The organism is Lacinutrix gracilariae (assembly GCF_042684485.1).
GTDB lineage: Bacteria > Bacteroidota > Bacteroidia > Flavobacteriales > Flavobacteriaceae > Oceanihabitans > Oceanihabitans gracilariae.
The window spans coordinates 115,343-173,013 of record NZ_JBHULM010000007.1 but is presented as its reverse complement, the minus strand read 5'-3'; the positions used below and the strand labels follow the sequence as shown (position 1 = coordinate 173,013).

The 57,671-nt window shown below is 30.3% G+C and carries 47 protein-coding genes (2 of these 47 running past the window's edge); 23 read left to right on the top strand and 24 right to left on the bottom strand.

The window, feature by feature from the left end; translation table 11 throughout:
- The 4 genes from ACFSSB_RS03675 to aroC all read right to left on the bottom strand — a co-directional run.
- Positions 1-982: the 5' portion of a sulfurtransferase gene (locus ACFSSB_RS03675; RefSeq protein ID WP_379901082.1), read on the bottom strand. The gene continues 185 nt to the left of window position 1, outside the view; the window shows 982 of its 1,167 coding nt (coding positions 1-982); it begins with the start codon at positions 980-982; its stop codon lies off the left edge, out of view.
- A 63-nt stretch (positions 983-1,045) separates the two neighbouring features.
- Positions 1,046-2,083 carry a glutathione synthase gene (gshB, locus tag ACFSSB_RS03670; RefSeq protein WP_379901080.1) on the bottom strand — a complete coding sequence of 346 codons (1,038 nt, stop codon included), beginning with the start codon at positions 2,081-2,083 and terminating at the stop codon, positions 1,046-1,048.
- Between the two features lie 148 nt (positions 2,084-2,231).
- Positions 2,232-3,557 (bottom strand): dicarboxylate/amino acid:cation symporter, encoded by a 1,326-nt coding sequence (locus ACFSSB_RS03665; RefSeq protein ID WP_379901078.1) that lies wholly within the window; start codon positions 3,555-3,557, stop codon positions 2,232-2,234.
- 159 nt (positions 3,558-3,716) lie between these two features.
- Complete coding sequence (aroC, locus tag ACFSSB_RS03660) at positions 3,717-4,778, bottom strand: chorismate synthase (protein WP_379901076.1); 1,062 nt, start codon at positions 4,776-4,778, stop codon at positions 3,717-3,719.
- Positions 4,779-4,973: 195 nt separating this feature from the next.
- Here aroC and ACFSSB_RS03655 point away from each other — a divergent pair, with 195 nt between their 5' ends.
- Positions 4,974-5,822 carry a UDP-2,3-diacylglucosamine diphosphatase gene (locus ACFSSB_RS03655; RefSeq protein WP_379901074.1) on the top strand — a complete coding sequence of 283 codons (849 nt, stop codon included), beginning with the start codon at positions 4,974-4,976 and terminating at the stop codon, positions 5,820-5,822.
- On the opposite strand, the gene ACFSSB_RS03650 is transcribed toward ACFSSB_RS03655, so the two are convergent.
- Positions 5,814-8,729 carry an FAD-binding and (Fe-S)-binding domain-containing protein gene (locus tag ACFSSB_RS03650; RefSeq protein WP_379901071.1) on the bottom strand — a complete coding sequence of 972 codons (2,916 nt, stop codon included), beginning with the start codon at positions 8,727-8,729 and terminating at the stop codon, positions 5,814-5,816. The genes ACFSSB_RS03655 and ACFSSB_RS03650 overlap by 9 nt on opposite strands.
- Before the next feature lie 110 nt (positions 8,730-8,839).
- Between ACFSSB_RS03650 and ACFSSB_RS03645 the strand changes: the two genes are divergently transcribed.
- The gene (locus tag ACFSSB_RS03645; RefSeq protein WP_379901069.1) at positions 8,840-9,331 is read left to right on the top strand and encodes a hypothetical protein; all 492 of its coding nucleotides are present in this window, start codon (positions 8,840-8,842) and stop codon (positions 9,329-9,331) included.
- A gap of 153 nt (positions 9,332-9,484) precedes the next feature.
- On the opposite strand, the gene bshA is transcribed toward ACFSSB_RS03645, so the two are convergent.
- The 13 genes from bshA to ACFSSB_RS03580 all read right to left on the bottom strand — a co-directional run bounded on the left by bshA (position 9,485) and on the right by ACFSSB_RS03580 (position 23,788).
- Positions 9,485-10,624 carry an N-acetyl-alpha-D-glucosaminyl L-malate synthase BshA gene (gene bshA / locus ACFSSB_RS03640; protein ID WP_379901067.1) on the bottom strand — a complete coding sequence of 380 codons (1,140 nt, stop codon included), beginning with the start codon at positions 10,622-10,624 and terminating at the stop codon, positions 9,485-9,487.
- 61 nt (positions 10,625-10,685) lie between these two features.
- A complete protein-coding gene (locus tag ACFSSB_RS03635) occupies positions 10,686-13,643 on the bottom strand; it encodes a glycoside hydrolase family 3 N-terminal domain-containing protein (protein WP_379901065.1) in 2,958 nt (985 codons plus the stop codon).
- A gap of 250 nt (positions 13,644-13,893) precedes the next feature.
- A complete protein-coding gene (locus ACFSSB_RS03630) occupies positions 13,894-15,270 on the bottom strand; it encodes a DUF3570 domain-containing protein (RefSeq protein ID WP_379901063.1) in 1,377 nt (458 codons plus the stop codon).
- An 81-nt stretch (positions 15,271-15,351) separates the two neighbouring features.
- A complete protein-coding gene (locus ACFSSB_RS03625) occupies positions 15,352-15,564 on the bottom strand; it encodes a DUF4266 domain-containing protein (protein ID WP_379901061.1) in 213 nt (70 codons plus the stop codon).
- On the bottom strand, positions 15,557-16,546 hold the full coding sequence (locus tag ACFSSB_RS03620; RefSeq protein WP_379901059.1) for an FAD:protein FMN transferase: 990 nt from the start codon (positions 16,544-16,546) through the stop codon (positions 15,557-15,559). The genes ACFSSB_RS03625 and ACFSSB_RS03620 overlap by 8 nt, the downstream gene beginning before the upstream one ends.
- Positions 16,543-16,974 (bottom strand): thioredoxin family protein, encoded by a 432-nt coding sequence (locus ACFSSB_RS03615; protein ID WP_379901057.1) that lies wholly within the window; start codon positions 16,972-16,974, stop codon positions 16,543-16,545. The genes ACFSSB_RS03620 and ACFSSB_RS03615 overlap by 4 nt, the downstream gene beginning before the upstream one ends.
- A 78-nt stretch (positions 16,975-17,052) precedes the next feature.
- Positions 17,053-18,276 (bottom strand): phosphoserine phosphatase SerB, encoded by a 1,224-nt coding sequence (serB, locus tag ACFSSB_RS03610; protein ID WP_379901055.1) that lies wholly within the window; start codon positions 18,274-18,276, stop codon positions 17,053-17,055.
- 22 nt (positions 18,277-18,298) lie between these two features.
- Entirely contained in the window at positions 18,299-18,784 is a 486-nt protein-coding gene (locus ACFSSB_RS03605) for an ABC transporter ATPase (RefSeq protein WP_379901053.1), read from the bottom strand.
- Entirely contained in the window at positions 18,784-19,404 is a 621-nt protein-coding gene (locus ACFSSB_RS03600; protein WP_379901051.1) for a hypothetical protein, read from the bottom strand. Before ACFSSB_RS03600 ends, ACFSSB_RS03605 begins: the two co-directional genes overlap by 1 nt.
- A gap of 18 nt (positions 19,405-19,422) precedes the next feature.
- Positions 19,423-20,214, bottom strand: coding sequence for a (Fe-S)-binding protein (locus ACFSSB_RS03595; protein ID WP_379901049.1), 792 nt, complete (start codon positions 20,212-20,214; stop codon positions 19,423-19,425).
- Between the two features lie 125 nt (positions 20,215-20,339).
- Entirely contained in the window at positions 20,340-21,653 is a 1,314-nt protein-coding gene (locus ACFSSB_RS03590; RefSeq protein WP_379901047.1) for a 4Fe-4S dicluster domain-containing protein, read from the bottom strand.
- 16 nt (positions 21,654-21,669) lie between these two features.
- Positions 21,670-22,539 carry an MlaD family protein gene (locus tag ACFSSB_RS03585; RefSeq protein WP_379901045.1) on the bottom strand — a complete coding sequence of 290 codons (870 nt, stop codon included), beginning with the start codon at positions 22,537-22,539 and terminating at the stop codon, positions 21,670-21,672.
- A gap of 133 nt (positions 22,540-22,672) precedes the next feature.
- Positions 22,673-23,788 carry an N-acetylmuramoyl-L-alanine amidase family protein gene (locus ACFSSB_RS03580; RefSeq protein WP_379901043.1) on the bottom strand — a complete coding sequence of 372 codons (1,116 nt, stop codon included), beginning with the start codon at positions 23,786-23,788 and terminating at the stop codon, positions 22,673-22,675.
- A 173-nt stretch (positions 23,789-23,961) separates the two neighbouring features.
- On the opposite strand from ACFSSB_RS03580, the gene ACFSSB_RS03575 reads away from it, so the two are divergent.
- From ACFSSB_RS03575 to ACFSSB_RS03525, 11 genes are all read left to right on the top strand, one after another.
- Positions 23,962-26,652, top strand: coding sequence for a putative LPS assembly protein LptD (locus ACFSSB_RS03575; RefSeq protein ID WP_379901041.1), 2,691 nt, complete (start codon positions 23,962-23,964; stop codon positions 26,650-26,652).
- 603 nt (positions 26,653-27,255) lie between these two features.
- Positions 27,256-27,993 carry a hypothetical protein gene (locus ACFSSB_RS03570; RefSeq protein ID WP_379901039.1) on the top strand — a complete coding sequence of 246 codons (738 nt, stop codon included), beginning with the start codon at positions 27,256-27,258 and terminating at the stop codon, positions 27,991-27,993.
- A 242-nt stretch (positions 27,994-28,235) separates the two neighbouring features.
- Positions 28,236-29,255 carry a LamG-like jellyroll fold domain-containing protein gene (locus tag ACFSSB_RS03565; RefSeq protein WP_379901037.1) on the top strand — a complete coding sequence of 340 codons (1,020 nt, stop codon included), beginning with the start codon at positions 28,236-28,238 and terminating at the stop codon, positions 29,253-29,255.
- 157 nt (positions 29,256-29,412) lie between these two features.
- The gene (locus ACFSSB_RS03560) at positions 29,413-30,096 is read left to right on the top strand and encodes a hypothetical protein (protein ID WP_379901035.1); all 684 of its coding nucleotides are present in this window, start codon (positions 29,413-29,415) and stop codon (positions 30,094-30,096) included.
- A gap of 147 nt (positions 30,097-30,243) precedes the next feature.
- Positions 30,244-31,008, top strand: coding sequence for a DUF4145 domain-containing protein (locus tag ACFSSB_RS03555; protein ID WP_379901033.1), 765 nt, complete (start codon positions 30,244-30,246; stop codon positions 31,006-31,008).
- A gap of 162 nt (positions 31,009-31,170) precedes the next feature.
- A complete protein-coding gene (locus ACFSSB_RS03550; RefSeq protein ID WP_379901031.1) occupies positions 31,171-31,383 on the top strand; it encodes a hypothetical protein in 213 nt (70 codons plus the stop codon).
- Positions 31,384-31,550: 167 nt separating this feature from the next.
- Positions 31,551-32,183 carry a hypothetical protein gene (locus tag ACFSSB_RS03545; RefSeq protein ID WP_379901029.1) on the top strand — a complete coding sequence of 211 codons (633 nt, stop codon included), beginning with the start codon at positions 31,551-31,553 and terminating at the stop codon, positions 32,181-32,183.
- A 506-nt stretch (positions 32,184-32,689) separates the two neighbouring features.
- Positions 32,690-36,019 (top strand): hypothetical protein, encoded by a 3,330-nt coding sequence (locus tag ACFSSB_RS03540; protein WP_379901027.1) that lies wholly within the window; start codon positions 32,690-32,692, stop codon positions 36,017-36,019.
- Positions 36,020-36,211: 192 nt separating this feature from the next.
- On the top strand, positions 36,212-36,802 hold the full coding sequence (locus ACFSSB_RS03535) for a porin family protein (protein ID WP_379901025.1): 591 nt from the start codon (positions 36,212-36,214) through the stop codon (positions 36,800-36,802).
- 152 nt (positions 36,803-36,954) lie between these two features.
- The gene (locus ACFSSB_RS03530) at positions 36,955-37,179 is read left to right on the top strand and encodes a hypothetical protein (RefSeq protein WP_379901023.1); all 225 of its coding nucleotides are present in this window, start codon (positions 36,955-36,957) and stop codon (positions 37,177-37,179) included.
- Between the two features lie 116 nt (positions 37,180-37,295).
- Positions 37,296-38,969, top strand: a complete 1,674-nt coding sequence (locus tag ACFSSB_RS03525) for a MutS-related protein (RefSeq protein ID WP_379901021.1) — start codon at positions 37,296-37,298, stop codon at positions 38,967-38,969.
- 120 nt (positions 38,970-39,089) lie between these two features.
- Here the strand turns inward: ACFSSB_RS03525 and ACFSSB_RS03520 are convergent, their stop codons facing one another.
- Positions 39,090-40,304, bottom strand: a complete 1,215-nt coding sequence (locus ACFSSB_RS03520; protein ID WP_379901019.1) for a sensor histidine kinase — start codon at positions 40,302-40,304, stop codon at positions 39,090-39,092.
- 507 nt (positions 40,305-40,811) lie between these two features.
- Here ACFSSB_RS03520 and ACFSSB_RS03515 point away from each other — a divergent pair.
- From ACFSSB_RS03515 to ACFSSB_RS03470, 10 genes are all read left to right on the top strand, one after another.
- Positions 40,812-41,843: a hypothetical protein gene (locus ACFSSB_RS03515; RefSeq protein ID WP_379901017.1), complete on the top strand. Its 1,032-nt coding sequence runs from the start codon at positions 40,812-40,814 to the stop codon at positions 41,841-41,843.
- A gap of 76 nt (positions 41,844-41,919) precedes the next feature.
- Positions 41,920-43,128 (top strand): CDC27 family protein, encoded by a 1,209-nt coding sequence (locus ACFSSB_RS03510; RefSeq protein ID WP_379901015.1) that lies wholly within the window; start codon positions 41,920-41,922, stop codon positions 43,126-43,128.
- A 553-nt stretch (positions 43,129-43,681) separates the two neighbouring features.
- Positions 43,682-44,350 (top strand): gamma-glutamylcyclotransferase family protein, encoded by a 669-nt coding sequence (locus ACFSSB_RS03505; RefSeq protein ID WP_379901013.1) that lies wholly within the window; start codon positions 43,682-43,684, stop codon positions 44,348-44,350.
- Positions 44,351-44,650: 300 nt separating this feature from the next.
- Positions 44,651-45,454, top strand: coding sequence for a hypothetical protein (locus ACFSSB_RS03500; protein ID WP_379901011.1), 804 nt, complete (start codon positions 44,651-44,653; stop codon positions 45,452-45,454).
- A 156-nt stretch (positions 45,455-45,610) separates the two neighbouring features.
- Complete coding sequence (locus ACFSSB_RS03495; RefSeq protein ID WP_379901009.1) at positions 45,611-46,216, top strand: hypothetical protein; 606 nt, start codon at positions 45,611-45,613, stop codon at positions 46,214-46,216.
- A gap of 214 nt (positions 46,217-46,430) precedes the next feature.
- Positions 46,431-47,765 (top strand): S41 family peptidase, encoded by a 1,335-nt coding sequence (locus ACFSSB_RS03490; RefSeq protein WP_379901007.1) that lies wholly within the window; start codon positions 46,431-46,433, stop codon positions 47,763-47,765.
- 246 nt (positions 47,766-48,011) lie between these two features.
- Positions 48,012-48,473 (top strand): type II secretion system protein GspG, encoded by a 462-nt coding sequence (locus ACFSSB_RS03485; protein WP_379901005.1) that lies wholly within the window; start codon positions 48,012-48,014, stop codon positions 48,471-48,473.
- 392 nt (positions 48,474-48,865) lie between these two features.
- Positions 48,866-49,546 (top strand): hypothetical protein, encoded by a 681-nt coding sequence (locus ACFSSB_RS03480; protein WP_379901003.1) that lies wholly within the window; start codon positions 48,866-48,868, stop codon positions 49,544-49,546.
- A gap of 161 nt (positions 49,547-49,707) precedes the next feature.
- Entirely contained in the window at positions 49,708-50,370 is a 663-nt protein-coding gene (locus ACFSSB_RS03475) for a hypothetical protein (protein ID WP_379901001.1), read from the top strand.
- Between the two features lie 509 nt (positions 50,371-50,879).
- Positions 50,880-51,512 carry a hypothetical protein gene (locus ACFSSB_RS03470; protein WP_379900999.1) on the top strand — a complete coding sequence of 211 codons (633 nt, stop codon included), beginning with the start codon at positions 50,880-50,882 and terminating at the stop codon, positions 51,510-51,512.
- Between the two features lie 222 nt (positions 51,513-51,734).
- On the opposite strand, the gene ACFSSB_RS03465 is transcribed toward ACFSSB_RS03470, so the two are convergent.
- From ACFSSB_RS03465 to ACFSSB_RS03445, 5 genes are all read right to left on the bottom strand, one after another.
- The gene (locus ACFSSB_RS03465; RefSeq protein ID WP_303426409.1) at positions 51,735-52,376 is read right to left on the bottom strand and encodes a DUF6266 family protein; all 642 of its coding nucleotides are present in this window, start codon (positions 52,374-52,376) and stop codon (positions 51,735-51,737) included.
- Positions 52,377-52,513: 137 nt separating this feature from the next.
- Complete coding sequence (locus ACFSSB_RS03460; protein ID WP_379900997.1) at positions 52,514-52,954, bottom strand: DUF6943 family protein; 441 nt, start codon at positions 52,952-52,954, stop codon at positions 52,514-52,516.
- A gap of 1,028 nt (positions 52,955-53,982) precedes the next feature.
- The gene (locus ACFSSB_RS03455) at positions 53,983-54,186 is read right to left on the bottom strand and encodes a hypothetical protein (RefSeq protein ID WP_379900995.1); all 204 of its coding nucleotides are present in this window, start codon (positions 54,184-54,186) and stop codon (positions 53,983-53,985) included.
- Complete coding sequence (locus tag ACFSSB_RS03450; protein WP_379900993.1) at positions 54,183-55,058, bottom strand: SDH family Clp fold serine proteinase; 876 nt, start codon at positions 55,056-55,058, stop codon at positions 54,183-54,185. Before ACFSSB_RS03450 ends, ACFSSB_RS03455 begins: the two co-directional genes overlap by 4 nt.
- Before the next feature lie 48 nt (positions 55,059-55,106).
- Positions 55,107-57,671, bottom strand: partial view of a DEAD/DEAH box helicase family protein gene (locus tag ACFSSB_RS03445; RefSeq protein WP_379900991.1) — the 3' portion only. The gene runs 264 nt beyond the window's last position; only the last 2,565 of its 2,829 coding nucleotides appear in the window; its start codon lies off the right edge, out of view; the stop codon is at positions 55,107-55,109.

Here is a 57,671-nt window from a genome sequence, read left to right as displayed (position 1 = left end):
CAAACTCGTCATGAATTTTTTGAAACGTTTGCATGTTTACTTTTTCAATGATTAGGTTTCGCTCTTTATTACCTTCTTCAAAGTTTGAATTTGCAGCGTATAATAAGGTGTAAGCAACGAGTTCGTTTTTTGTCCAATGCATGTTTGTAGTATTTGTAATTAAACTTCCGTATTCTGTCCATGAGCCATCATAAACACGAAGGTTTGTATAACCAAGTTCTGTTGCTGCTAGTGCTAATACACAGGCTGTAATACCTGATCCACAACTAAAAACAAGATTTTCTTGCTGCTTGGTTACTTGGTTAAAAATGGTTTGTATTTCTTCTTTTGGTAGTAATTGTTTGTTTTTTAAAAGGTCTTCAAATGGCAGGTTTTTAGAATTCGGTATGTTTCCGCTTCGTAATCCTTCTCTAGGCTCTGCTACTAATCCGTTAAAACGTTGTGCAGACCTAGCATCTAATATGGTGTAATTGCTATCTTCTTGAATTTTTAATATATCCTTAAAAAACACCATATAATTTTCTTGTTGCTTTGCTTGAAAATTACCAACTGTTGTTTTGGGTGCTTGTTTGTTTACTATAGGGAAATTTTTTCTTTTCCATTCTGGAAAACCTCCATTTAAAACCGCTACATTATCATGACCAAAGGCTTTAAACAACCACCAAGCTCTTGCGCTAGAATAAATGCCTTTTTCATCATACAAAACAATGGCTGCATCCTTATTTATGCCTAACTCTTGTGCGGAATTGGTGAAAGTTTCTTCGGAAGGAAATGCACTAGGAAAAGCATCATCTACATTACTAAACTTCTTTTTTATATCAAAAAATAAGGTGTTTGGTATTTGAAACCCTTCGGAAGAAGCATCTTTATCCACAACCACTTTAGGTATGGTAGCATTTAAAATTACAAGATTAGAAGCATGTATATTGTCATGCAACCAATCTACAGAAACTATAGAACGATCTAGTTGTATATTAGACATATTTGTTTTTATTACTGAAAATGGTTTACTGTATACTGCTCAATGCATCCTGAACACTGAACCCTAAGCCTCTTCTACGGTTTTACGCAAACGCGAACGTCTATCAAAAGCCTGTAATTTATCTAATACCTTGCTTTCTAAAAAGTCAATAACACGTTCTTCTACTTTAATTTTGCTTTTGTATACTTTATTAATATAAGTAATTCCGCCTGGCGACATGACATTTACTTCTACTAATTTTCCACCAATAACATCAATACCTACAAAATAGAGTCCGTCTTTTACTAGTTTAGGTCCTATTTGTTTGCACAATGCTTTTTCAGCTTTAGTAAGTGTGTGCTTAGCAATGGTTCCTCCTGCAGATACATTAGAACGATGATCTTCATTACCAGGAATACGTTTCATGGCACCAACAGGCTCTCCATTCAATAATAATATACGTACATCACCTTGATCTGCACCTTCAATATAATCTTGAAGTATAACGTAGTTAGAGCTTCCGTCAGAGCTATTTATATAAAAATCTAACAGCGAATTGATATTGTTCATTGCCGATTTTTCAATAAGAATAACACCAGAACCACCAAAGCCATTTAGTGGTTTTATAATCATTTTATCTGCCTTAGATTCTTTAATCTGTTTTACTAAGTAGTTTTTGTTTTTAGATACATGTGTATTAGGTATAATATTACTGTGTGCATCACCAAAAGCTGCTGTGTATAATTTATTATTTGCTTCACGCATACCTTCAATAGAGTTTATAATAAACACATCGTCTTTTACAGAATCTAAAAAGTTAAGCATGATAGGATCTAAAGGAGGGTTTGCTCTAAAAAATATAGCATCAAAACCAGCAAGCGGAAGCATTTCTTCTCTTAATACTGCTTTATTATAAAAGGCTTTTAAAGAGTTAGGCACTTTTTCCATTCTACCTATTACATTACAAAAAGCACTGGTAACACTATCTCTAATGGTAAGGTTAGCAGGTGTACACATGGCAACACCATGACCTCTTTTTGCACATTCTTTAATTAAGGATAAACTGGTATCATTTTCTGCATCAATCTCCTCCCAAGGATACATTATAAAGCAAACATTCATACGTTTTCAATTTAGGTTGGTTTAGATAAATTTAGAAATAATTTTTACGCCAAACAAACCTAAAAAGTAATTAGGTATAATAATTATAGATACTTCAACAAAGGCAGTATAAAAAACTAAAATCTTTAAAATAAAAAGGGAAATGTATTTACTTTACTTCTTCGTAATTGTCGTCCCAATTTTTAACTTTTGGTTCTCCAAGTTTACCTACAGATTTAGCTACAATCATAGAAACAGCAGCATCTCCTGTTACGTTTATTACTGTTCTACACATATCTAAAGGTCTGTCTACAGCAAAGATAAGCGCTAAACCAATAGCTAATTTATCTGCTGGAAAGCCTATAGATTCTAAAACAATTACCAACATTACCATTCCTGCTCCAGGAACTGCAGCACTACCAATAGATGCTAATAATGCCGTAAGTACAATAGTTAATTGGTCGGCAAAACTTAAATCAAAAGCTAAAGCTTGTGCTATAAAAACAGCTGCTACAGCTTGGTATAAACTAGTACCATCCATATTTATGGTAGCACCTACAGGTAACACAAAACTAGACACCTCTTTATCTACACCAATATGCTCTTCTACACGCTCCATAGTTACAGGTAAAGTTGCTGCACTACTACTTGTAGAAAATGCCAATAATTGCGCTGGACTTATTTCTTTTAAAAACCATAACGGATTTTTCTTGGCTACTGTAGCTACTAACACACAGTAAAAAACAACCAATAATGCTAATCCAAGTACCACTACTCCTGCATATTTTACTAATGCTAATAACAAGTCCGGATCATCTGAAGAAACAACCACATTTGCTAATAGTGCAAAAACAGCTATAGGCGCTGTTAACATGATTAAATCTACCATTTTAAGAACAATATCATTTAAGGAATCGAAGAAGTTTTTCATTGGTTCTGCTCGCTTTTCACCAATAAGCAACATGGATAATCCTAAAAAGATAGAAAAGAAAATTACTTGCAACATAAGCTTGTTATTGCTCATTGCAGAAAATGCATTTTCTGGAACCATATCTTCTAAAAACTGTAATGGACCACTATCTTTTTGTCTTGAAGCTTCTGCTATCTTTGCTTGTACACTACTATTGTTAGAGTATGTTTCTGTAAGTTTATTAATGGTTTCTTCAGAAATTCCGTCACCAGGAGCAATAATATTTACCAATAACAAACCAATGGTAATAGCTATAACAGTAGTTAAAATATAGGTTAGTATCGTACGAATACCAATATTTTTAAATTTTGAAATGTCTTTTAAATCAGATATACCTTTAATAAGCGAAGCTAGAATTAACGGAACTGCAATAAGTTTAAGAAGCTTTACAAATATGGTTCCTAGTGGTTTTATCCAGTCTGTTATAAAATCTTTTCCCCAAGATATTTGTAACATTAAAAAACCAAATACTAAACCAAGTAGCATTCCTATTAATATTTTCCAGTGTAGTTCTAATTTCTTCATATACTTTTCCAGTGAAGGCAGTAACCTGTTATATTAAACTTATTTTTTCCATTTTTATAAACCTAGCAATACTACATAGGTTTAATGCATTTGTTTTCTATGTACTTTATTACACCCAAAAGCACTTTTTATATGCCAAGGCTTGTGTTTCATAGCAATTTAAGAATGCATTTTATTTAACAAATAATAATCTGTTAAAACCATAGCAGCCATTGCTTCTACTATTGGTATAGCACGAGGAACCACACAAGGATCATGTCTTCCTTTTCCTTGCATTTCTACAACTTCTCCTTCGCTATTGATTGTTTCTTGCTTTTGCATAATGGTAGCAACAGGTTTAAAAGCAACACGAAAATAAATATCCATTCCGTTACTTATTCCTCCTTGAATACCACCAGAAAGGTTTGTTTTTGTGCTTCCGTCTGCATTAAACAAATCGTTATGCTCACTACCTTTCATTTTTGCACCACAAAAACCGCTTCCGTATTCAAAACCTTTAACTGCGTTTATAGAAAGCATGGCTTTACCAAGTTCTGCATGTAGTCTATCAAAAACAGGTTCTCCTAAACCAACAGGAACATTTTGCAACACGCAAGTTACTGTACCACCAATAGTATCACCTTGTTTTCTAATTTCTTTAATTCTAGCAATCATTTGTTCTGCTATTTTTTCATCAGGACAACGTACTATATTGGTTTCGGTTTTAGAAAAATCTAAATCTTGGTATGGTTTATCAATAAATATTTCACCTACCGAAGAGGTAAATGCATTTATTTTTACATCTTTTAGTACTTGTTTAGCTATTGCTCCTGCAACTACTCTACATGCTGTTTCACGCGCAGAACTACGTCCTCCTCCTCTATAATCACGAACACCATACTTTTTGTCATAAGTATAATCGGCATGACTAGGACGATATACGTCTTTGATATGCGAATAATCTTTAGATTTCTGATTGGCGTTTTTAATGGTAAATCCTATAGAGGTTCCTGTGGTTACTCCTTCAAAAATACCTGAAAGAAACTCTACTGTATCTGGTTCTTTACGCTGTGTAACAATTTCAGATTGTCCTGGTTTTCTTCGGTTTAACTCGTTTTGAATAGCATCAAAATCTAATGCGATTCCTGAAGGGCAACCATCAATAATTCCACCAATTGCTATTCCGTGAGATTCACCAAAAGTGGTGACTTTAAATATATTTCCTATAGAATTTCCAGCCATTACAATGTATATAATAAATATTTGTTGCTAATGTAAATCTATTATTACAGAAATGAAAATGCATTCATAGTTAATACATAATATCACATAACATAAACTTTACAATAAGCTATTAATTAAATAATTAGCAGGTAATATTTAAATAACATATAACATGGTAATTTGTACTATTAATAAAACTAAAACAGTGTTGTTTTGAAAATAAAACGAAAAATTGAAATTGCTGTAATATCTGATGTGCATTTAGGTACTTTTGGTTGTCATGCCAAGCAATTACTAACCTACCTAAACAGTATAGAGCCTAAAAAATTAATTTTAAATGGTGACATTATTGATATTTGGCAGTTTAGCAAACGTTATTTTCCTTCATCACATTTAAAAATAATTAAGAAAATTATTACCATGGCTTCTAATGGTACCGAAGTAATTTATATTACTGGTAACCACGATGAAATGTTACGAAAGTTTAGCAACTCGCATATTGGTAAAATATCTATTGTAGATAAATATGTAACCGAATTAGATGGCAAAAAAGCATGGTTTTTTCATGGTGATGTTTTTGACGTATCTATTCAAAATGCAAAATGGCTAGCAAAACTTGGTGGTTATGGTTATGATTTACTTATTGTTATCAACAGGTTTATTAATTGGTGCTTAGTTAATTTAGGAAAAGAACGTTATTCGCTTTCTAAAAAAATAAAAAACAGTGTAAAAGGTGCAGTTAAGTACGTCAATGATTTTGAAGAAGTAGCAACCGATTTAGCTATAGAAAATGGCTATGACTATGTTATTTGCGGACATATTCACCAACCAAAAATGATTATTAAAGCGAATAAAAACGGTAAAACTACCTACTTAAATTCTGGCGATTGGGTAGAAAATTTTACAGCTCTTGAATACCAATTTAAACGTTGGAAAATATACAACTACAACAAAGACAAACTATCTCCTTTTTTTGCCGATGAAGACATTAAAGAAATGGAAATAAAGGACTTAATTGCGGCAATAACTATTGTGGATCAAAATACAAAAAAATCAAAGTAACGCATTTCTTAATATTGACACAGGATGCATTGCTTCACGCTGTGTACCATCTTTAATTTGATGTCTACAACTAGTACCATTTGCAGCTATAATAGTTTCTTTACTCGCTTTTCTTACTGCTGGAAATAAGGTTTGTTCTCCAATTTGCATACTAACCTCATAGTGTTCTTTTTCATAACCAAAACTTCCTGCCATACCACAACAACCACTAGGTATAATAGTTACTTTGTAGTTTTCTGGCAGATTTAAAATAGTAAAACTAGACAACTGGTTGTCTTGTGCTTTTTGATGGCAATGTCCATGAAACTTAATGGTTTTTGCTTCTTTAGTAAACTGCGAAGCGCTTATATTACCTAAGGCTATTTCTTGTTGAAGAAAAGCTTCTATTAAAAAAGTGTTTTTAGCAATCTTATCTGCAGAAACGGTATCCTCAACAAGTTTTATATATTCATCTTTAAAGGTTAAAATTGCCGAAGGCTCAATACCAATTAAAGGTGTGTTTTCTGTAATTAAATCTTTAAAAATTTCCACGTTTTTAGTGGCTACCTTTTGGGCTTGTTTTAATAAACCTTTAGATAAAAATGTACGTCCAGATTCTTCATGATTTATAAGTAAAACCTTATAATTAAGTTGCTGTAAAAGGTAAATAGCATCTATACCTATTGGCGTGTCTAAAAAGTTTGTAAACTCATCATTAAATAAATAAACCGTTTTAACATATTTTTTATTAACCTCCTTATTTTGAAGTTTTTGAAATGATTTACTTAAACTTTTACTTGAAATTAAAGGCAGGTTTCTTTTTTCTGCAATTCCGAAAGATTTTTTTAATAAAGAAGCTGTAATTCCGTTAGAAAACATAAAATTAGTAAGCTTCGGAAAAACACTTCCCAATTGATTTAATTGATTGTTATAAGCAAACAATTTGGTACGTAATGAAACCCCATTTTCTTTTTGATATTGATATAAAAATTCCGCTTTTAAACTAGCAACATCTACACTACTTGGACACTCGCTAGAACAAGCTTTGCAACTTAAACACAAATCAAAAACCTGTTTTAATTCTTGATGGTCAAATTTATTAGCTTTATCAGAATTGGTTAAAAATTCACGCAAGGCATTTGCTCTTGCTCGAGTGGTATCTTTTTCATTTCTGGTAGCACGATAACTAGGACACATGGTACCACCAAATTCTGGAAGTTTTCTACAATCACCAGAACCATTACACTTTTCTGCAGCACGAAGAATACCTTGTGATTGTGAAAAATCTAATAAGGTTTCAATTTCTGGCTCTACACGATCTGCTTGGTAACGTAAATTTTCGTCCATGGCATACGCATCTACAATCTTACCAGGATTAAAAATGTTATCTGCATCAAAAGTAGCTTTTATTCGTTTTACAATTTCATAATTAGCAGCACCAATCATTAACGGAATAAATTCTGCACGAACAATACCATCACCATGTTCGCCACTCATAGAACCATTGTATTGTTTTACTAACTTAGCCACATCTGTTGTTATTTTTCTAAATAAAACAACGTCTTCCTTTTTCTTTAGGTTTAAAATAGGTCTTAAATGTAGTTCTCCTGCTCCTGCATGCGCATAATACACTGCATTTTGATTATAACTTTTCATTAAAGCAGAAAAAGCTTCAATATAATTAGCTAAATCTGGTAATGCTACTGCTGTATCTTCAATACATGCAACGGTTTTTTTATCACCAATCATATTACCCAACAAACCTAATCCTGCTTTTCGTAATTCTACCGCTTTATTAATTGCACTACCTATTAACAATGGGTTAGCATAGCTTAAACCTTGTTTGGTTATAGATTTTACAAGTGCTTCTGCTTGGTTTTTAGCATCTTCAACACTGTTTCCGCGAACTTCACACATTAAAATAGCTTCTGGATCGCCTTGAATAAACTGTCTGTTTTCCTGCTGTGTTTTATTGTGTTTGGTTAAATCTAAAATGGTTTTATCCATCATTTCACAAGTATGCAAATTATGTTGCATCACGTTTTCTACACTTTTTAAGCAATCTGCAATACTGTTAAAGTGTGCAGCAACCATAATACTTTCTGTTGGCGGAAGCGTATCTAGTTTTAAAGTGATTTGTGTGGTAAATGCAAGTGTACCTTCACTACCAGAAAGTAATTTACACATATTAAAATTAGCGTCTGAATCTGAAAAAACATTTGTTTTTATCAATTCGTCTACAGCATAACCTGTGTTTCTTCTGTGTATTTCTGGATTTGGAAATTCTTTTTTAATTTGATCTTGCACAGTTTCCGAAGCCAATTCAGAATAAATGCTTTTATAGATTTTTCCTTCTAAAGTATCTAGCTTTGTTTTGTCTTTAAATGCTTCTGAAGATAATTCCGTAAAGACAACATCACTACCATCACTTAAAATAGTATGCATTTCTATAACCTTATCACGTGTAACACCATATTGAATAGATGTGGTTCCTGACGAGTTGTTTCCAACCATCCCTCCTATCATACATCGATTAGAAGTAGAAGTGTTTGGACCAAAAAACAAACCATACGGTTTTAAATAACTATTTAGCGCATCACGTACAACTCCTGGTTGCACAGTAACGGTTTTTTCTTGTTCGTTAATACTTATAATAGAAGTAAAATGCCTAGAAACATCAACCACAATACCTTCACCTACACATTGTCCTGCTAAGGATGTTCCTGCAGTTCTAGGTATTAAGGATGTGTTGTTCTTTTTTGCAAAAGAAATAAGTAATTTAATGTCCTCTTCGTTTTTAGGAAAAGCGACTGCTAAAGGTAATTTTCTGTAAACCGAAGCATCTGTTGCGTATATAGAACGCATTAAATCATCATGATATAAATCACCAAGTAACTGACTTTGAAGTGATTTTAAAGCATTTTTCATTGTAGAATATTAAATAATGAAATGGTAGTTAAATATGCCTTAAATTTACGGTTAGTTTGCCAATAATTATTAAATTAAAACGTTATTATTTTAATAAAAAAATGAAATTTATGAAAACAAGATTTTTAATTGGATTTGCTTTATTCGGATTTACATTAACAACTACAGCTCAGGAGATTGCAGAAAACGCTATTGGATTACGTTTAGGAGACAGTCGTGGTTTTGGTGCAGAAATATCTTACCAACGTGCAGTTTTAGATAAAAACAGAGTGGAAGTAGATTTTGGATGGAGTGATGGTAAAAACTATGATGGTGTTAAACTTACAGGTATTTTTCAATGGATCTGGAACATAGAAGGTAATTTTAATTGGTATGCAGGACCAGGAATTGGTTTTGGCGCTTATCGATTTGAAAATAACAATGGAAATTACAATAGAGATTCTTTTGTATACCTTTCTGGTGATGTTGGTGTAGAATATAAGTTTGATTTTCCTTTGCTGTTATCTTTAGATATTAGACCAGAATTTGGTTTAGGTGATGATTTATATGATAATGATGATTTAGACTTAGATGTTGGTGTTGGTGTTAGATACACTTTTTAAACAACTTGAAAATTATAAAAAAAAGCCACTTTTATTGAAAGTGGCTTTTTTTATGTTATATAATAGAACGGTTTTGCGTAGGATTAGTTGCTTGGTTAAGCAATCTGGTTTCAACATTAATTTTCAGTCCGTTTTTTTTTCCTCGTGCAAAACTTAGTCTTTAATAAGACATCTACTTAAAGTTCTTTGGTAAATAGCTTCGTATTGCGGCACAATGTTATGTATGTCGAATTTTTCGGCTTCTTTTCTAGCGTTCTCTTTAAAAGTACGTAGTCTTTCAACATCACTTAAAACATAAATGGCATTTTTAGACATCTCTTCCACATCACCAACATTACTTAAAAATCCTGTAACTCCTTCTCTGTTTACTTCTGGTATTCCTCCTGTATTACTAGATATTACAGGAACTCCAGAAACCATAGCCTCTAAAGCTGCAAGACCAAAACTTTCAGTTTCACTAGGCAGTAAAAACAAATCGGTAAAACATAATATCTTATCTATTTCATTACTTTGACCAAAGAAGATTACTTTTTCACTAATACCCAGTTTATCACATAAGAGTTCTGCTTTTTCTTTTTCAGGACCTTCACCAACCATCATTAGTTTTGCTGGCATTTCTTTTTGAATGTTGTAAAATACTTTTACAATATCTTCAATTCGTTTTACAGGTCTAAAATTACTAATATGTGTAATTATTTTCTCTTCTTCTTTGGCCATCATACCTCGCTGACAATCTGTAAAACCATGATTATACTTACCAACATCAATAAAATTAGTAACTACATCAATTTCGTTTTTAATATCAAACAAACGTAAAGTATCTTCTTTTAAACTCTGAGAAACTGCCGTTACAGCGTCTGATTTATTAATACTAAAAGTTACTGCTGTTTTGTAAAAAGGATGCGAACCTACAAGGGTAATATCTGTACCATGAAGTGTTGTAACTATAGGAACATAAATATTTTCTTCACGCAACATTTTTTGCGCCATATAAGCTGCATAAGCATGCGGAATAGCATAATGCACATGTAAAACTTCAATTTTATGAAGCTTTACCATATCGACCAATTTACTAGACAATGCTAGTTCATAAGGTTGGTAATGAAACAAAGGATATTCTGGTACATTTACTTCATGATAATGTACATTGTTACTCAACAACTCTAAACGTACAGGTTGGTTGTAGGTAATAAAATGAATTTCATGACCACGTTTAGATAATTCTATACCTAGTTCTGTGGCTACTACTCCACTTCCTCCAAATGTTGGATAACAAACAATTCCTATTTTCATTATTATGCCTGCTAAAAGCAGCTATCTTTTTAATTAAACTTGTATTATACTACTGTTTTATCTATTCTGCTATAGCTTCATATATAGCTGCCTGAATATTAGTTCTTATATCTTCTTTTAGTAACAGATTTTTTCCTGCAACAGGATAAGTTCTATTTGCTAAAAACACATATACAATTTCTTCTTCAGGATCTGCCCAAGCATAGGTTCCTGTAAAACCAGAATGCCCAAAGCTTGTCATAGATATACAACCACATGTTGGTCCTGCTTCTCCTAATTGTGGTTTATCAAAACCTATTCCTCTTCGGTTATTATCATCACAATAATAGCACGTGTTAAACTTATCTATAGTTTCTGGTTGCAAATAACGCTTTCCTCCATAAAATCCTTTTTGCAAATACATTTGCATAATTTTAGCTACATCATTGGCGTTACTAAAAACACCTGCGTGACCACCAATTCCGCCTTGCATAGCAGCTCCCATATCATGCACATATCCTTGAATTTTTTGATACCTATAATAATTATCTTCTTCCGTTGGCACTATATTTTTATTACTCACCTTATTATTAGGATTGTACATGGTATGATTAGCACCTAAAGACTCATAAAAATGACCTCTTACAAGCTCATCTAAATCTTTGTCGTAATGTTTCTCAATAAATTTCTTTAAAATGTAATAAGGTAGATCACTATAACGATAACGTTGTCTATTTAAGAGGTCTGTATCCTTAATTATTTTTTGAATAGAGTCTTTATAGTCTTTTCGCATATACAATTCATCCGCAATTTTTATACTAAACTCTGGATCGAATTTTTTTCTGTAATATTTAGGCTCTGGACGTTTTGTAACAGAATCTAAAGTCGCGTAATAAAAAGGAATCCAAGGTTTTAATCTGGCATAATGCGAAAGCATACTTTTTATGGTAACATCTTTTTTGTTGGAGTCTTTATATTCTGGTAACATTTCAGACAATTTACTATCTAAAGAAACAATACCTTGCTCTTCTAACTCCATTAACAAAGGTAAGGTTGCTAATATTTTTGTTAAAGAAGCCACATCATAAATATCATTAAACTTTACTTTTTCTGCTCCTTGGTCATAAGTATGTGCACCAAAGTTTTTATTGTAAATTACTTTTCCTTTTCTAGCAATAAGTAATTGAATTCCTGGAGTCATTTTACCATTTACAGCATAATTTGCAATAGAATCTACTACTTTTAATTTTTCTGAACTCATACCAACACGCTCCGGAACCGTATAAGATAAACGATCAATATCATTATATAAATCGCCTTGACCAACACTAAAATCTACACCTGCAGAAACTGGTAATCTTCCTTTTGCTGGCAGTGCACCAAAAATAATCTGTGCAGATTTTTGTTGTGCAATCACACTGTTTTGATAGCTAACTACAACACTTTTAATATTGTTAATTGGGTTTAAATCTAAAAGCGCATATGGCTTAACAAATATATCTAGTATTACAGTATTGTTTTTTGCAATTTCATATAACCAGGTAAGTTCTTTTTCTGTAAACTTATAGCTTTTCCAAGGGTTAGCATTAGACCTGTGTAAGCCAACAATAACCGTGTTATATGGTTTCAGTTTTTCTAAAATGCCCTCTAAATTATCGGCTTTAACTTCATGAACACGTGTGTATTTTTTTAACTCATTATAAAAAGCAGTACCATCTGCATCACCAAATTTTACATAGGCAATACTTTTAGTTTCTAAATCTTGTAATGGCAATATACCTGCTTTATTTTCTGCTACTGTAATGGCATTCTCTAAAAGCTCTTCATATAAAATATCATCTTGTAATCGGTTTAAATCATTTATTAAATTATTAGTACCAATTGGTGAGTAGTGGTCTAATCCTACTTTATACTTAGCTTGTAATATTTTTTTTACCGAATGTGCTAAACGTGCTTCAGTTATAACTCCTTTATGAAAAGCATCTACAAACTTTGCAATACCTTTTTCAGGATTTTCAGACATTAGCATTACATCATTACCAGCTAAAAAAGACATAAGATCTATTTCTCCTCCTGTATTTATAGTATTGTTAGTACTTACATCTGAAGATTTTTTAATATAATCTGCTGCGCCTTTCATGGTTAAGGCATCTGTAAATATCAAGCCTTTAAAACCTAAGCGTTCTTTTAAAATATTGGTAACAATATGTTTAGACAATGAAGAAGGAAAACCTTCGCGAGGCTCTAAGCTTGGCACGTTTAAATGCGCAACCATAACACTTGACAAACCTTCTGTAATCAGTCTTTTATAAGGATATAACTCAATAGAATCTATTCGTTTTTCATTAAAAAGAACCGAAGGTAACGTTTTATGCGAATCGCTTTCGGTATCACCATGTCCTGGAAAATGTTTTGCATTTGCTAAAACACCAGCACTTTGCATACCTTTCATAAAAGCCAATGCTTTTTCGGTAACATTATCTCTATCTTCACCAAAAGAACGATTGCCAATAATTGGGTTTTTAGGATTGGTATTTATATCTACAACAGGAGCAAAATTAAAATGAACACCCAAACGTTTGCAATGTTCTCCTATTTGTCTTCCTGCCTGCTCTACCAACCTATTGTCTTTAATAGCACCAAGAGTCATGTTCCAAGGAAAAGCATAGGTAGAATCTAAACGCATACTTAAACCCCATTCTGCATCCATACCAACCAATAATGGTACTTTTGATGCCGCTTGTAACTCATTATTAAGTTTAGCTTGTCTTACAGGTCCTCCATTAGAATAGATAACACCTCCAATTTTTTGATTTTTAATAAGCCTTACTATTTTAGCCTTATTAGCAGCATCTTGATTAGAAAAAACCTGAACCATAAAAAGTTGTCCAATTTTTTCTTGAAGTGTTAGGCTGTTATAAAGGCTGTCTACCCATTTTTTTTGAGCAACACCATCTCCTTTTAAAAGCGGATTTACCTCTTGTGCATGGTTTAAAATAGAATAAAATAGTATAGAAAATAATATAAAGTAGTGACGCATAAAATTGCTTTAAAAATATAGCTTAAAAACTATGCCAAAATAACATTTTTAAAACGAAGTTTTACAGACTTTAAGATAGATTTTAGAAGAATTATTAACCGATTTACAAATAACAAGACCTTTATTTTGTAAAAAACAAGAGCACAAAACCTATACTAACAAGCTGAAAAACAATATGTACACAAACAAAACACGCTATAACTACTTGTTATGAAAGTATTAAAAAAAGGAAACTACAATTAAAAAAAAACTAATTCATAACAAACTTAAAGGCTATAGCAAAGATGTTTGCAGATAAACCTGTGTTACGCTTGTAATTGTTGTATTTAAAATCTACATTTTTTAACCCTAGTTTCCAGATATTAAATTTTGTAAAAATATCGGTGTATGAAACGCCAAAACCATATTGATTAGCAGAAAATTTAGACAAATCATAATCTGAAGTATAAAATTCACTGGTAGACAGATTTTCTTCATAAGGAGCAAAATAATCTGCTGCTGTTTGGTTATAAAATCGGTAAGAAGGATACAGTGTGAATTTTGAAGTGATTTTAATAGGCACTTCTACATTAGCTGTATGCGAGTTAATTCCCCAATCATCATAGTAATAACGATAATAGGTTCTTAAAGAAACGGTTTCATTTATATAATAATTAAAACGTAAACCTAACGGAATTTTAAATCTACTATTGGGTAATCTTTCTATATCATCTGCCAACTGAAACACATCTCTATTGCTAGAAGAAGTATAACTAGAAATATTATTAGCATTACCAACATAATAATTATCTACATCTGCAAAATACACACGTTGCATTGGGTTAGCTAGCCAACCTTCTTGTTTTACGAGATCAAAAAACAAAGACATCTGCGCTTTTTTACTTAGTATTTGCGAAAAACTAAACGATACTGAATAAGAGTTTCTTGATTTGTCATTTATTAAATCAAATCCTGCAACAGGACTCCAAGCGGAACTAGCATTTCCGTTTTGATCAAAAATATCTATATCCTGAAAAAAACCTTGATTTAAATTACCATTAGTTTGTACATAAGTATCTAATTCTGTTGGGTATTTTGGACTCCACGTATCTAAATACACATTTGCTTTTACTCCTACTTCTGTATTTTTTTCATTAAAAAGTTTTGCAAATCCTCCTCCAAAACCAACAGAGGTATAATCATATTCTGTAGCAAAAGACACATTAGCGTTCCATATATTATTTCTATCATCAGAACTGTGTGCATAACCAACATTAACATTTCCCCATGTATCCTGTTGTGATGCACCAGATGAAGCTACCCAAGGACTAGCTCCTTTAGAACCATCAAAAGGATTTAAATTACTTGAAGAAGCAGAACTATAAGTAGAAATTCCTGCATCAACCGTTAATACATCATCTGCGTTTAAAGGCAAACTAACAATTATAGTTGGCGTAAAATCTGTTAATTTTTCGGTACCAATTCCTCCTGTAACAGCAGCATTGTCTCCTTCTTGCGAATAGTAACTGGTTAAGAAATCTACTTCTGTAGTTTCTAAAACTCGTTTTTTATAGACTGTTGTACTATCTTGCTGCGCAAAAGTGCTTCCTAAAGAAAAAAGGATTACTATTAATATTATTTTTTTCATATTCATTTTAAAATAATGAGAGCTCATTTTACAATGAGATAAATGCGACTTACCTTATTATAAAACAAAAACTTGTTTCAATTAGTTACAACCACAACCACCTCCAGATTTACCTCCATTGGCTCCTGAAGCAGCCTCACGATATACTTGAAAATTAGTTTCAAAACGATCTACTTTTTTTTGCGTTAAATTCATATCTGGATCATTTATATACACTTTTTCATATTCTTTTACTGCAACACAAGAACTACAGGTTACAACTATCAAGACTATTACTACTACTTTTTTAATCATTTGTATTTTGTTTTAGTTCAATATTATTAGATGTAATAATCTGGTTATTACCATCTACTATAATACACTCTACATCTTTAAGTTGGTTTATAAAATCTAATCCTACTTCTTTTCCCATTACAAAAACAGAAGTAGCTAATGCGTCTGCTAGTTCTGCAGAAGTAGTAAAAATAGACACACTTAAAATACCTTTACTTGGGTAACCCGTTCTAGGATCTATTATATGCGAATACAATTCGCCATTAAAACGTACATATTTTTCATAATTACCAGAAGTAACCACAGCACTATTATTAACCGGAAGCCAAGAAAACACTTTTTCTTTGTTTAACGGATTTACAATAGCAACCATCCAATCTGTATCATTAGGTTGTTTTCCCCAAGCATTTAAATCTCCAGATGCGTTAATAATTCCGGCTTGTACTCCTTTACTTTGCAATAAGCGTTTTGCTTTATCTGCTGCATAGCCTTTACCAATAGCACCAAAGCCAATTTTCATTCCTTTTTGTTTTAAAAAAACCGTTTGCTCTTTTGGATTTAAAATGATGTTTTGGTAGTTTACTTTTTCAACCGATTTTTTTATTGCTTCAGAAGAAGGCATGCTTGTCATAGAACCATCAAACTTCCAAATTTTATCCATTGACGCATAACTAATATCAAAAGCTCCACTAGTTAATTTAGAGATTTTTAAAGCACGCTCTATAAGCTGAAACAATTCTAAATCTACTTTTACAGGCTTCACTCCTGCTTGACTATTTATTAAAGAGGTTTGCGAATTTTCATCCCAAGAAGATATTAGTTTTTCTATTCTTGTAATTTCTTCAATTGCAGTAGCAATAAAAGCATCACCTTCTGTTTTTGAATTTGCTACCACAGAAATATCAAAACGACTTCCCATTAATTTTATGGTGCTATTAAAAACTTCTTGCGAAAAAGTAGTATAAAATGCTAAAAAAGCTAATATGAAAAGTGTTTTTTTCAAAAGCTATTTAATGTGTTAAAGTATTTTTGTGGAGTGGTTTTTTGGTAACCTAAATTACCTAACACTTCCCCTTTATGGTTTAAAACAACTACAAATGGAAAGTAACCATTTGGATTATATTTTTCGGCTAGTTTATTATTATGCGCTTGTAATTCTGGAGACAACTTATTTCCTTTTCTTTTTGGAAAATCTGCCTGTAGCATTACAAAATGATTGGCTGCAAGTTTTTGAAATTCTGTTGTGCTCCAAACCTCTTTATCTAATTTTATACAAGGTGCACACCAATCTGACCCTTGAAATACTAAAACTATTTTTTGGTTGTTTTGAGCGGCTAAAGCCTTGGCTTCATCAAAGTTTGTAAGCCATTCTTGTGCAAAGCTAGATACTGAAAAGAACAGTATAAAAGCTAAGCCTAGTATCTTTTTCATAGCAATAATTTAATATGTAAATTACGGAAAAAGTATTGGCGTGTTTTGTAACAATAGTTACATAGTCTATAAAAAATACTAATCTATTAAATCAATATGTCTGTCATGGTAGCCTAAAAGATACAAAACACCATCTAAACCAATACTAGATATAGAACTTTGTGCATTGTCTTTTACAGTGGGTTTTGCATGAAAAGCAATACCTAAACCTGCTAGACTTAGCATAGGTAAATCATTAGCACCATCACCTACAGCAATAGTTTGTCTGATATCGATACCTTCGGTTTTTGCTATTTCTTTAAGGTATTCTGCTTTTTTGTTTCCATCTACAATTTCACCAAGATATCCTCCTGTTAAAACACCATCTTTAATTTCTAATTGATTAGCATATACGTAATCAATACCTAATTCTTTTTGTAAAAAATGACCAAAATAAGTGAATCCTCCAGAAAGAATAGCAGTTTTAAATCCGTATTTTTTTAAGGTATCAATAAGTCTTTTGGCACCTTTGGTAATTGGTAAGTTAACAGCAACTTCTTGTAATACTTCTTCACTTAAACCTTCTAGAAGCTTCATACGTTTTTTAAAGCTTTCATTAAAATCAATCTCACCTTGCATAGCAGACTCTGTTATGGCTTTTACCTGTTCTCCTACTCCTGCAAGTTCTGCAAGTTCATCAATAACTTCGGTTTGAATTAAAGTAGAATCCATATCAAAACACACCAAACGTCTGTTACGTCTGTAGATATTATCTTCTTGAAAAGCTATATCTACATCTAAATCATGTGATATTTGCATGAATTTTTCAGTAAGTTCGGTTTTGTTATCAATTTGTCCTCTTATAGACAATTGAATAGATGCTCTTGGATATTCATCTTCTTTTACTAACGAAATACGACCAGTAAGTCTTTTAATAGCATCAATATTTAGGTTTTTATCTGAAAGTACTTTAGTAACTTGAGATATTTGTTCTGCAGAAAGTTTTTCTCCTAAAATAGTAATGATATAACGGTCTTTACCTTGTAGGTTCACCCAGTTTTCATAATCTTCTAAAGAAATTGGAGTAAATTTAGCTTTTACACCAAGCTCATAAGCTTTAAAAAGTAAGTCTTTTAATACTGCTGCAGATTTTTTTTTAGATCCTATTTCAAACAAGAAACCTAAAGAAAGCGTATCGTGAATATTAGCTTGACCTATATCTAGAATTTTAGCACCATAATCTGTTAAAACACCTGTTAAACTTGAAGTTAATCCTGGTTTATCTGGCCCAGAAATATTTAATAAAAAAATCTCGTTAGTCATATGTATGTATAATTACTAGCTACTAATTTAAAAATCTACCATGCCAACTCTCACTAGCAGGAACTTCCCAATTTTCATTAAATTCTGCTACTGTATTTACTAAATTATTAAAGACAATGGTGTTTTTTGAGACCGCTTTATCTTTAGCCATTTTTCTGAAATCGGTTAATGATTTATAAGCAATGAATTCTCCTTGTTTGTAAGAAACATTCATTTTATCCATTAAATCTACATTGTAATCTTTTTCTAATTGCTGAATAAATTGCACAGAAGCATCTATAGAACACCCTGTTGCTTGATTCATGTCTTGGTTTAAGCCAATAACGATAAATCGCTTATAAACAACTTTATATCCAGCTTGCAAATCACTACCATGTGCTGCCCAGTTTTCAATAAAAATATTTAGCTTATTAGAAATCTCTTCTATTTCTTTTTCTGTAAAAGAACGGTTTGCTTGGTAGATCCAAACGCGAGATTCTTCTGGTAATGTATTAAAGTCTACTAACATTATAATACGGATATTTTTTTTATTATTTTAAAATTACGGTATTCTTTAATTTTAGGATCATATAATTCTTTTTCAATATAAACCACTTCCATATTTTTCTTTTTCAGCACTTTTGAATTCGACAAAAATTCTTCACCTTCAAAATATTCTAACCACAATAATTTCTGAACTCTATTACTATCGTCTTTTATTTCGATGGTATTAAACTGGGTTGTTTCTATATTTATTATTTTTCCTATTAAAGTAAGGTCGTCTTTAGTTTCTTCGAATTCATCTGCAGCATAATTTCCTGCAAGCGCCATAATTACATCTGGGCAATTATTGACCATTAAAAACCCAATATCTTCACCAAATTTTTCTAATGAAGCGTCATCATTTAAGGAAACATCTAAATACTTTTCTGCTTTCCTTTTATTTTTAGCATAACTTTCCATTATACAGATTCCAAATTCTAATTCTAATTTACTACTGCTAATTTTAGAATAGTCTAGCCCTTTATTTTCTACACACTCGCAAGTTTCCATAGATATTTTATCTAGTAATGCATCTGCTTCTTCACTTTGTGCATTAGCAAAAAACGTTACAAAAGTGAACGAAATAAATAGAATAGTTTTTTTCATGTTATCCCCTTTTAGGAATTATAAATTTTGAGAACTAGCAATAAGTTCTGCAATATCTAATACTTTTATTTGTGCTTCTTTTTCTTTTACTTTTACACCATCTGACATCATGGTCATGCAATAAGGACAAGCAGTTGCTATAATTTCTGGATTGGTTTTTAAAGCATCTTCTGTACGAAGTTCATTAATATCTTTATTTCCTTTTTCTGGCTCTTTAAACATTTGCGCTCCTCCTGCTCCACAACATAAAGCTGTTGCTTTGCTACGTTTCATTTCTACTAAGTTTGCTTTTAATGAACTTAGCACTTCTCTTGGCGCATCATATTCTGAATTTGCTCTACCTAAATAACAAGGATCATGAAAGGTAATTTGTTTGCCTTTATAGTCGCTTTCTTTTACATCTAGTTTTCCAGAGCTAATTAGTTCTTTTATAAATTGGGTATGGTGCATGACATCATACACACCACCTAATCCTGGATATTCGTTTTTTAAGCAGTTAAAAGAATGCGGATCACAGGTTACAATGCGTTTTACTTCGTAAGCATTTAACAACTCTATATTCATCATGGCTTGCATTTGAAATAAGAATTCGTTTCCTGCTCTTTTAGCTACGTCACCTGTTGAGCTTTCTTCGGTTCCTAAAACAGCAAAATTAACATTTGCCTTGTTTAATATTTTTACAAAAGCTTTGGTTATTTTTTTTGCTCTATCATCATAACTTCCTGCAGAACCAACCCAAAATAGAATGTCTGGTTGTTTGCCTTCTGCCATAAACTCTGCCATTGTTGGTACGTTAAGTAGTTCGCTCATTATGTTGTTATTTTAGGAATTTAATTTTTAGTTTTTAACTGCGTTAGCGATTGAGGCATTTGTTGAAGCTCCTCGCAGAGAGCGACTGCCGAAAGCGCGACCCTTGTGGTAACGCCCAAATTATTTTACTCGTTTTTCCAGTTTAAACGGTCTTGTTGGTTGTACGGCCAAGGTGCTCCGTTGTTTTCAATATTGGTCATCATATTGTTTAATTCTGTTGGTGCAGCACTTTGCTCCATTACCAAGTAACGACGCATTTCTATAATAATAGATAACGGATCGATGCTTACAGGACAAGCCTCTACGCAGGCATTACAACTGGTACATGCCCAAATTTCTTCGTTAGTAATATAGTCGCCTAATAATTGTTTACCATCGTCTTTAAACTCGCCATTATTAGCATCTATGTTTTTACCTACTTCTTCTAGACGATCTCTAGTATCCATCATGATTTTTCTAGGCGAAAGTTTTTTACCTGTTAGGTTTGCAGGACACTCACTGGTACAACGACCACATTCTGTACAGGTGTATGCGTTTAGCAACTGTACCCAAGATAAATCTTGCACATCACTTGCTCCAAACTTTGCAGGAACTTCGTCTTCTGCTCCTTCTGGTGCTGCAGCAAATGGATCTGCGTTTGGATCCATCATCATTTTCACTTCTGCAGTTACAGACTCTAAATTGTTTAATTGTCCTTTATTATTTACGCGACCATAATAGGTGTTTGGAAACGCTAAAAGAATATGTAAATGCTTAGAAAAATATAAGTAGTTTAAGAATATTAAGATACCTACAATGTGTAACCACCAAGCTGCTCTTTCAATAAAGTGAACCGTTCCTTCTGCCATACCAGAAAATATTGGTGCTATGTATTGGCTAATGATGTTTCCAGATTGCATTTCTTGAAAAGTACCATCTGTGGCGTTCATGACTAAGAAAAGTGTCATTAATACCATTTCAAAATACAGAATGATATTTCCGTCACTTTTTGGCCAACCTTTCATTTCGTCTTTCCAGAAACGTGCTAGTTTGATTACGTTTCTTCTAATCCAGAAAACAGTAACTGCTACTAGTACTAAAAAGGCTAAAACCTCAAAAGTTCCTATTAAAAATCCGTAAACAGAGGTTGGTAGTATACTAGAAAATATACGATGTGTACCAAAAAGGCCATCGATAATAATTTCTAAGACTTCAATATTAATAATGATAAAACCAACATAAACGACTACGTGTAAGAATCCGGAAACAGGACGTTTTACTAGTTTACTTTGACCTAGGGCAATATTAATCATGTTTTTCCAACGTTGCGAGGTATTGTCGCTGACGTCTACATCTTGACCTAATTTAATATTACGTACTAGTTTTTTTACATTTTTAGCAAAATAACCAAGGCCTAAAAGTAGCGCAATGGCAAAAATTATATTTGGTAAGTAGTTCATGTAATGGTTAGTTAGTTTATTGTCTTTCGTCTTCTGGTTTTATGTACCCTTCTTTATTGTTTTTACCAAAAACAGATACTTTTATATATCTACTTGGGTTTAATTTAAAGTCTTGTAATAATTCTTGTAATTGTTGTGATGCCACTTCTAGGTTATTATACAACTCTTCATCTGTAAGTAGTTTACCTAATGTACCTTCACCTTGATCTAAACCTGCTAAAAGTGTATTTACCTCTAGTAAGGTTTGGTCTAAGGTTTTAACGGTTTTAGAAATTTCAACATCTTTTAAATCTTCGGTAAGTGCTCCTAAATCTTTGCTTACTTTATCAAAATTAGAAAGCATAGAAGTTAGTGTAGCATCGTTTTTAGCAATTAAAGAGTTGAAAGAATACGATAAGGTTTGAAAAGATTTTATAGTAGTGTTTAATTCTCCTATTGCATTTTTTAATCCTTTCTCAGAATCGTCTTCTACTAATTTATTTAGGTTTACTAAAAGTGAATCTGCAGATTCTAAGGTTTCGTCTAGTCCTGAACTTAATCCTGAAAAGTTAGAAGTTAAACTTTTAACAAGTCCTTCTTCTACTTCAGAAGCTATAAAATCGCCATTTTTAGCAGGAGTTCCTCCTTTAGCAGGAATGATAGCCATACCATTTCCTCCCATTATTCCTAATTCATAAAGACGCATTTTACTGTCTTTTGAGAATTGTAAATTTTTATCAATGGTAAAAGCTACTCGTGTTTTACCAGTTTCAAAATCATATTTAATATCATTAATCTTTCCTACATTATTTCCTTTTATGGTAACAGGAGATGCTGGTGTTAACGCATTGTAGTCAAATTCTGTATAGAATTCGTTTTTAGATTGAAAGATGTTTATTCCTTTCAAATAATTTATACCTATTATAAGAAATACAATTCCTAAAATAACAAGTATGGCAGTTTTAACTTCTCTGGATAACTTCAACGTAAATTGGATTGGTTATGAAACAAAATTAGAAATAAATTTACAAAGAACGAATCTAATTAGCACTTGTTTTTAAGGCTTGGTCTAGTGCTATTTTTTTTCCGTCTTTAAAAGCGACTAAAAAACAAGTGTTATATCCTTTGCTTTTGGCTTTGGCTTGTAGTTGTTTAGCCTTAGTATAATCTGATGTATAGCCATAAAAATATTTATAAAGACCTCCTACTTTTTCTCTAGAAATATCAGACAAACCTTTAAAATTATAAGGTTTAGGTTCTAATTTTTTAGAACTAGCAGCAATTTGCACCTTAAAAACTACATTTTTAATAATCTGTTCTTTATCATCTGTTACACTTGGGTATTCTTCTTGAGGAGTAAAAACAAACTCACCAACATTTTGGTCTAAGGTCTTTTTATATTTTAATATAGCGTCTTTAATTGCTGTAGCCATATCTTTTTGGCCTTTGTTAGAGTTTAAATAAGCACCTTCACTTTTATAGGTTAAAAAACCGGTTTCAATAAGAATACTTGGCATGTACGTATTGTGTAACACCCAAAATCCTGCTTGTTTTACTCCTCTACTTTTACGTTTTAAAGAGTTTACAAAATTAGTTTCTACAAATTGTGCTAGCTGTATACTTTGGTCTAAATACGATTCTTGCAACAAAGTAAGACCTATTAAAGACTCTGGCGCTTTAGGGTCAAAACCTTCATAGTGCACATCATAGTTTTCCTCTAAATAAATAACTTCGTTTTCTTTTTTAGCAACCTCAAAGTTTCTTTCACTAGCATGTAAGCCTAGAACAAAGGTTTCTGTTCCGTGTGCTTGATTACTAAAAGAGTTACAATGCACAGAAACAAATAAATCTGCATCTGCATTGTTAGCAATGGCAGCACGTTCACGCAACTCTAAAAACACATCGGTTTTACGTGTATATATTACTTTAATGTCTGGATTTTTTTCTAATTCTTTACCAACAGCAAGCACAATGTTTAAAGCAATATTTTTTTCTTTATAACCATTACCTAGATTTCCAGGATCATGCCCTCCATGGCCTGCATCTAAAACCACAACAAACTTGTCTGATTTTTGTGCATAAATGCTTGAAGAACTAACCAAAAGCGTTAATACTAATATATAAGAGAAAATATAATATAATCTATTCGTTTGCATACAGATAAAAACTATTTAAGGGCTTGATTTATTTTAAATTGCTTAATATTAAATTAATCATAAAAAATATATGTAATTTTGGCAATTCAAAAACCGAGCCATACTTTTACAAAAATACATTAAAAGCGTTGCGTACAAATAAAATTCAAATACTTTTTGCCCTAAGTTTTACCATGTTTATTAACATGTGTGGCTTTGCTCAAGACAGACCAAATTCTGGCGGAGAGATTCATCCTGTTAAAAAAGGAGATTCTGTTGCTGTTAATGTTAATTCTATTTTAAAGCCAAAAGAAGCAGCATCTACCGTAGAACTTACCGAAAAAGGACAAGACTCTATTAAAAATGATTCTGTAAAACCAAAACCAGAGTTTTTAACAGATATTGTAAACTATAAAGCCAAAGACTATACTTCTTTTAACCGAAAAGAACAAAAACTCTATTTATACAACGAAGCAGAAATTATCTATGGCGACATGGAAATTACAGCTGGAACTATAGTTATAGACTACAGTAAAAACGAAGTATATGCAGGAAGAATAAAAGATTCTTTAGGCGAATACTCACAACATCCTGTTTTTAAACAAGGAACTCAAGTAGTAGAACCAGACTCTATTCGATTTAATATAGATACCGAAAAAGCATTAATTTTTAATTCTAGAACAGAACAAGCAGGTGGTTTTTTTGATAGTGAAATATCTAAAAAGGAAAACGACTCTGTTTATTTTGTACAAAATGCAAAATATACCACTTCAGAAAATAGAGAAGATCCTGAATATTACTTTTTACTACGTAAAGCCAAAGTGGTTCCTGACGAAAAAGTTGCTACAGGTTTAACTAACATGTTTATTTATGGTGTACCTACTCCTATTGGTTTGCCTTTTGCCTATTTTCCTTTAACCAAAAAACAAACCTCTGGAGTAATTTTCCCTAGTTTTGGTGAGCAAAATGATAGAGGTTATTTTTTACAAAATGGTGGTTACTATTTTGCTATAAATGATTATTTTGATTTGGCTGTTCTTGGGGATTATTATACCAATGGTAGTTATGGTATACGCTTAGAAAGTAAATATAACGTACGCTATAAGTTTAATGGTAATGTGAGTTTTAGGTACGAAAACCTAATTACTAGTGAACGTGGTTTTGATGACTATGCTAAAAACACCATTTACAACATACGTTGGTCACATAGTCAAGACACTAAATCGAGTCCTAATTCACGTTTTTCTGCCTCTGTAAACTTAGGTAGTAGTAGCTATTACCAAAACTCTATTAACCAAACCAATGTTTCTAGTTTTTTAAATAATACCCTTTCTTCTTCGGTTTCATATTCTAAAACCTTTCAAGGAGAGCCTCAGGTAAACTTTAGTGCAACAGCAACACACTCACAAAACACAAATACCGAAACAATAAACATGACACTGCCTACTATACAGACAAGTGTTAGTAGAATTTATCCTTTTGGTAACAAAACAGGAAGTAATAAAGGAATTATAGAAAACCTTAATTTTCAATACAACCTAATCGCAGAAAATAGTATTACTACAACAGATTCACTTTTCTTTAAAAAAGAAATGTGGGACGATGCTTTAATGGGTGTACAACACAGCATACCTTTATCTACAAACTTTAAACTTTTTAAGTATTTTAGTTTAAGTGCTAGCTCTAATTTTGAAGAAAACTGGACATTTAACACTATTAACAAATACTATGATACAGATTTAGAAGAAGAAGTAACTGTAGACAAAAGTGGTTTTGATGCCTATAGAACCTATAATTTTAGTACTAGTTTAGGAACCACAGTTTACGGTATGTTTAATTTTGAAAAAGAAGGCAAAGACCGAAAAATAAAAGCCATTAGGCATGTTATGCGTCCATCGGTAAGTTATAATATAAATCCTGCTTTTGATAACTATTGGGATTCTTACGAAGTAGTAAGTGCAGATGGTCTAGTAGAAGAAGAAGTAGATTTTTCACGTTTTGAAGAAAGTCTTTATGGTGCACCAAACCAAAACTTTTCTAGTTCTGTAGGTTTAAGCCTTTCTAATAATCTAGAAGCTAAAGTACGTGCAAAAGACAGTACTGCTACCGAAGATAAAAAAATTACATTACTAAATAATTTAAACTTTTCTACAGCCTATAATTTTGCTGGAGATTCTTTACAATGGAGTCCTTTACGTGTTAGTGGTGGTACACAAATACTAGATGATAAAATGTCTATTAATTTTGGTGCTGTTCTAGATCCTTATGCTTTAGATAATAACAACACTAAAATAGATGCTTATAATATTAATAATGGAGGAAGTTTATTTAGGTTAACTAGTGCAAACTTAACCATGAATTATACACTAAGCAGTAAGACCTTTAGTGGTGAAGATGAAAGTAGAGAAAATAGTAGAAATGAAACCTTACGTAGTGGTGGTCGTGCCGATGATTTATTTGGTGTAGCGGAAGATTTTGCAGACCAAAGACTAAATAATAACCAGCAAGAAAACCAAGACGAACAAAAAGAATCTGGCTCTTTATACAATTATAAAGTACCATGGAGCTTAAATCTTGCCTACGCTGTAAACTACTCGAATAGTGCCAGGCAAAATGAAATATCCTCACACTCTTTAATGTTTTCTGGTGATGTAGAGTTTGCACCACGTTGGACAGTTGGAGCCTCTTCTGGTTACGATTTAAAAAACCAAGGTTTTACCTATACACAATTGCGTTTTGAACGTGATTTATTAAGTTGGCGAATGAACTTTTCTTGGGTACCTTTTAGCTCTAGAAGTTCTTGGAATTTCTTTATTGGTATCAAATCAAGTATTTTACAAGATATTAAATACGAAAAACGTAAACAATCAGACGATCAATTGTAATTGGTGCTTTTATAGCATATGAATTATTACTTATGTCTTTTGTTTTTAGAAATTTTAAAAACATGAAAATTTAGTAATACCAAAATCAAGAAAACTGTTTAAAGTAGATTATGGGTTTTAGCTTACTCCTTAAAATACGCATGAATTTACTATTAGGTTCCTTTTTTCTTAATTAGTTGTTCCACCACGCAAAGAAGTCATACACTAGACCGTTAAAATCAAGCTAAGCAACCAATAAAGTATTCTTCAGTCGTTCTATGTAACTTAATAGAACATAGCACACCTATACCCTATTTTCAAATAGACATAGTATTATAACTATTAAAATAAAAACAACACAACTTCTATTTTTTAGTTTTATTCTATCCATAAAATAAGAAATTTCTTATATTGCTTGCGCTATTAATTCATCGACTTTCTAAAACCTTTATATTGTTTTAAATTCTTTCAATTAATAACAGCTTTAGTATAAAGCAGTTTTATACAACCTATAATAGAAATAAAGGGTTGGTTATACACGTATATAAATAAGTTACAACCAATTACTCTGAAATCGTAACTATTAATAAAACTAAATTACAAATAACTGAATTCAATACTTTTATGAAAAAAACAATCTTACTTCTTACATTAATTGCATTAATATTTTCCTGTAATTCTGACAATTCTGAACCATCACAAAACAACAATGCACCTTTAGGTAAACTAATAAAAACTCAAACTACGTTTACAGTCTCTGGAGAATCAGATATCGTATATAACTCTTATTCTTATGATGATTTAGGTAGAGTTTCTGGAATTAATTATGGTCTAGAAAACACAACAACATATGTAAATTACTTATACAATGATGAAGGACAAATATGGAAAGAAAATTTTAGCGATGGTAATTCAAGAGAATATCAGTATACAAATGGATTGATAACATCAATAACTTTCTCAAATTCTGAAACTAACTTTGAGTTAATTTACGATAGTAATTCACAATTAATTCAAGCAAAAAATTATGATGGAGACATCTTTCAATCTGACAAAAATTTCACAAATGATAGCAATGGTAATGTATTAACTGTAGGAGAAGGAACTTCTCTAACTACTTATGAATATGATAACAGGAATAATCCACTGAATGATGCTTTTGAAAATCAAGAATTTAATAAAATATCTCATGTATTTCCATTAATCCCACCTATTAACACAGCTAATAATATTATCACTAAAAGTGGTTCTTTTAATTCTACTTTAACTCATACATACAATACAAATGGTTTTCCTCTAACGACCGAAGAAATCGTTTCAAATGAAGAATCTAGATTTGTAACTTATACATATCAAGAATAGTTATATTTAACATTTTTGACTACAGATATGGAAAGTCTTATAATAAATTAAATTGAAAATAGAAAAACGTTCTTACTCTACTCTGTCGTAAAAGGTTGTAACACCGTATAAAATTAATTACTAGTTCTAGCCTACTTACGAATATTCCTGCGGAATATTCTATTCGGTTTGTATTTGCTAAATTAGGTGCTTAAAACACGCAACAAACCATATACAAACACGTTAAACAAAACCCTGAATAAATGAAAAATAGTATCTTAATCCTGATTTTAGCCATTTTAATTTCTTGTAGTTCAGACAACAATTCTGATAATAACACAAATAATCCACCAAACAATTTTGATATCTCTGTATCTGAAATCACAAGAGTTTCTGCGACTATAAATTGGACAGAATCAATTGACCCAGAAAATGAAATTGTCAAATATGATATTTATTTGGATGAAAATTTAATTATCGAAAATACTTTACAACAAAGTTATAATTTCATAAATCTTGAAATAAACACATTATATAATGGAGAAGTAATTGCAAAAGATGAATTTGGAAATAGTCTTGAACGACAATTTTCTTTCAGCACTGAAAGAATTTCTTGTATTCCAGATGAGTTGCAAAACCAAGTAATTGCTTTTTATCCTTTTAATAGCGGAAGCTTAGATGATTTAGTTAACTCTAATATATTAACCAATAGTACATCTGCAAATTCTACATTAGACAGAAATTCTAATGAAAATTGTGCTTTCGAATTTAGCACTTCAACAAATGATTTTTTGACAACTACTAATACAGACTTCTTAAATAACCTGTCTGAATTCTCTATATCACTTTGGTTTAATCCTAGTGTTTCATGGAATGGTAATTACAACGTTTTAGTGAGCAGAGACGAAGGTTTAAGTTGCCCCAGTACTTATGGTCAATGGTCTCTTGGTTTATATGACCTTAACAGACCTACATTTGGACATCTCAATTCTGTATGGGACCAATCTTGGGATACTGAAAATGATTACAACAATTGGCACCATTTAGTTGCAACTTATAATGAAATAAATAATTCTTTAAGTCTTTACAGAAATGGCGCTCTTGAAAGAACTGCAACAGGTATTACTACTGGCTGCTCTAACACTCCCACTGCTGAAGATATTGGCGATTTAATAATTGGTAAATACTTTGATGGGAAACTAGATGACATTGCTATATTTAATGTTGAATTGAACCAAGCACAAGTTACAGAATTATTTGAAATAGAACCTTGCTGCGAATAAAAACTGTTTACAGCAACGTGTATAATTCATTGCTAGTTCTAGCCTACTTACGAAAGTCCTCTCGGACTTTCTATTTAGTTTTTATTTGCTAAATTAGTTGCTTACACACGCAACGTATCATATACAGAACCGTTAGCAACAAGCAAAAAAACCAACTATGAACAAAGATTTAAACGCATTTACAGAAGATATAAGTTGGTTTTTCCAAGAAAATGACAAGGTAGAAATTGAAGAAAGAACTCTTGAATTATCGAATGAATTTAAAAACATATTCCCAAAACTGACAAAACTGATTGAATGTTCGCGAAAAACCTTTCTGCGAATTAATAATGTTGAACACATTTTGTTTGCTTGGACTGATATTGATGACGAAATATTTGGGTGGTTAAATAAAATTGAAGGTTTAGAAAATGTATCAGATAAGTTAAGTGCTGAGCACAAAATTTTATTACAAAATATTGGTGGAATTCAGGAATCGTTTAATCAACCAGAGGATTCACTAACCAATAATCAGAATTTTATGTTTATCGGAACTGAATGCAGTTTCGGAATTGGTAGTTGGAATGAATATTATAAAGAAACTTGCGAAGAAGAAAATATCAAGCCGATAGACTACTCAAACCTGATTTGTTTTGTAGAAGAGGCAAATGGAAATATGACTTTCTATGATTCTAAAACTAATAAAATAATATTATTCGCTTCTGACCATTGTTTTGATGATATTACGCCAATTATAGGACAGCCCGAATACACATTTTACAGTTATGACAAAATAAAAACATTCACAGAATATGTTGAACAAATAGCTGAAGAATGGGCCGAAGAAAATGCCAGTTGCTAACAACGTGTATAATTAATTGCTTGTGATTTGCCTACGAGGAAATTCCTGCGGAATTTCCTCTCGTTCGGTTCATTTTTGCTAAATTAGTTGCTTAACCACGCAACTAACCATACACAAACACGTTAGCCACAATTAACGCCAAATACTATGAATACAGATAATTGGACAAAAAAACATTTTACAGAAACATCAAAATTTAATTGGAATTGTCCTCATTGTAAATCAAAATCTTTAGAGTTTTTAAAAGATAAATTCATCACTTCAGAAACACAAGAGTCAAAGAATTATCGATTAAAAAATGATGATTGGGAAATAGAATGGATTACACTTAATATAAGTGGACAATTGAAATGTAAAAATTGTGAAGAAGTAGTATACTTCCTTGGTATTGGTAATCCTCAAGAGAATGGTCACTATGACCAACATTTGGATGAATTCGTAAGTGAATACGAAACATATTTTAGCCCAACATTTGTCAATCCAACAATACATTTATTCGAAATTCCAAAAGACTGTCCTGAATTAGTAACAGATGAAATCATTGCTTCATTTAAGTTGTTTTGGTGCGATTTAGAATCTTGTGCTAATAAAATTAGAACTTCATTAGAAATTCTAATGGACGAATTCAAAGTAAAAAAATATTCTATTGGTAACGGAAAAAGGACACCTATAGCATTACATCATAGAATTGAAAAATTTCCAAAAAAAGAAATAACAAATATTTTGTTAGCAATAAAATGGATTGGTAATACTGGAAGTCATAGGAGTAAGGATTTAGAAACCATAGATATTGTTGAGACATATTCATTATTGGAATATGCCTTAAATAAATTGTTTAAAGACACAGAGAGAGAGATAAAGAAAATAGCTAAAGAAATTAATAGTCGAAAAGGAAAGCGAAAAAGAAAATAACTGTGGCTAACACTGTATATAATTTATCGCTTGGTTCTAGCCTACTTACGAAAATCCTCGCGGATTTTCTATTCGGTTTTTATTTGTTAACTTAGTTGCTTAACCACGCAACAAACCATGTACAAACACGTTGTCCAAAATTTGAGAAACAGCAAACATTGAATGAAAAAAAAGAATAAGAAAAAATCTAAAGACCAAGAATCAACAGTCGAAAAGAAAAGAAATACTCATCTTTATTGGATTGCAATTCTTGGAGTTTTAGGTCCAGCCATTGGATTTCTTTGGAATTATGAATCAGACAGAAAAGACGAAAAACACGCAGCAGAAATAACTGAACTAAAGACCAAAATATCTTCTATCGAGAAAGGAATATAGGAGAAAACGATTATTTTGATGTAAAACAATTATTTCTATCTGACAATGATAGAAATGAGCCTTCGCCGAAATCTAGTTATATAGCGAGTGGAAATTTCTATGCCGACACAACAAATACAAATTGGACTTATAAACAAATTCCGCCTGTAACTTTTGTTAGGAATGGATTGGAAATTGACCCATTAGAACTTCAGTTTGGCAGAAAAAGTAGTTTTACGATTGATAGCATTTTTAAGAATCCTGAATTTAAAAACTACAAAAGAGAATATAAATTTCATCAATTTAAATACAAAGATTCGCTAAAAATTGAAATTGAAGGAAAAGAAGAAATTTTCAATTCTTCTATCAATGTGGTTGTGATAAAAAAAGATGTTGCAAAAATAATTTTCGATATTGTAAATCAAAATATTAATAACGAAAAAGAGTTATTAAATAGTCTTGATATTGATAGTACAATGGTCAATCAAGTAATTAAAACAGCAGAAAAACAATTTAATAAAAACTCAAGTAGCCTAATTTTCAACTTAATTCTTAATGGAATGGTTTATGGCTCGTTGTCAAGCGGAAATACACTTGAATTACAAAGTGTACAAAAAAAGTCTGAAGTCTTTTACACAAAATACACTCGTGAATATGACATTGAACCGAAGAAAATATTTGAAACTGGAGAAATATTTTTTGCTGACAAAGACAATCATATTTACATAGTTTTAATTAAAGTAATTGACAAACAACCATTAATCAAAACGGAATTAGCAGCTGATATAAATAATTGGTTGTTTTCTTTAAAATTCTTATAAAAACTGTGGGCAACAACGTATATATTTTATTGCTTGGTTCTAGCCTACTTACGAAAATCCTCTCAGATTTTCTATTCGGTTTTTTATTTGTTAACTTAGTTGCTTAACCACGCAACGAAGTCATACACTAGACCGTTAAAATCAAGCTAAGCAGCTAATAAAGCATTCTTCAGTCGTTCTATGTAACTTAATAGAACATAGCACACCTATACCCTATTCTCAACTAGAATATAGTATTATAACTATTGAAATAAAAAAGCAACCCAACTTCTATTTTTTTAGTTTTTGGCTTTATATAAAATAGAGAAATTTCTTATATTGCTTGCGCTATTAATTAATCGACTTTCTAAAATCTTTATATTGCTTTAGATTCTTTCAATTAATAACTACTTTAGTATAAAGCACTTGTATACAACCTATAATAGAAATAAAGGGTTGGTTATACACGTATATAAATAAGTTGGGCTTCATACTGAAAAACACTCGAACATAAATTAAAAATATAGATGAAATTTGAATTAAGAGATATAAAGGATGCATATAAGAGACTGAAAACTTATATCTACTACGACAATACAGATATCATTTTAAGGCGAAAATTAGTTGAGTTTGAGACTAATTTGACTAAAGATTTTAATTCATTATTCAGAGGAAGCGAAAAACCATACCAAATAGAAGATGAACTGAATATTTTTAAAAACGATTTTGGTGTTCCTCAATCAATTGACAGTAAACTTCAAATCTTTACAGATGAATTGAATAACTTTCACAGCTCATCAGAATTTTTTGATTTTTTTCTCAATAAAATAGATGCAAATATCTATCCGAAAAAATATGAGAAAACTGAAATAGCAGATAATTTCATCACAAACCAAAGAGTTGAGAAAGAATATCCAATAAATAGACTTACAGCTTTTATAGATGCTCCAATCGAAATACACCTATTATCTGTTCTTTGGACTATAAATTATGGCGTACAGATTGATTCTAAACTTGGAGATAATTGTATTGGAAATAGATTATTACTAAGTAAGGATAAAAAAACAATTGTTCACGGCTCTGGTCTATTTAAACCCTATTTTAAACAATATCAAAAATGGAGGGACGACTCTGTAAATGTTGCTCAAGAATTAATAAAAAAAGAAAGAGATGTTCTTTTTCTAAATTTAGATGTTAAAGATTATTTCCATTCTGTAAGAATACCTAATGATTTAATTTATAGTGATCAGAAAACTCATTATAAGCTAGCTCACAATAATCTAAATAAGTTGTTTTTGAAAATTCATCATATTTATACAGAGAAAATCTCGTTACAATATGAACAACCATATAATTTCTCAAATGAATTAGAACGTAATGAAGAAAATGAACTTCAAGAATTTATATTACCTATAGGTCTTTTATCATCTTTTGTTCTTGCAAATGATTACTTAAAAGACTTTGATAAAAGAATAGTAGAGAAATACAAACCTGCATATTATGGGAGATATGTTGACGATATTTTACTAGTTCTTGCTGACCCAAATCCAAATTCAAACAATGAAGAATTGAATGAAGAGTTTAAATTTTCATTTAATGATTATAAGAAGAGGATTAAGAAAAAATATAACAGTAAAAATAATATTCATTATAAAATCACCTTCGAAGAAGATACTCTTAATGAAATTGAAAAATATATCATTTCAAATCTTAGCCCGTTAATAAACCTTGTTGACTCTCCTTTTTCTTCAAATTCAAGTAATTCTAAAGGAAGAGTTTTTAAAATAAATGGGAAGAAGTCGTTGTTCTGTCAAAGCGAGAAAACACTTCTTTACTATTTTGATTCGGAAGAATCAGATATGGTAATAAATAAATTAAAGAGAGAGTTAGAAGAAAGAACGAGTGAGTTTCGTGATTTACCAAGTCACGACAATTCATTAGGGGAATTTGAATCAAGTGCGTATCATTTAGATTACAATGGAACAGAAGGAAAAATTAAAACTCTACAAGATTATAAAGAAAATAGATATGGTTTGACTTTATTTCTTTCCAATCAAATATTCAGCTCTTTAAATCACGAACGAAGTATTTCTGAGAAAGAAAAAAATCAAGTTCTTAAATTTTTCAAAGGCTCTACTTGTCTCGAGTTTTATCGTTTATGGGAAAGAGTTTTTACTTATTTTTTAGTCAATAAAGAACCTAAATCGTACATCGATTTTTATATTCATTGCGCAGAACAAATTGACAAAATTGGAAAAAAAGATATTCATTTTATAGAAAACACTAAAGTTGAATATAATCTTGTTCAAAATTCAATGGCTGAGTATTTAGATTGTGCTCACGAATTAACTATTTCACTGAATCCAATGTTTTTAAATCAAAGTAGAGATATTGAACGTCATTTTGAATTCAAAACAATTGAACTATCAAATTCTCTTTTAGTTTATTATTTGAATAACAACGAAATCACGAAATCAAATTCAGTTTGGCAGAATAGATTTAGAGAAACAAATATGATTAGGCATCAATATGTTTCTACTCCATTATTAAACTATACAAAAGATTCTAAAAGAGGGTTTAGTAATTTACTAAAACTTCAACTCGAAATTGAATCTTTCGAATTGGATGAAAAACTTATAGAAAATTCGCCAAGACCGATAAAATTTTGGGAATGTTGTTTTGCTTCAACTTTTACAGAGCTTTCTAAATTCGATAAATCAAAATGTAAAGAAAAAAACGGATATCCTTTGACGGATATATTAGGCCCTAAAATAAAAACTGAAAAAGATTTAGCTACAGACACAGAAATTAAAAAAGAGGAATATTATTTAGATTATGCTTTTGATATTTATCTAAAAGGAAATTCAAATCATTTACCTCATTACATTTTAAATGATAAAAAATTGAAATCAAGCTTCTATGATTTAGTAAATAGAGATAGAAGCGATAATTTAGAGCACCAAAATCAAATAAAGGAATTCCGCATTAATTCTAAAGATAAAATTAAGGAACCTAGTATTTCATTTGCCAATACAGAAGTAATAGAAAGTAATATTGTCAAAGGCGTTAGAAATGAACCAAATTTATCTATTGAAAGATACCAACGCTTAGCTTTAATTTTAAACCAAGCTAGAAAAGAAAACTCAGATATGGTCTTATTTCCCGAGTTTTTTATCCCAATAAACTTACTTCCTAGTTTAGCTCGTTATTCGCAAAAAAATCAAACTCTTGTAATTTCCGGACTAGAACATATTATTTCTAACAAAACAGCCTTTAATTTTGTGGCTACCATACTTCCAGTTGAAGTTAATGGTATAAAAGATGCTACCATAGTTTTCAGACTCAAAAATCATTATGCTCCAGTTGAAGAACATTTAATTTCTCAAAATCATTTAAATGTACCAAAGCCAAGCATAAGCAGATATGATATTTTCAATTGGAAAAACATCTACTTTTCAGTATTCTATTGTTTTGAATTAGCAGATTTGGAACATAGAAGCTTACTAAGAAGTAAAATTGATTTACTAATCGCATTAGAATGGAACAAGGACACTCCATATTTCTCAAATATAATTGAAGCAAGCGCAAGAGATTTGCATTGCTATGTCGCTCAAGTCAATACAAGCCAGTTTGGAGACACCAGATTAACTCAACCAACGGAAACAGCTAGAAAGGATTTATTGAGACTAAAAGGAGGTACAAATGATGCTATTCTTGTTTCAAAATTGAACATCCCAAAATTGAGAGAGTTTCAACGCAAAAAATTCTCTGTATCAAATAAAAATTTCAAACCATTACCGCCGAATTTTTCAATTGAAGAGGTTTTGAAAAGAATTAAAAACAAAAATATTACGTGAAAAAGTACGAAAGCCCAACACCGTATATAATTTATTGCTAGCTTCTCGCCTACTTACGAAAGTCCTCGCGGACTTTCTTGGTCGGTAATTATTTACTAAATTAGTGCTTAAACCACGCAACAAACCATATACAAACACGTTACCCAACATTAACTGAAGAACAAAATTATGAAGTTAAAAAAACTAACATTAGTGATTATAACACTATTTGGAATGAATGCCTTTGCTCAAAAAAATATTAATTTCGGAGCAAAAGCTGGAGTGAACTTTTCTGGATTTCGTTCTGGAGAAAGCACTTTTACTTCAAGAATAGGTTTTAACATAGGAGCAATGTCTGAACTAAAAATATCTGATTTAGTTTCAGTACAAGGAGAAATTGTTTATAATAGACGTGGTGGAAATTTTTCTATTAACCAAAACTTACCATATCCAAATAATCATCTTAAAACCTATTATGTAACTACTTTAGACTACATCGATATTCCTATACAAGGAAAAATTTATTTCTTAAAAAAAATGAGTGTTGATTTTGGTCCTCAAATCGGTTTTCTAATAAATGATAAAGTTGAAATTGATGATGGAATAAGCAATGGTGAAAATGGAGATGAAGTTGAATTTGATAATATACAATCAATTGATTTTGCTCTAACTGGAGGTTTTAGCTATAAATTTGAAAGTAATTTAATTATACAGACTAGGTATAATTTTGGTTTAACTCAAGTAATTAAAGATGCTAAATACAAAAACTCAATGATTAGCTTATCACTTGGATATTATTTTTAATAAATTAAGAACTGAATAATAACGTTGGGTAACAAAGTATATAATACATTGCTAATCCTCACAGACTTTCTATCTGTGATTTAATTGCTAACTTTAGTGCTTAAACACGCTACTATTATTATACTAAACCGTAGCACATTTGAGGAAACACAATGACAGAAGAAAATATTAAAAAAACTTGGCGAAATTTATTCACACCTTTTCTGATTGGTATAGTGATTTTTATAGTTGCGCTATTGTTTCATCGTTTAGGCAGTAAAAGACCAACACCGCAAACTATCAGTCTTTTTGGATGCGTTTTAGGGTTCGTATTTATATTATTTTCTGGAATGAAAATTCTGAAATTTAGAAAATATTTAAAAACAGAAAATGAGTGACAACCATATACTAACAAGTTGAAAGTAATGCAAAATACTTCGTTAAAATTCACCAGATAAACAATAAACTAAATATTTTTTGTAACATTAAATAGAAACTCTACACTAATTATTTAATGATAAAAGACATAATATTTCAAATTAAATACACTTTTTCTCAACTAAAATTCAATAAAAAAAAAGAGAGAAATCAGAGGTTAAAAGAATCATTTGGAAAACTTAAAGATGAATCCTTTGACTTTGACAGCATAGAAAAATACTTCAGAAAAAAAGACAATTCAAAAGCTCATCAAGTATTATCAGACAAAACCTGCAACGATTTAGATTTTGATGACTTATTTATGTTTCTTGACCGAACTAATTCAAAAGTTGGGCAACAATATTTTTACAATAATCTTCGCACAATAAAAGTAAATGAAAAGCAAACCAAGCGGAACGAAGAAATAATAACGGAATTATCGAAAAATCCAGAATTAAGAATTTCGGTTCAAAAAAAGTTGGAAAAACTAAAACATGAAGACGCTTACTACATAACTACATTATTTCAAGAAGAGCATATTAATGCACCAAAATGGTTTTTTGTCATAAAATTATTGTCGTTTACAAGTTTAGTATCATTGATTTTCGCCTTTTTCAATCCTATATTTTTCATTGTTTTATTAGGTGTCTTCTGTGTGAATTTTGTGCTACATTATTGGAATAAAAATAATTTAGTTCAGTATGTAAGTTCAATTCCACAACTTTTAAGGCTTAATAATGTCGCTTCTCATTTATTTACAATACCATTATTTAAAAAAATAAATCCTGACTTACCAAAGTCCATCAAATTAATAAATGAAGTTAAAAATAGAATGTCATTTTTTTCACTTGAAGCCAAACTACAAGGAGAATTTGAAATCTTAGCTTGGTTTGTTTTTGAGATTTTTAAAACAATGTTTTTGCTTGAGCCTTTATTATTATTTAGTGTTTTAAAAAGGTTAAATAACAAAAGAGACAACATAGAAAACGTTTTTAAGTTTGTTGGGCATGTTGATATGCTAATTTCAATAGCGTCTTTAAGAAACGGAGTTAAAACATTCTGTTTGCCAAGTATTAATGATGCAGATAAAATCATTGTTAAAGATATCAGTCATCCTTTAATTTTTAATTGCACAACTAACAGCATTGAAATAGCTGAAAAATCTATACTTCTTACAGGTTCAAATATGTCTGGAAAAACTTCTTTTATTCGTGCTATTGGCCTGAATGTAATAACTGGATTTACAATTAATACTTGTTTTGCAAAATCAATGAGTTTTCCTTTATTAAAAGTGTTTTCAGCCATTAGAATAAGTGATGATTTAATGAATGATAAAAGTTATTATTTTGAAGAAGTATTAACCATTAAGGAGATGCTTAAAGAGAGTGAAAATGGGAATAAAAACCTCTTTCTTTTAGATGAAATATTTAAAGGCACAAATACAGTAGAACGTATTTCTGCTGGAAAATCTGTTTTATCTGCTTTAACAAAGAATAACAATAAAATATTGGTTTCAACGCACGACATAGAATTAACAGATATGCTTTCTGGCGAATATGAACTGTATCATTTTAGCGAAACGGTAAATGACAAAACCGTTGGATTTGATTACAAACTAAAAGGTGGAAAATTAAAAAACAGAAATGCAATTAGAATACTTGAAATTAACGATTACCCAAAAGAGGTTGTGAAAGAAGCAATCGAAATAGCCAAAGAATTAGATAAAACATATTTAGCAAAAAATACTACTGGCAACAACGTGCATAATTAATTGATTGGTTCAGGTTTACTCCAAATTTCCTATCAGAAACTTCTCTGGCACGTGAATGTTTACTAAAGCTTAAACATGCTAGTTTCCATACACAAACATGTTGTAAACAATTATTTTAAATTATGATGCTTGTTTTTTTTTAGAAATTGTAAATGTAAATACACTACCTTCTTCTAATTTAGATTCAACATTTATCTCTCCTCCTAAGCTAACAATAATTTTCTTTACAGAAGCTAATCCAATACCTGTACCAATATTTCCATCCTTATCTTCAACTCCTACTACACTAAAAAGATTAAAAATATTATTAATGAATTCTTTAGGAATTCCATCTCCATTATCGCTAACTGATAATTTATATTGAAACTCATTCTCTGATATATCAATTTCAATTTCAGCTTGAGGCTTGCTATTATATTTTATGGCATTAGTAACCAAGTTAATTAACACCTGCATTAAAGCTGATTTATTTGTTATTATTACCTTACAATTTCCTTTTATATGAAAAGAAACTCTTTCATCTGAGTCTGTTATATTTTTTAGTTCTTTAAAAATATCTTGAATCAAAATGTCTTGCGTTCTATTCTTAAGTAATTCATCACTTTGGTAGAAATTTAATAATCCGTCAACATAATTCTTTAAAGAATTAGAAGAAGATTTTAAATATTCCAAATATTGTCTAGATTCTTCATCTAATTTCCCCTTATTTTCTTCCTCAAGTAATTCCGTTAAAGAAATAATATTCGCTAATGGAGATTTAAGATCATGTGAAACAACATTAGCAAACTTTTTCAAATCTTCATTTCGTTTTTTCAAACTTTCCTGTAATTCGATAAGTTTTATGTTTTGATATCTTTGCTCAAACAAATTAGTTACTTGCTTTGACATAGCTAATAGAGCATTTTTCTGTTCACTTGTGAGAATTCTTGGTTTAGTATCATAAACACAAAGGGTTCCTAGCTTATAGCCTTCAGAGTTTATTAATGTTGCACCAGCATAAAAAACGGCCTGATAATCAGTTACTAATGGGTTATCATGAAATCGTTCATCTTTTCTAGAATCTTCAACTATAGTAATTAACTCCTCAGAATTAATAGCATGACCACAAAAAGAAATTTCTCTTGGCGATTCATTGAATGGCACACCATGATGTGATTTTAAAAAATTACGATTATTATCTAACAATGTAACTAATGAAATTGGAACATCACATATATAGGCCATCAAAGCAGTGATATTATCATAGCTCTCTTCAGGTAAAGTATCTAATAGTTGATACTTATTGACTTCTAATTGCCTTTCATATTCATTTTCAGGAAGTTCAGGTGTTATCATGTAAACTGTTTAATTATGTTTTAGGAATACACGAAATATAAGAATATTACTACGGACTTAATTATTCTGCTTGTTAAAAAAAGTATAATGTAAAAGCTTATTACAAATAAAAAGAACACAACTTCTCTTTTTTTAATTTTCCTATATAAACAAAAGAAAAAAAAATCCTATATTAGACTATATGTCAGCTAATTACCTATTTAGGGACTTTGTATTTTTTTAGATTGATAATTAATAACTGCTTAAGTATAAAGTACTTTTATACAGCCTATAATAGAAATAAAGTGTTGGTTATTCACTCCTATAAATAAGTTAGCCATTCATTGAATGGCAGAATTCAGAAATTAAAAATAGATCACTGAAAATGTAAATTTTGATGAATTGGAAAAAAAAACACATAGTATTAGGTATTATTTAATCAAGTCTTAAATATTTATTTTACAAAAAAAATTAAACTATTGCTATATTACTAAACATTAAAAAGGAAATTATTAAAAAACATATCTTATGAAACCTAAAATTACATTAGTATTTCTATTTATTTTACCATTAACTATGTTTTGTCAAGAAGTAGTTGTAGAACATATAGGTTATCAAGGAACTACAAACAAGCAAAAAGAAGAATATAATAGACATATTAACACTATTAAAAATTCATTTAATCAAGCTAAGAAGTTTTTGGATCAAAACAAGAATTGTGAATCTGTACAAAAATGTGAGCAATTATTATCTCAAGCTAATAACTTAATGGATTATTACAATAGCGAAAATTTTGAAGCTAAAATTGCACGTGATAAAATTAATAATCATATTGATGCTATGAACAAATATTATGAAAATATAGGAGTTGGAGCACATTTAGAACACGATGAAATTTATGAACGAAATGAAAAGTATTATTTAAGACATTTAAAATTTAGAATAGGTAGTTATAAATTTAAAATCAACCAACTTAAAAGTAAAAAGGAAAATACGGTTGCTATTACTGCATCAAATAATGATTTTTGGAATGGGAAATCTGATGAAACTAAAGAAACTACTAAAAGTAATAACGATGATTTATGGAATGGACAGTTAAGTAATGAAGTTGAAGAGAATGGAGAACTTGAAATTGACTCAAATGCTCAATTAGTCTATAAAGAATCTAAAAAAGCAGTATTTCCTAAAAATAGATTTTTAAACTTTCGAAAAGCAGGCGATTTTTTTATAGCAGATAGTCCAGAACTAGAAAACGGTGCTTATAAATATAAGATAGATGATGTAAGACGTCATAACAGATCTTTTTTATTTGATAAAAACGGAAAAATACTTTTGGAAAATGCTAGTGGTATAACTGTAACAGATAATGCTACAGAGCAAATAATTGATGTGTGGTACAATGAATCAATAAATTATTCACGTAAGGAATGGGCATGGACAACATATAAATACTATTACAAATTTTCCTACAAGCATATACAATATGACTTTGATTTACATCTAATAAACACAAAAAGTGGAACTAATACACAAAGTTTTTATGAAAGTCAAATCAAATAATAAATTAAAAAGTAAACATTCTTGTTGAACTATTTTATTTCTAAAAATTATTCTACAATCAAAATCAAAGCATCATATGAAAAAATTAGCTATAACAACACTAGTATTATTACTAACTATAAATGCATTATTTGCACAAAGCAACAATGAAAAAGCAAAGTCATTTTACACAAAAGCTGAATCCTCATATAGCTCAAGTAACTATACAGAAACTATAGAATCTTTAAATTCAGTAGAGGAATTATTAGGAAAATCAAAACCAATCATTCTTAACCTAAAAATAAAAGCTTATTACCAATTAAAGCAATATGATGAAGCTTTAAATAGTTTAGACAAATTTTATGAAGTAAGTTTAAATGCAGACTCTGAACTAGTAGATGAAACCTTGTCTTATGCAACAAAAATTGAAGATGCACTAAAAAAAGAACTTGAATTGGAAGAGGAATCTAGGTTAGTCGAGATAAAAAACTATGAAGAAAAAAGAAGGAAAGCATTAGTACATATAGAAGCCGAAGCATTAAATGATTTTTGGACACCTTTGTGCCCAAGATGTGATGGTATGAGATATGAAGGCGATAAAATATGTTCTCGTTGTAATGGTAAAGATATATATAGTAAAACTATTCTTTATGATAAAAAACATAATTTTAGTAAGGAGCATAGGCGAGATATTTTTATAAAGAATGAGTCTCTTATATTAGAAAAAATTAATAAAAAAAGATATCAACATGTTTTGGATAAATCACTTAGTGACACATTATATGTTGATAATAATAACACAAGAGTAGATAAGAAAAATGCGATTTTTCAGAAAACTTTTGAAAAAAAATCTAATGGGCTTTATGCTATTAAGTATTATAAAATTGAAGATGAGTATTTGTTTATGGAAGTATCCTATGAAGTTATCCCAAATGAATTTATAGAGAGTATAAAAACAGGCCTAACAATTAAATATGGGCCACTAGGCACAAAAAACGAATCTTATTATTATTATAAAAACAAACTAAAACAAAAAACACTTAATTCTTGGTGGCTTAAAAAAATGTCTTTTGAATTTTACAACAATAAAGATGAAAAAGTTTTTGGTTCTGGTGATATTTCAAAACCTGAAAAACTAAATATTTCTTCAAGTGGAAGAATAACGAGTATGGAATATAAGAAAAAATCCAAAAGAGGTAAATTTGATAATTATAGATTTCGTTTTGATTCTAAAGGAAATATTACATCGCTTTATATAATTAATCATAAAGGTAAAATAATAAATGGATATGATTTTGGCAAATAGTATTCAAACAGAAGAGCTGAAATAGTTGAAAATATCCAAATAATTTAAAATTCTAAGAAAACAACAAAATGGCAACACCGTATATAATTTATTGTTGCCTTCTCGCCTACTTACAAAAGTCCTCACGGACTTTCTTGCTCGGTAATTATTTACTAAATTAGTTGTTGAAACTCGTTAAAAACAAGCTAACAAGTAAATAAAATACTCTTCATTGGTTCTATGTAGCTTAATAGAGCATAGCGAACCTATACCCTATTTTCAACTAGGTATATGGATTAAAACTATTCAAATAAAAACAACACAACTTCTCTTTTTTTAATTTTCCTATATAAACAAAAGAAAAAAAATCCTATATTAGACTATATGTCAGCTAATTACCTGTTTAGGGACTTTGTATTTTTTTAGATTGATAATTAATAACAGCTTAAGTATAAAGTACTTTTATACAGCCTATAATAGAAATAAAGTGTTGGTTATTCACTCCTATAAATAAGTTAGCCAACATTTTGCCGCCAATATTTAAAATAATTCTGAAAACTAAAAATTAACATTGATGAAACGTGCAATTCTTTCCATTTTAGTTCTAATAGTATTTCTTTTCCTTAGTTGCAATAAGAAGGCATCAAAGAAATTTATTAATATAGATGATGATAAAATCGGAATGATTGGATATGGTTCTTTAATGTCAAAGCGCAGTATGGAAAGAACTTTAAATCGTCCTTACCATGATTCCGTATTTATTGTTCATCTTCAGAATTATCAAAGAACTTGGAACCATTTTCGTTCCATGGATGGACTACCTAATGATCTGTTCTATATTAATAAAAAAGATACAATTCCATTTAAAAATGAACTTGCATTGAACATTGAGGAATCAGAAAACGTTAGAATGAATTGTGTATTGTTTTTTATTAGCCCTGAGGAATTGACGGAGTTTGACAAACGAGAATTCGGGTATAAAAGAATTGATGTGACTGATAGAATGGAAGAATATGAAATTAGAGGCACGAAAGTATATGCCTATCAAGCAGATGATAATCACACCTACAAGTATCAAAAAGATGACAATACATTTTTACCAGACTTCTATGTGAACACTGTAACAAATGCTTGTGATAGTATTGGAAAAGGATTCAGAGAAGAATTTGAATTTTCAACGAAACCTTACGACAAAAATAAAGTGATCTCTCCTTCTGATGTTTATGTAAAGCCCAAAAAATAAACGTTGGCTAAAAACGTGTATAATTAATCACTAATAGCATTCTTTATTGGTACTATGTAGCTTAATAGAACATAGCAAACCTATACCCTATTTTCAACTAGACGTAGTATTTAAAACTATTCAAATAAAACAACACAACTTCTCTTTTTTTAGTTTTTCCTATATCTATAAAATTAGAAATTCCCTATATTGCTTGCGCTATTAATTAATCGACTTCCTAAAACCATTTTATTGTTTTAATTCTTTCAATTAATAACTGCTTTAGTATAAAGCACTTTTATATAACCTACAATACACAAAATGAAAAAACTGAATATACTATTTACAATTTTTTTAGGAATATCAATTTTATCATGTTCTTCAAGCAATGGAGATATTGAAGATAACACGGAAGATATTGATGAGAACACTGAAGAAACTATAATCGTTTATAAAAAAGCGACTCAATACGCTCAAGATGGACAATTTTCTTATTCGAATTCACAAGAAGTTTTTTACAATACAGATAAAAAAATAATTCAAGTAGTAACATATCTCGCATATAATTCAAGTACAACAACAACAGATGTTATATACAATAGTGATGAGATAAGTGAAATCAGCAAAACTACCACTTATGAAAATTCAAACAACATTGACATTGAAGAATATGATGTTATAATTAATAATGGACAAATTAAACTTACTGGAGTAAATGGTCTTGATAAAGAGGTTCAAATTGATTTTACCGAGAATTATGTAGATGCAATTAGAACAATTCAGCCATCAAATCTGACCACTATATCTGAAAATCTGTATCAAAGAAATAATGAAAACAATATAATTTCTTATACATGGGATAACAATATCTCTTTTACGTATTCAAATTTTGATACAGGAAATGTAATGCCATTTCATGGAAATTATTGGGATGATTATTTTATTGCATTTGCATTAAAACCAAGTAAAAATTTACCATTAACATCTACAATAACTTATTCTAGTGGCAGTACAAATACTCACGATATTGACCCAACTATGTTAACTTATGACAATGAGAATAATATTATTCATTATGCTTATGATAGCCAAAACTATACTGATTATGAATATATCGAATTATAAAAACGGTTTACAACACTGTATATAATTCATTGCTATTTATAGTATACTTAGGCTAATCCTCGCAGGTTTTCTATTGGTTTTTTATTAGCTAAATTAGTTGCTTAACCACGCAACAAACCATTAACAAACACGTTGGCATTAATTTGAAAAGCATAAATGACAAAAAAGAAAAAGAAGAAAAAAAGGAAATTTAAAAAGATAAAATCTGACTTAAATATTCCTTTTCTAATTTTAGGTGTCATTCTGATTTTTATTGGAATTATTAAAGGCGGAAAGGAAATTGACAAAAATGATTTGAAACAAATTAAAGTCGTTTTAAATTCAAACATTCATAACATTACCGGAACAAGAACTGATTATAGCTACAATTTCTGGACGAAAAATGAAAATGCTGAATTTAGAATAGCTAGAGGAATAAGGATATCTGAAAATTTTAAAGACTTTTTAAACTTAAAAGAAAACGATACTTTAACAATCTCGATTAAAAAAATAGATTATGATTTAAATGATAAATCCGAAATAGTACCAATTTATTCATTAATTCACGAGAACACTAGTTATTTTAACATATCGGAATTCAATGCTGATTCTAAAAGTTATGACAACCGTTTAAGAATGTTTATGTTATTTGGTGGAATTTTATTTTTACTAAACGGATTATCGATTTTGAGCCTACGTTATTTTTTTATAATAGCAGGTATATCTATAATTGCTGTTATAATTATGAATCTATTTGAATTTGGTCTCTACAATAAAAACTAATGCCAACAACATGTATAATTAATGGCTTTGGCAAGTGGTTATTCGGAAAATTCCTTCGGAATTTATCGCGTTCGTTTTTATTTACTAACTTAGTTGCTTAACCACGTATCTTTTCATACACAAAAACGTTGGCAACAAGCTAAAAAACTTCTGAGCTTAAAAATTAAGACAAGGAAATAAAACAGTAAGTTAAATCAACAATAAAATTCCATTTATGAAGCATTTCCTTTTAATAATTAGTTTTTTATCCTGTAGCTTATTGGCACAAGCTCAAAACACAAGCATAAAAGATTCAATCCTGACAAATCTTAATATTAAGATTGAAAAAGAAAAATTAATAGAAGATTTTAATCAATTATTAGAAACACTAGAAGAACATCCTGAACCATTTGAATTTATTGATAAAGATTCTTACGAGAAGCTTGTAAATATGCAACGGGATAAATTAAAAGATTCTATGACTGTTACGCAGTTTTATCAAGTAACATCACCAATAGTTGCTAGTTTAGGCTGTTTACACACACGTATAGTCGATATTCGCTTTTTTAGTACACCTCAAAAGTATTGGTTACCATTAATTGTATGGTTTGACGATGAAAAAATGTATGCAACAAACAATTGTGTTGAAAATATTGAAATGAATCCAGGTGCTGAAATATTAGAAATTAACGGTATTTCATCAAGCGAAATATTTAAAACATTAAAATCAACAATTTCTGCAGATGCTTTTAATCAAAGCTTTTACAGAGGAGATTTAAATGTGAACTTTTTATATTATTATCATAGCTATTTTGGTTTTGATTCTGAATACAAAATAAAATTTAAGCCTTACAATTCTTTAGAAATCATTACAACAACCTTTTATATTGATGAACCTGCTCCTAAATACAAAACAGAAATAATCAATAAGCCTAGATTAGGCCTAGAAATTAATCAAGAACATAAAACTGCAATAATCAAGATTAAGAACTTCAACTATTTCCCAAGAGGTAGAGAGAATATCGTTTTTTTTAAGGAGACGATAGATACTTATATGAAAAAAATAAAAGATAAAAATATAAGTAAAGTGGCGTTTGATTTAAGAGGAAATAGAGGTGGAAACCCAGAATGCACTGCATATTTATTATCCTATATCATTGAAAAAGAAGTTGATTTTTATGAAGATAACGACTTAAATGAAAGACCAAATAGGCCAATAACCGTAAAACCTAAAACAACAAATAACGTGAATGCTATTAAGACGTATATATTAACAGATGGTCGTTGTGCATCTGCAACAGCACATATGTTAGCGGTTGTAAAACATAATCAATTAGCAACCATAATAGGAGAAGAAACTGGAGGCACTTACAGTACGCATCCAGGTAGAAGAGCAACATCATTACAAAACACAAAACTTGGTTTGCAAATAGGCACAGAAAGAGAATCTGTCAATGTTCCTAAATTAGAACTAGATAAAGGCATTATTCCAGATAAAGAAATTAAAATTCAGCTTAGTGATTTAATAAATGGCAATGACCCATTATTAAACTATATATGGCAAGATTAGCAATAGAATACAAAGCAAGTTACCAACACCATATATAATTATTACTGACTTCTCGCCTACTTACAAAAATCCTCTCGGACTTTATTGATCCGTAAATATTTAGTAACTTTATTGCTATACTTAAATGGAGATACTAATTATTTAAAATCTAAAATAAAAAGCACTAGTATACAACCTATAATAGAAATAAAGCGTTGGTTATACACGCATATAAATAAGTTGTAGCACATTTGAGAAACGAACTAAATGATAGAATTAATACTTTCGACTTTAGCTGAATTCGGACTAATTCGTGAAGATTATAAACATCAAAAACGGATAAGGAAAAAAGAAAAAGAAGACGGAATCAAAAGACCGATTCAAAAATATTTTATGCAACCAAGTGCATTAATGTTTATTGCTGTTTTAGTCATTGGAAGTATAAGTGCTATTCTGTTTTTAACTTATCAAAGAAAATCTGCATTTCCAGAAAAAACGAAAAAAGAAATAACGGAAATGAGCGAGAGAATGGAAAACTGGAATAAAAATCTCGGAAAATATCCAACAGAATTGAATGATTTAATCGGAAATAGTCCTTTAAGAAAAGATTGGACAAAAGATGCTTGGAATCGAGAATATGAATTTACGATTACAGAGAAGGGAAAAGGATTTTTAATAACGTCTGCTGGTTCAGACGGAAAACTTGGAACTGAAGATGACATTAAATAGAAAATTTAAAATCATAAGGCTCTATATAATTAGTTTAGCCTGTATTATCTGTTATTTCTTATTAGAGAACTCTAACATCATTTCTGAACTGGTTCAAATATCTGAAAAAGGTCGTTATCGTGGATTTCTGACCTTTTTGCTAACAGGATTATTCAAATACGGATTATTAGTAATTGGAATAAGTATATTTACAATTATGAGTTTTCTGTTAATAAGAGAAAGAACAAAAAAAAAGCTTGAATAAAAAAAACGTGCTACAACAACGTATATAAAAAATTGCTATTTTGTGCTAAATTTAAAGGTCGTTGCACGTTTGCTACGTCTGATTTTCCTTCGGAAAATCCTCGCACGCATACACGCAAAAAACCATATAAAAACACGTTACAGCACATATGACTACTCAACGAACTTTACTACTTATTTCAATAATTCTGATTTTATTAGGTTGTGAAAAAAAGCAATCAGAATTGGAATTTGAGCAGTCAGTTGTTTATAAAATATTTCCTGCTTTAATGGATTCTTTACATTTTGACTTTCGATTGAAACCACCACGTCCACCAAGACCTGTTTTTAACGAAAAAGGAGAAATTATCGGAACTGATACAACAGGAATAGGAAAAGTGTTAGCGGATTATAAAAAAAGAAAAGCAGAATTGAAAGCTGATTCTGTCAAGTTAGTTATTGCAATTAATGATTCTGTTTATTCTCTTGAAAAAAGAGAAAGGAATGAACTATTAAATCATTTCTCAAAACAAAACTTAAGTCTGGACACGACTGACTTATCATCTGAATATAAAATTGATCTGAAAAAGTTGATAGCTGACAAAAAGCTGGAATTTAAATATCTATCGGAATTTCCAAAAGCTAGTGTAATTTGGAAAAATGAATATGATTTTCATTTAAGTGGAACTACAGGTTTCTCAAGAATACAATTTGATTCAACTAAATCTTTCGGAATTTTAAGAAGTGGAATGGGATGCGGTAAATTATGCGGATTTGGAGTTAGAGTATTTATCCGAAAAGAAAATGGAAAGTGGGTAATTGACGAAATTATAACCACTGAAATATCTTAAATACGTGCTGTAACAAAGTATATAATCCATTGCTAGTTCTAGCCTACTTACGAATATTCCTGCGGAATATTCTATTCGGTTTTTATTTGCTAAATTACGTGGTAAACCACGCCACTAACCATGCACAAACACATTGGCAACAAGCAAAAAAATCAAAACTTATGAAATACAAATTTAATCGTAAAACAAAATTTGCATTCCAAAATTTAATGGTCCTTTCAACAATTTTTATTGTTCTATTATGCTTTTCTTGTAAGGAAGAATCCAACTCGTTAAAAAAGAAAGAAAGTGATTTAATAACAAAAATAAATGCTGTTCAGGAACAAGTGATGGCACAAGGAAATATGACAGAAGCAGAAGAACAGGCTTTATTAAGTTTATGCAGCATTGTGTCGCATGATGACGGTTTAGCAACCTATACTTCTGATAACAGTATGATATTAAAAGATGTAGAAATTGCCCCAGTATATAATGGCTGTGAAGAACTCTCAAAAGAAGAAACAAGAGAATGTTTTAATAATAAAGTTTCGACATTCATTAAGCGGGAATTTAACTTGAGTGTATCTAAAGATTTAAATCTTTCAGAACCAAAAATGGTAGAAGCATTTTTTATAATCAATGAAATTGGAAATTTAACTGGCATGAAAGTGAGAGATTCAGAAGTAACCATTCAAGCAGAAATCTTAAGAGTGCTTAGAAAAATGCCTGTAATGAAACCAGCTACCCACAATGGTGAAAGTGTTTCTGTATTATGTTCTATCATCCTAAAATATGGAAATAATGTAGAAGTTGATGTTGTTTATATTCCTGAAAGACCCGATTAATGTTTAATAATATTAACTAAAAAAGCTAGTGCCAACATTGGCTATAAGTAATTTCTTGTTATCTTCTACTCGCAAAAATCGTAAAGGATTTTCTATTCGATTTTTATAGGCTATTACGTGCTATACGATACACAAAACCGTTAAAAACAAGCTAAGCAGCAAATAAAATACTCTTCAGGCACTATGCAGCTTAATAGAACATAGCAAACCTATACCCTATTTTCAACTAGGCATATGACTTAAAACTATTAAAATAAAAACAATCTAACTTCTATTTTTTTAGTTTTCCTCTATCCTTAAAATAAGAAATTTCTTATATTGCTTAAGCTATTAATTAATCGACTTTCTAAAACCTTTATCTTTTTTTAGATTATTTAAATTAATAACTAATTTATAATTAAGTACTTGCACACAACCTATACTAGAAATAAAGCGTTGGTTATACACGCATATAAATAAGTTGGCAGTAATTAGCACAACGCATTCTCAATAAAAATTAAAAACAGAATATGAGCATATTAAAATCAAATAAAACTCTAATCATAATTGGAATTTTCACAATCTTATTATCTCTCGAATCCTATGCTCAAAAGACTACTATTGAACAAGACTCTATAGAAATTGAATTTATCAAGAACGACAAATTCAAAAATAAATTTCCAAAAACTTACATTGGAACAGTACTCAATGGCTTTAGAATTACAGTATTAGAAGTGGATATAAAAAATCTTGACCTTAAAACAGGGGAATTTGACCCAAACAAATTTTATCTCGTTAGTGAAAAACCCAAATTTCAATATCGTCCTTTAGATATTTTTATAACAGAAAACAATAAAGACTGGACTCGATTTGAATTGGTAACTAAAAAGAAACCAATGGCAACTAGTCAAATGCAGGAAGCATATGACCCAGATGTTAAGGACACATATTTGAATTACATAGTTGAGGGAACAAATGGAAACTTAAAAATTCCAATAAATTTAGGTAGCGCAGAATTTCCTGACAAACACATATTTCACTTTAGGCCAAAAATTATAGATGATAGCAAAATTCTTGTATATTTTTATCTTTCATCTGACTTTATAAAAAGAGGAACAATGTATTATGGAAATCATAAAATTGTAGAAACAGACTTAAAATAATTTCTGTAAAAATAACTACTGCCTACACCGTGTTGTGTAAATAACACTCTGTATGCATTGATTTTATTGACTTTTAATAGGTAAAATTAAAAAAGGTACAACATAGGTACAACTTTTTAAACTATATATTTGAGAAGTAGAAATAGTGATCTAAAAGCATAAAAAAACCGTTACAAATATACTGTAACGGTTTCTTTTTGTATGTATTTACGCTTAAAGTTATTAAGCTGCCGTACCAGAGCCTAAATACAAACTGTTTGATACTTGTGTACCATCTGCGGAAACAAACGCAATAAACAGCTCTACTGTATCGCCTGCATAAGTTCCTGGTATGTTTACTGTTTGAGAACCTGCAGTTCTAATTGCCCCATCTAAAATATACATTGATTCTTTTTTACTTGGATTGTAAACTAAAACCATTGCTTTATCAGTTGTATTTGCATTACCCTCTAATGAGTTATCATCCCAAGCAAAAGAAACTTGTCCTGCTGTTGCTAAATCTGTAGTTGCATTTAATGCTCCAGATAATGAACCTCTACTTAATAGAGCGTTAGAATAATCTACCGTAAAGTTTGGCGCAGTACCTCCTACTGCATTATTCAACACATAAGACATTGCAGCATTAAATTCTGTTTTCTTTGTCGCAAATGACTTGTAACCGACTTTCAAGAACTCTTTGTTCGGTTGTAAATACTCCAATGTAACAGTAAATTTATTACGCTGATTGACTTGCCCCTCTGTTCGAGGATTCGCCACACTTGATGGCTTAATTCTGATGTAGTCAATACCTTTCCAACTACCACCAATTACGTTACCTACTTTTCCTGATAACCCTCCTAAAATTCCTTGGGATATTTTCCCCATAACTATAAATATTTAAAATTAATACACGTTCGGATTTGGTACGGACTTGATATTGCTTTTAAACTTTGTTTACTCTTCTAATATAACGAAAATTATGCCATTTTGTTACTGTTTCAACGTATTTTGATACCTTTGCATTAAGCTTCTTTAGTTTGCATTAGATTGAAACAATTTCGGATATATGCAACCTTTAAAACTGCCATTTTATCAATGACAATTTGTAACTCTTTTTCTTTTTTACTGATAACCTCAACCGCTTTAATATGTTTTTGCATTATATCGCCTGCATTACAATTTGATTTTAAACTGCTTTTAAGCGTTTTTCTGCAATCATCTATTGAGATAAACGGAATAACACTACCTTTTAAATAATAAGCGTAAAAACCACCTATTTGTAGCATCATAGATAAATGAAACAGCGTGTTTTTTTCTTTTTCGGTTGCAGTTTTCACTACAAAACAGTTAGGACAAGGATTTGAAAGCGGTTTTCCGCTGTTTAGACCTTTATTGAGTATAAAAAAATGAGGTTTCGAGTAAGTTCTTCCGCTTCGGTGTGTTTTCAGTTCAAAAGTTGACATAGCTATCCAATTTAAAATTTGCTTCGCTACGCTTCGCGCCATTATTTTTGGAAAAGAAAGAAAAAAGATGTGCTATCTAAAAGTGCCTTGGATAAGACTGTCAAGGTTTTTGGGTAAAAGTTTTTTGAGTTAAAATGTTTAATGAAAAAGAAGAAATATTGTGAAAAAAGTTTTATTCAAAACCCGTAGGGCTTGACCTTTACAGGCTTTTAGCGTTGGCTGTAGCAAGGCACTTATATTTGCTATCTTTTTTATTTTTTTATAGTTCTAAATATGATGTTAGGACATTTTTATTTCTTAGTGAAATGGAATAAACAAAGACTTGAGATAAGGAATACTTGGACTTAACGATTGTTTTGTGCAATGGAATGAGATAAGAAATAAAAACAATATTAAAGTACCTAGTGCGCTGGCAGAAGCGGAAATAAGTGTATTTCCCTTTATTTGTTTTGTACTCTATTTTCTTATTCTTCTACTAATGTTATTGACAAATGAATGGTAATACTCTTATTGGGATTTTTTGATTTTATAGGTGCTTTACAAATTACCTTATATAAACCTCAACTTCAAAATTAAAAGCCTTATTGTATTGAAGCTAAAAAAGCACTTATAAAAACAATGCAAGAATGCAGGAATGTTCATTTTTAGTTCAAAATGTGGTTTGATGTACGGAAGTGCGCGTTGGATGAGCGGATATTTTACATAATAGCAGTTATAGCGACGAAAATATAATAAAACGCCGTAGGCAACCATTGAAAGGATTTTTGCTCCTATAACTTCTATTATGTAACTTAGCTTTGGGTTGGTTTTGTGGCGGAATAGTTGTTTTGAGCGTTGGCAATAGCTCTTTGCTTTTTTATTGTACCAATTTTAAAAAATAGATACGTTTAAATAAAACAAGCAATGTGCCATTATAGCTTTGGCTACAACTATTATGACATAAAACCAACTATGCGGTGGCGCGCGGAACAACACAAAAGACAGAGGATTTTGAGGTACGAAAAAACTGGGTTTTGGGTTGTGGGGACTTATTTGTTAAAGCTAATATTAGAATTAAAAGCCTTATCACGAGATAAAAGATTGTTACCCCTTGGTTTAGCTACACCAGATAATACTAAAGAATCGTACAATTTAGATGCTTCTAAATATTTTTTTACATTTGAAATCTCATTAACAGAAACCTTATTTTCTTTAAGTACTTTATCCAATTTATCTGTAACTAAAACACTCATATGAATAATTTTGTTTGAACAAAAATAGGTGTTTTATTTGACTTAACATAATCCGACAATAAATCGTAATATGTCCTTACAAGATTACGTAAATCGTCATTATTACTATAATCTTCTATACGTAGTCTTAATTTATTTTCTAAAGTTTCTATATTTATAGGGCGACCGTGAGATTTCCATTCGTTATTGTTACTTAAAATATCTGCAATTTCTTCCGCTCTAGCTTCTTTTTCCGCTTCCGTAACTGGTTGATTTAATAAAGCTTGATTTGTACTATGTGTAGCCCAATTCTTGAATTTATATTTAACTAACCATTTTTTAAGAAGCGAAATAGTTAGTTCTTTAGCTTGCTCATAACCTTTTAATTCAGCTAAATCAAAATCTTTTAAAATAATAAATTCTGCCTGTGTTAATTTATCATTTTGTGCTTTTTCTATTAACTCATTAACTTTATCTAGGTAACCTAACGCAGCCACCCAATTACCTTCTTTATTTTGCACTTGTGGGTCAATTGGACCTAAAACTGAAAAATAATCCATAAATATATTATCACCACTCATACAAAAAATAGTACCTGCACTAAAAGCATAATCAGGTATAATAAAATTTATTTCGTTGTAATGATGGCGCATAATATTAACGTAACGCTCTACAGCAATAGCACTACCACCACCTGTTGTTAGTACTACAAATAATTTATCCTTTTTATCTGGTGAAGACGCTAATGATTCAATAATCCTTAAAATTATACTTTCATTACCATCTATTATTTGACCATAATAAGTAAATATGTCTGCATCTAATAAAACTGATAATTCATTTAGTTTGTCAGCTAGTATTTTTTTTATGGAATCATCAACAGGTGGCTTCATTATATCTTTATTTTAAATTATTAACTTTATATTTATATATGCATGAGGTTATAAGACTACACCTAATTGCTTTTCTGTACTTTCTTTAAATTCTTTTTCCAATTTTTTATTATAAAGAGGTAAACCAATAAGCTTATAGTTTTTATCTTCTGCTGTTAATAAGTTATCTTTTGAATATTTTTCAGAAATACGGTCTAAAAATTCTTGTTTCCAACCTTCCGCACTATCGTTATAACCATTTGAAGCATCTTTAAATTGATTCCCTTTTGGCTCAATAAAAACTTGATAATGTAATTCCTCCGTTTCTGACTTTAGAAATAATATAAAATCTGGCATAAAACCACGACCCGTTTTGAAATCGTGAATTTTATAAACCTCTTCATTTCTCAAAAGATTTACTTCTTTAAATTTATCCTCAAAATTGGCTATTTTATTCTCTAAAAACTTAACTAATTCTCTTTCTTCTGATGTGCCATAGAAAGCAGTTAAAGGATACCAATCTTTGTCTTTTAAACGTGTTTCTATTGTTTCACTCTCGGGTTCTTTTACTACATAAATTGGTTTAGGTATTTTGTAGTAGTTATTTAATTTAACAGGCTTAAATTCTGTGCCAATATGTGGATTTGAAATTAATTCTATTTCCTTTTCAAGTTTATTAAACGCATTGGTTAAGATTCTAACTTGCTCTTTAGGCTCTATCAACTTAAAACGTTCAATGTCTGAAACCTCTTTTAGATTTACATTTTCAGGAACCACAACAGAAATATTAAAACTACCGAAATATTCATCTTTAAAAGCATCTTCAATACATTCTATATTGATTTCTTCTTTTAATTTATTAAAACGTAATATTGATTTTTCTCTTTTAGTTTGAACACTTAATGCTTTGTGTCTGGTGTTACGTGGTGTTTTGTTTAATGGTAGCGTTATAGTTCTTTTCTTTTCTTGAATGGTTTCGTAACGTGTAACATCTTCTGTGTCCTTTTCAAATTCTAGTTTTGTAACATTTAATGCTATTTCTTCTAGCTTATCTTCAAAGTTCCAATCTTTTTTTAATTCTTCTAAATCTCGTTTACATCTATTAGGATTCGCTACTTTTTCGTTTGTATAAACATTTAACGTATTGTAGAAGCTTGATTTATCTTTCTTAATTTCAGGCTTAATGTCAAAGATTTTTAATTGCTTTTCTTTACCTGGCAATAATTCTTGACGTTTCAATTCTTTTTTAAGTTCTGCTATATATCTTTCGTCTTTATCACTGTGGAAATAAAACTCTTCTAACACGCGTAATTCGTGATCTAGGCTTTTATCAAATTTCCTTTTAATAGGAATATGCTCTTCATATTTAAAAGGATAGTAACGAACACCTCTACCTATTAACTGAACTTCTGAAGTAGTACTACCACCTGCTTTACCTTTATTAGTACCTCCTGTATTTTGACCTTCGTACATACGTACAATATCAAATAAATTTAATACATCCCAACCTTCAGTAAGTCTTTGGCAGGTAAATATGGCAGTAATTGGATTGTTTTTATCTTCTAAACTATTTAATAATTTGTCTTGTTCTGGCGTAGTTTTATCTGCATCACGCATACCAGATTTTATTGCCTTTGCTGTTTTATCTGATGAATGTGTTATGATGCAGTTATTAGGATTGAAAGCATCCTTTAAATAGCTTATGACACTATTATATGAAATATCATTATCTGATATATAATTACGTATATCTACAATTCTACTTTGACCTACTTCATATATTTCTTGCGCTTCAATTTTTTCAATGGTTTGAAGAAACTTAAAATCTTCAACAGCTAGGTTGTCTATTATTTCTCTGAAAAACTCATAATCTGATTCTACGTTTTCTTCTCTTTTAGAGGTAACAAATTTACTTCTGAATAAAATGACTGGTTTGAAATTTGGAAGATTATGTTTTACACCCATTTTATAGCGATACCAATTAAAGATAAGCGCCTGTAAGACTCTTAATTTTTTATTGAATGATGATGATACTAAATTAATTTCTTTGGTATAACCTGCTTTTAAAAAGTCTTTTAAATCGAATCTAATTATTGTTTTTGGTAAATATTTTTCTTCTACTTTTTTAATGGTTGGTACTGTTGCTGTAAATTCTAATAGTACATTTTTATTTTCTTCACTATTATTTCTATCTCCTTTATGAAGAATTAAATCATTTACTGTATGTTCCCAACTTTTCTCAACATCTTTAGCACTTGCATTGTCTGCTAATTCTGTAACAATATCAAGTTCTGTTTGCACATCTTCTTTTGCCTTTGTAGCTGAATTTAAATGGTGTGCTTCATCTGCTAGCATTACAATATTACGTTGCTGTAAATCATCTAAAAACACACTATTCTCCTTTACTTGGTATACTGCATTGTGTAGCTTATGTATAGAGGTAAAGTGAATTTCTATATCATCAGTATCATTAGAAAAGGTTTCAACCTTTTTTATGTTTACCGTTTTTTTATCAATTACTATTGGGTTAGAAAACAGGTATTTATTATGCTCTGGGTCTGTGAGGTTGTCTTCTGTTTTACCAACAATATTATTTTGATTCACAAAGAATATAAAGTTGCGATAGCCTTTTTC

Coding starts and splice junctions, on each gene's coding strand:
- ACFSSB_RS03505 (WP_379901013.1), top strand. CDS start 43,682: ATGAAACGTGCAATTCTTTCCATTTTAGTTCTAATAGTATTTCTTTTC.
- ACFSSB_RS03485 (WP_379901005.1), top strand. CDS start 48,012: ATGATAGAATTAATACTTTCGACTTTAGCTGAATTCGGACTAATTCGT.
- ACFSSB_RS03580 (WP_379901043.1), bottom strand. CDS start 23,788: ATGCAAACGAATAGATTATATTATATTTTCTCTTATATATTAGTATTA.
- gshB (WP_379901080.1), bottom strand. CDS start 2,083: ATGAATGTTTGCTTTATAATGTATCCTTGGGAGGAGATTGATGCAGAA.
- ACFSSB_RS03450 (WP_379900993.1), bottom strand. CDS start 55,058: ATGAAGCCACCTGTTGATGATTCCATAAAAAAAATACTAGCTGACAAA.
- ACFSSB_RS03525 (WP_379901021.1), top strand. CDS start 37,296: ATGATAAAAGACATAATATTTCAAATTAAATACACTTTTTCTCAACTA.
- serB (WP_379901055.1), bottom strand. CDS start 18,276: ATGACTAACGAGATTTTTTTATTAAATATTTCTGGGCCAGATAAACCA.
- ACFSSB_RS03555 (WP_379901033.1), top strand. CDS start 30,244: ATGAATACAGATAATTGGACAAAAAAACATTTTACAGAAACATCAAAA.
- ACFSSB_RS03570 (WP_379901039.1), top strand. CDS start 27,256: ATGAAAAAAACAATCTTACTTCTTACATTAATTGCATTAATATTTTCC.
- ACFSSB_RS03625 (WP_379901061.1), bottom strand. CDS start 15,564: ATGATTAAAAAAGTAGTAGTAATAGTCTTGATAGTTGTAACCTGTAGT.
- ACFSSB_RS03600 (WP_379901051.1), bottom strand. CDS start 19,404: ATGAAAAAAACTATTCTATTTATTTCGTTCACTTTTGTAACGTTTTTT.
- ACFSSB_RS03645 (WP_379901069.1), top strand. CDS start 8,840: ATGAAAACAAGATTTTTAATTGGATTTGCTTTATTCGGATTTACATTA.
- ACFSSB_RS03635 (WP_379901065.1), bottom strand. CDS start 13,643: ATGCGTCACTACTTTATATTATTTTCTATACTATTTTATTCTATTTTA.
- ACFSSB_RS03560 (WP_379901035.1), top strand. CDS start 29,413: ATGAACAAAGATTTAAACGCATTTACAGAAGATATAAGTTGGTTTTTC.
- ACFSSB_RS03615 (WP_379901057.1), bottom strand. CDS start 16,974: ATGAAAAAGATACTAGGCTTAGCTTTTATACTGTTCTTTTCAGTATCT.
- ACFSSB_RS03460 (WP_379900997.1), bottom strand. CDS start 52,954: ATGTCAACTTTTGAACTGAAAACACACCGAAGCGGAAGAACTTACTCG.
- ACFSSB_RS03515 (WP_379901017.1), top strand. CDS start 40,812: ATGAAACCTAAAATTACATTAGTATTTCTATTTATTTTACCATTAACT.
- ACFSSB_RS03540 (WP_379901027.1), top strand. CDS start 32,690: ATGAAATTTGAATTAAGAGATATAAAGGATGCATATAAGAGACTGAAA.
- ACFSSB_RS03605 (WP_379901053.1), bottom strand. CDS start 18,784: ATGTTAGTAGACTTTAATACATTACCAGAAGAATCTCGCGTTTGGATC.
- ACFSSB_RS03550 (WP_379901031.1), top strand. CDS start 31,171: ATGAAAAAAAAGAATAAGAAAAAATCTAAAGACCAAGAATCAACAGTC.
- aroC (WP_379901076.1), bottom strand. CDS start 4,778: ATGGCTGGAAATTCTATAGGAAATATATTTAAAGTCACCACTTTTGGT.
- ACFSSB_RS03475 (WP_379901001.1), top strand. CDS start 49,708: ATGAAATACAAATTTAATCGTAAAACAAAATTTGCATTCCAAAATTTA.
- ACFSSB_RS03650 (WP_379901071.1), bottom strand. CDS start 8,729: ATGAAAAATGCTTTAAAATCACTTCAAAGTCAGTTACTTGGTGATTTA.
- ACFSSB_RS03565 (WP_379901037.1), top strand. CDS start 28,236: ATGAAAAATAGTATCTTAATCCTGATTTTAGCCATTTTAATTTCTTGT.
- ACFSSB_RS03575 (WP_379901041.1), top strand. CDS start 23,962: ATGTTTATTAACATGTGTGGCTTTGCTCAAGACAGACCAAATTCTGGC.
- ACFSSB_RS03455 (WP_379900995.1), bottom strand. CDS start 54,186: ATGAGTGTTTTAGTTACAGATAAATTGGATAAAGTACTTAAAGAAAAT.
- ACFSSB_RS03500 (WP_379901011.1), top strand. CDS start 44,651: ATGAAAAAACTGAATATACTATTTACAATTTTTTTAGGAATATCAATT.
- ACFSSB_RS03520 (WP_379901019.1), bottom strand. CDS start 40,304: ATGATAACACCTGAACTTCCTGAAAATGAATATGAAAGGCAATTAGAA.
- ACFSSB_RS03465 (WP_303426409.1), bottom strand. CDS start 52,376: ATGGGGAAAATATCCCAAGGAATTTTAGGAGGGTTATCAGGAAAAGTA.
- bshA (WP_379901067.1), bottom strand. CDS start 10,624: ATGAAAATAGGAATTGTTTGTTATCCAACATTTGGAGGAAGTGGAGTA.
- ACFSSB_RS03595 (WP_379901049.1), bottom strand. CDS start 20,214: ATGAGCGAACTACTTAACGTACCAACAATGGCAGAGTTTATGGCAGAA.
- ACFSSB_RS03470 (WP_379900999.1), top strand. CDS start 50,880: ATGAGCATATTAAAATCAAATAAAACTCTAATCATAATTGGAATTTTC.
- ACFSSB_RS03630 (WP_379901063.1), bottom strand. CDS start 15,270: ATGAAAAAAATAATATTAATAGTAATCCTTTTTTCTTTAGGAAGCACT.
- ACFSSB_RS03510 (WP_379901015.1), top strand. CDS start 41,920: ATGAAAAAATTAGCTATAACAACACTAGTATTATTACTAACTATAAAT.
- ACFSSB_RS03590 (WP_379901047.1), bottom strand. CDS start 21,653: ATGAACTACTTACCAAATATAATTTTTGCCATTGCGCTACTTTTAGGC.
- ACFSSB_RS03530 (WP_379901023.1), top strand. CDS start 36,955: ATGACAGAAGAAAATATTAAAAAAACTTGGCGAAATTTATTCACACCT.
- ACFSSB_RS03480 (WP_379901003.1), top strand. CDS start 48,866: ATGACTACTCAACGAACTTTACTACTTATTTCAATAATTCTGATTTTA.
- ACFSSB_RS03490 (WP_379901007.1), top strand. CDS start 46,431: ATGAAGCATTTCCTTTTAATAATTAGTTTTTTATCCTGTAGCTTATTG.
- ACFSSB_RS03495 (WP_379901009.1), top strand. CDS start 45,611: ATGACAAAAAAGAAAAAGAAGAAAAAAAGGAAATTTAAAAAGATAAAA.
- ACFSSB_RS03665 (WP_379901078.1), bottom strand. CDS start 3,557: ATGAAGAAATTAGAACTACACTGGAAAATATTAATAGGAATGCTACTT.